Genomic DNA, 51718 nt, shown 5'->3' on the forward strand with positions numbered 1-51718 from the left:
CTCGCTGTCGGGGTGTTCCACGTACAGGTTTCCTGGGGTCGCGCCGTCGCCGGCTGGGTGGTCAGGTCGTGGCCGGTAGGGGCGGTCCGCAGACGCTGGCGAACAGTCGCTTCCAGGCCTGCTGCCAGGGCCAGTTCGTGGGCAGGTGCAGGCGGAGTCGGCGGGCTGAGGACGCTGCCCGGGCGGGCACGGTGACCAGGGTCCGGCGGATGGTGGCGGTGGTCGCTCGGGCCAGCTGGGGGCCGGTCAGCGTGGCGGCGGCACGGGTGAGGTTGAACGCGATAACCGCGAGCACGAGCCAGGCGGCGTTCGCGGCGAACCTGCCGGAAGGCAGGTGCGCCAGGGCAGAGTTCTTCAGGTCTGCGTTGACGTTCTCGATGACCGCGTGAGCGCGGTGGGTCTTGTCCGCCGCGACGGTGTCCAGCACGGCGGGGTCGGTGGTGGTGAAGAACGCGTGGAAGCGCCAGGTGTCGAACAACTGGTCCTGACCATCACCGTTCTTGGGGTTCAGGTCGGGGATGCGGCGCACGACCAGTCGGCCGGGCACGTGACGGGAGCGGGCCTGGGCGGTGAACGCGGTGAAGGGGACCTCGGCGACCTCGGCCCGGGAGATCCACGCCCCGGTGACCTCGTCCTTGATCGCGTCGGTGTACTCGATCGGGGTCCACGCCTGCTCGTCGATGGTGGCGATCGCGGCCCGGATGTTGCTGGTCAGTCGCACGGTGACCGAGACCTGCGCGCCGGCCCGGACGGCGGCGCCGATGGTGGGGTGCCCGAAGAACGCCGAGTCCGCGCGCACCAGCACCGGCCGGTTCGCCTGCGTGCTGCGCATCCTGGCCACGGTCGCCAGGGCCTCGGCGACCAGCCGGTCCGCGCCCCGCGGGGAGCCGACCGAGCCCTTGCGCAGCCGCTGGGCCACGACCACCGGCGCGGCCTGCTCGGTGCTCACGGTCGCCAGCAGCGCGTTCAACCCGCGCACCCGGGTGTAGCCGAACCCGGCGCCCTGCTTGGCGTACCCGTGGACCTCGATGATCGTGTCGTCCACGTCCACCACCGCGTACTCGTCCAGGCCCTTGACCACCGGGGTGGCGTGGGCCAGGTTGGTCAGCACCCGGGAGGCGACGGCATCCAGCTGGCGGACGTGGCCGAAGGTGAACGCCCGCAGGAACGAGCCCAGCGTCGAGGGTGCGTAACAGGCGGAGAAGACCTTCTTCATCGCGCCGTGGCGCAGCAGCGCCATGTCGTCGATGCTGTCCGCCCCGGCGACCATGCCGCCCACCAGCGCACACACCTTCGCTCCCGCGTTGGCGCCCTTGTCGGTGGGCACGCTGAGCCGCTGCTGCGCGAGCTCACCGAGCCCGGCCCGCTCGGCCAGTGCGATCATCGGCACCAAGCCCGCGGCCGACACCAGGTTCGGGTCGTCGAAGAGCGCGGAGTCGGCCGTGAACCTGTGAGAGAGTTTCATCCCAGAGATGCCCTTCCGGGGTGGCAGTTTGGAACCGTCGCAAGTCCCAATCTCCCAGCACGGCAGGGCATCTCCTCGTTACGGCACGCTCACAACCCCCAGGTCATCGGTGGATCGAGGCTTAGAGCATCTGGAGCGGTTCGGCCGCGGTGGGTGCTGGGAAGGCCGCGTCGATGACCGCGAGGTCATCCTCCGAGAGCTGCACCTGCGCCGCCGCGGCGTTCTCCAGCACGTGTTCGCGACGGGAAGCCTTGGGGATGGCGATCACACCCCCGTCGCGGATGGCCCAGGCCAGCAGCACCTGCGCCACCGACACCTCGTACCGGCGAGCGACCTGCTCCAGGTCGGCCTCGCCCAGCAGGCGGCCCTGCTCGATCGGCGAGTAGGCCATCGTCACGATCCCTCGCCGGCGGTGCTCAGGGAGCAGATCGAACTCGGGGCCGCGACGCGACGGGTTGTAGAGGATCTGGTTCACGGCGGGTGTCGCGCCCAGGTCGCCCAGGTCGGCGGGGTCGAAGTTGCTCACGCCCCATCGCCGGATCAGTCCCTCCGACTGCAGGTCGTCGAAGGCCGCGAGCGTGTCCTCCAGCGGATAGCCACCGCGCCAGTGCAGCAGGTAGAGGTCGATCCGGTCGGTGCCCAGGTCCTCCAGGCTCTGGCGGCAGGCCTGGATCGTGCCCCGGCGCGAGGCATTCATCGGCATGACCTTGTCCACCAGGAAGACCTCGTCGCGGCAGTCCTGGATCGCGGCACCGACGAGGCGCTCGGAACGCCCGGAGCCATACATCTGCGCGGTGTCGATCAACGTCATCCCGTGCTCGATCCCGAGCCTGAGCACGTCGATCTCCTCGGTGCGCCGCCCCTGGTCATCACCGATGAACCAGGTGCCCTGGCCCAGGGCCGGCACCTGCGTCCCGTCGCTGAGGGTGACCTGCGGGATCGTGGAGGCAGCCATGCCCTCCAGGCTATGTCCACAACCCCCGGCCCGGGTGATCCGTCCTCCACAGCCACTCCCCTACCGCTGGTGCCGCGCAAGCCCGTCGTCCCAGGCTGGCAGGCATGACGCAGAAGCAAGCGGCACCGGCCAACGAGGTGCACCTGGTGGGTCGGGTCAGCGGGGAGCCGGTCGTCCGTGAACTGCCCAGCGGTGATGAGCTGGTCTCGCTTCGGGTCGTGATCCCCCGGGAGCCGCGGCGCGGGACGAGCCGCGCCCAGGTCGACACCATCGATGTGGCCTGCTGGACGGGCGCGCTTCGGGCGGTGGCGCGACGCCTGCCGGACGGGCAGGGCGTCCAGGTCGACGGCGCGCTGCGGCGTCGGTTCTTCGCCACCGGCGCGGGCCGGGCCTCGCGCTACGAGATCGAGGCGACGGCGCTGCGCAGGGTCAGGCTCCCGTGATCTGGCCTACTGTCGGAGGATGTTCACCCTCAACGACGGTTCGCAGGTGCCAGCCATCGGGTTCGGCACCTATCAGCTGCGCGGCGAGGAGGGCACGGCCGCGATCGCCTCCGCGCTGGGTGTCGGCTATCGCCTCCTCGACACGGCGGCGAGCTACGGCAACGAGCGCGAGGTCGGAGAAGCCCTGCGGCACAGCGGGATCCGCCGCGACGAGGTGTGGATCACCACCAAGATCAAGGGTCGCGACCACGAGCGGGCCCTCGCGCTGGCCTCGATCGAGCGCTCCCTCGAGACGCTCGGCGTCGACCAGGTCGACCTCGTTCTCGTCCACTGGCCCAACCCGTCGCGCGGTCGCTACGTCGAGGCCTTCGAGGCGCTCGTCGAGGCCAAGGACCGCGGGCTGACCCGAGCCGTCGGGGTCAGCAACTTCACCGAGCAGCACCTCGACGAGGTCATCACGGCCACCGGCATCACCCCCGTCGTCAACCAGATCGAGGTGCACCCGCTCTTCCCCCAGGAGCAGATGGCTGCCGCCAACGCTGCCCGGCAGGTGCTCACGCAGTCCTGGAGCCCGCTGGGCAAGAGACAGGCGCAGTACGACTCCCCCGCCGTCACCGGCCCGGCCCGCAGGCTGGGGCTACCCCGGCGCAGGTCATCCTCGCCTGGCACCTGGCCCGCGGACTCATGCCGATCCCCAAGTCCGCCACCCCCGCCCGCCAGATCGAAAACCTCGCCGCCGACCGCCTCACCCTCGACCCGGCCGAGATCGACGCGATCAGCGCGCTCGGTCGTCCCGACGGGCGCCTCTTCGGCGGCGACCCCCAGACCCACGAGGAGCTCTGACCCATGGCACCACGCACCCCGCGCACCCTGACTCCGCGCAGCGTCACTGGCGACGGTTCGACCCTCGTGGCCTACGACTTCGGCGCCCACCTGGCCAGCTGGACCGTGGGCGGCCGGCCGGTCGTCTGGTGCAGCCCGACCGCCGTGCTCGACGGCACCAGGGCGATCCGGGGCGGCATCCCGATCTGCTTCCCCTGGTTCGCCGCCGGCCCCGAGGGCGACCACTCCCCCAGCCACGGCCCCGTCCGCACCGCGGTCTGGGACGTCGACCAGACCCGGGACGACGAGGTCGTCGCCTGGCGGCTGAGCTCGGCGGATCTCGCGGGGGCAGCCGGTGCCGAGCTGATGCCCGGACCTTTCACGCTGCGGTATGCCGTTTCCCTCACCTCCGCGGACTCCTCGGCCGCATCCTCCTCCCCAGCTCCCCGCTCCCCCGGGCTGCACGTCTCGCTCGAGGTGACCAGCGCCGCCGGTGAGGAGATCACCGTGGAGGTGGCACTGCATACCTATCTCGCCGTGTCCGACGTGCGCGACATCGAGCTGCGCGGCCTGGAGGACTGCGACCACCTGGACAAGGTGAGCGGCACCCGGGCACGGCAGGACGGGCCGGTGGGGTTCAGCGGGGAGGTCGACCGGGTCTACGACCGCAGCGGGACCACCGTGGTGCAGGACGTGGACGGACGCGCCATCGTGGTCGAGCCCTTCGGGGCCACGCAGACGGTGGTGTGGAACCCCGGGCCCGAGAAGGGCAGCACCATGGCCGACCTCGGACCGGACGCCTGGTGGCGGTTCGTGTGCGTCGAGACCGCCGCCACCGCGGACCGGGCCATCACCCTCGCTCCTGGTCAGAGCCACCAGATCGGCTGTGTCATCCGTCCGAGCGGTCCCCGGTCCGATGTGACAGTCTGAGCGGCGATGAACACAGCGCACAGGGGCGGACCGGCCCCGGACGAAGAAGCACGACCGCCACTCCCCGAGGCCGACTCGGAGGAGGAGCGGCCGGAGATGGGCGCGTCGCCCTCCGACCGGACGAGGCCCGACGTCGACCGCGGCATGCTCATCCTGCACGGGATGCGGGGAGCTGCGGCCTGGGCCTGGCGCTTCCTGCTGGTCGTGGCCGCGCTGGCGGTCCTGCTGTTCCTGCTCGGCAAGCTCTGGGTGGGCGTCCTGCCCCTGCTGCTGGCGCTGCTGGTGACCACCGTGCTGTGGCCGGCGGTGCGGTGGCTGGTCCGGCACGGCGTCAACTCCGCGGTCGCGGCCCTGCTCGTGCTCCTGGTGACCGTGCTGACCGTCGTGGGGACGCTGACCGCCATCGCCCCCTCCGTCGTCGAGCAGGGCGGGATCATCACCCGCCAGGCCGGTGAGGGGCTGCAGGTCGTCCTGGACTGGGTGTCCGGTCCCCCGCTGAACCTGCAGAACGAGCAGGTCACCGAGTACGTCGACACCGCGACCGCCTGGCTCCAGGAGCGGTCCTCCCAGATCGCCGCAGGCGTCCTCACCGGTGTCTCCACCGTCGGATCGGTCCTGGTCACCACAGCGCTGACGCTCGTGCTGACCTTCTTCTTCCTCAAGGACGGGCACCGCTTCAGCCCGTGGGTGCGCACCATCGTCGGTCCCTCGGCCGGGATGCACCTGGTGGAGGCGATGGCCCGCGTGTGGCGAACCCTCGGCGGGTTCATCAAGGCCCAGGCTCTCGTCTCGGCGGTGGACGCGGTCTTCATCGGCCTGGGCCTGCTCCTGCTCGGCGTGCCGATGGCCTTCGTGCTGGCGATCATCACGTTCTTCGCCGGCTTCATCCCGATCGTCGGAGCGGTCACGGCGGGGCTGCTCGCCACCCTGGTGGCACTGGTGTCGCAGGGCTGGGTCACCGCCCTGTGGGTGCTGGCGCTGATCCTGGTGGTCCAGCAGGTGGAGGGCAACGTGCTCCAGCCCTTCATCCAGGGCCGCACCATGGAGCTGCACCCCGGCATCATCATCCTGGTCGTGACCGCCGGCGGCACGCAGTGGGGCATCGTCGGGGCGTTCCTGGCCGTGCCGCTCACCGCCGCGCTGGTGACGCTACTGCGCTACGGCAACGAGCACCTCGATCTGCGCACCGGTGCCTTGCGCGCGGAGGACGTGAAGAACCTCACCCCGGACGGTGAACGCGCCGCTGCGCTGGCCGAGGGCCGTGCCCCGGTGTTCAAGATGAGGGCGCAGCAGGCCTACGAGCAGGCCGAGGGCGAGCGGGGCATCGCCCAGACCTTGATCTCAGGACCGACCTCCGACCTCGCCCAGGCTCTCAAGGAACGCATCCTGCACCCCCTCATGCGCAAGGGCGACCGGCACGAGCTCCAGGAGCCCGACGACGACCCCCTCGGCCCGCACGACGGCCGCTCCAGCGACCACGACCCGCTCGGCGACGTCCGCTCGGCACCCCAGCGGCCGGCCGACCCTTCGGACCCCCCTCGCACCTAGCCCGCCACGCATCTGGCGGTGTGCATGGGAAAGGGCGGCCACCCAGCGGGTGACCGCCCTTCCGTCGTTCTCGTGGGACGGGGCCAAGGGCCCGTCCCACGGGAGGGAGCGCGGGGCTCAGCGGCCGTCGGTGGCGTCCTTCCAGGTGTCCTTGGCCTTCTCACCAGCCTGCTTGACGTCGGCCTCGACCTGCTCGGCCCTGCCCTCGGCCTCCATGCGCTCGTTGTCCATCGCGTCGCCCAGGTGCTCCTTGGCGTTGCCCTTGGCCTCCTGCGCGGCGTTGGAGATCTTGTCGCCGATACCCATATGTCTGCTCCTCTTCGTCGGGGATGCTGAACCTCCACCATCTGCCGCCCATGGCCGGGTCGCAACTCGAACGGTCACCTCGGTGTGGGACAGTCCTCCCATGAGTTCCGACACGGGCGTGCTCCGCGCCGATCCCACCGTCGAGCGCACGCGGGCCCACCAGCGTGCCTTCGGGTGGTACGACTGGGCCAACTCGGCCTACGTGACCACGACCGGCACGGTGCTGATCTCCCCCTACCTGACCGCGCTGGCCAGGGCCGACGCCTGCCCGGACCTGCCGTCCGGAGCGGTCTGCGACGAGCGCCTCTCCGTCCTCGGGGTCCCGATCGCGGTCGGCTCGCTGGCGCCCTACACGATCACCGCGGCCACCATCATCTCTGCGCTGGTCCTGCTCTTCGTGGGCGCCATCGCCGACCGGCACCCCCGCCCGACCTGGCTGCTGGGCGGGCTGGCCTGGGCCGGCGCGATCGCGGCCAGCCTGATGTTCTTCCTCCAGGGGGACAACTGGGAGCTCGGCGTCGCGCTGGTCATCATCGCCAACCTGTGCCTGGGCGCGTCCCAGGTGGTCTACGACGCGCTGCTGATCCGCGTCGCCGAGCCGGACGACCGCGACAAGGTCTCCTCGCGCGCGTGGGCGCTGGGCTACCTGGGCGGCGGCATCCTGCTGGCCGTCAACCTGGGCGCGATGCAGTTCTACGACCAGATCGGGCTCAGCTACGAGATGGCCATCCGCCTCAGCCTGCTCTCCGCCGGCCTGTGGTGGGGCATCTTCACCTTCATCCCGGTCTTCGGGCTGCGCAAGATCCGCGGCACCACAGCCGCCCCCGTCGACCGGTCCGCAGGAGTCGTCGGCGGCACCTTCGCCCAGCTCGGCTCGACCTTCCGGGAGCTGCGCCGCTATCCCCAGACCCTGCTCTTCCTGCTGGCCTATCTCTTCTTCAACGACGGCATCCAGACGGTGATCTCCTCGGCCAGCCTCTACGGCACCGAGGCGCTCGGCTTCGCCACCAGCCAGATGATCATCACGATCCTGCTCGTGCAGTTCATCGCCTTCGGCGGGGCGCTCCTGTTCGGCTTCGTCGCCAAGTTCCTGGGCGCCAAGAAGACCGTCCTGGTCGGCATCGTGCTGTGGACCGCGGTCGTCACCTTCGCCTACTTCGTCCCCCGCGGCGCCTTCGGCATCTGGCTGGCCTGCGCCGTCGGCATCGGCCTGGTCATGGGCGGCACCCAGGCGCTGTCCCGCTCGCTCTACTCCCAGCTGGTCCCGCCGGGCAAGGAGTCGGAGTTCTTCAGCTTCTACCAGGTGATGGAGCGCGGCACGAGCTGGTTCGGGACGCTGGCCTTCGGTCTGGTCTACCAGCTCACCGGCGACTACCGCCCGGCCATCCTGGTCACCATCGCCTTCTTCGTCGTCGGCGGCATCCTGCTGACCAGGGTGCGTGTGCGCGAGGGCATCGCCCAGGCGGGCAACGCCCAGCCCACGATCGTCTGAGCCGCCGGCGACTCCCCCACCGGACGACGACGGCGGGCCCCGGATCTCTCCGGGGCCCGCCATCGTTCTGCTCAGGTATGCGGCAGCTCGCCTCAGGCGCTGCGCTTGCGGCTCGGCTTCTCGCCGCGCGACTCGCGCAGCAGGGCCAGGCGCTCCTCGAGCAGCTCCTCCAGCTCGGGGATGGAGCGACGCTCGAGCAGCATGTCCCAGTGGGTGCGCTGGGGCTTGGTCGCCTTGGCCTCCGGCTCCGGGCCGTCGACCAGCTTGGCGTCCAGCCCGCAACGGCACTCCCACAGCGAGGGCACGTCCGCCTCGACCGAGAACGGCAGCTCGCTGATGTGCCCGTCGGGGCAGATGTACTTGGTGATGGTGCGCTCGCTGAAGGTGACGCCCTCGTCGCTCTCGAAGGACAGCCAGCTCAGGTTGGTGCCGCGGAGGGACCGCTCAGCCATGGGTACTCCCCTCGTGTCAGGGACACGGTAAGTTCGTTGATCGGTGTCTGAAGTGACTCATGGGTTCAACGTGCGCCATGGTCACGGTGTTCCCGCCCGTGGGCACGACCTGGACGCACGCCGGTGCGACGGGTCCGTGAACGGGGGGTGACAAATCATGGTAGCGAGGACTGCCGTTTTGGGCCAGTCGAGACGCAGTCGGTCTCAGTCCAGGGACCGGGGCCCGTCCTGCCGGCCCCACGAGCTGGGCGGACCGTCCTCGGACACGATCTCGCCCTCGATGACCTGTCCGTGGCCCGGCGGACGCTGCGGCCCCGGACGAGGGCCGGACCCACGGGTCGCTCCCCCACGGGTGACGCCGAGCGCCTTGGCCGCGACGACGGTCTGGAGCAGGCGACGGGCCGCCGGCCGGGTGAACGGCAGGATCAGGACGAGGGCCAGGATGTCGGTGAGGAAGCCGGGCAGGATCAGCAGGAAGCCACCGACCATGACGAGGATGGCGTCGGTCATCTCGTCGGTGGGCATCTTGCCCGATCCGAGAGCCGTCTGCAGCGCCCGGTAGGTCCGTCCGGTCTCCCGCTTGGCCAGCCAGGTGCCGAGCACGGCCATGGCGATCAGCAGCGCGATCGTCCACAGGACGCCGATCGCCTTGCCCACCATGATCAGGGCGACGATCTCCAGGAGGGGAAGCAGCAGCACGACGGCCAGCAGGACCTTCATGGTCGTGCTGCGGCGGCGCGTCGTCCCTGCGTGCGCTCGTGCTCGCGGGGTGGGCTCAGGTGTCACGGTTCTCCTCCAGGTGGTGCCACCTGGAGGAACGCTGCCCGGACCCCAGACGTTCCCGCAGCGCGCGGGACCGCCGCCGGAAACCCCATACCCCGACCTTGAGCGCGGCCTCGCGCACGATGCTGTCGTCCATCTTGGACGTGCCCACCTCGCGCTCCACGAAGCCGATCGGGATCTCGACCACGGTGAGCCCGCGGTCGAGGGCCCGCAGGGTCAGGTCCACCTGGAAGCAGTAGCCCTGCGAGGCGACCTCGCTGAGGTCCATCTGCTCCAGCGCGCTCATCCGGTAGACACGGAAGCCGGCCGTCGCGTCCCGCACCCCGATGCCCAGGGCGAGCCGGGCGTAGGTGTTGGCCCCCACGGACAGGGCACGGCGGTGCGCGGGCCAGTTGTGGACCGACCCGCCCGGCACCCACCGGGAGCCGATGACCACGTCGGCATGGTCGGCCGCCGCCAGCAGCGCCGGCAGCTGCTCGGGCTGGTGGGATCCGTCCGCGTCGATCTCCACGACGGCGTCGTAGCCCCGCTCCCTGGCCCACGCGAACCCGGCCAGATAGGCCGGGCCCAACCCTTCCTTGCCGCGGCGGTGCAGGACGTGCACGTGAGGGTCGGCGGCGGCGAGCCGGTCGGCGATGGCACCCGTCCCGTCGGGGCTGTTGTCGTCCAGGACGAGCAGGTGGGCCCCGGGCACCGCAGCGCGGATCCGCACGACGATGGGCTCGAGGTTGTCGGCCTCGTTGTAGGTGGGCACGCAGATGCAGACCCGCTGGAGCGCGGGACGGTCGGGCAGGGTCACCGTTCGAGCCTATCCGCCCGACGTCGCCCCGTCGGCACCAGCAGCCCCAGCAGCACGACGACGGCCGCGGCAAGCGGCACCCAGCGCGAGAGGTGCACGGCCGGCGTCACCTCGGTGCGCAGCGGCAGCTCGTCCAGCAGGAGTGCGGAGGTGAACAGCCCGGTGCCCTCGTGGACGGTCCCGTCCGGGGTGATCAGCCCCGAGACCCCGACGTTGCTGATGTGCACCACGGACCGGCCCAGCTCGACGGCGCGCACCCGCGAGGCGGCGAGGTGCTGGGCGGCCTGGTCGCCGTCTCCGAACCACGCGTTGCTCGTGGGGACCGCCACCAGGTCGGCTCCCCCGCGCACGAGGTCGTGCATCGCCGGGTCGACCACCACCTCGAAGCAGATCCCCAGCCCCAGCAGCACCTCGCGCCCGTCGCGCAGCGGGACCGGCATGACCCCCACCTCGCTGCCGGCGACGAAGTCGGTGATCCGGTCCACCCAGGGGCTCAGCTGCCGCATGAGCGGGCGCAGCGGCATCTTCTCCCCGAAGGGTGCCAGGTAGATCTTGGTGTAGGTCTCGTCCAGCCCCTCCCCGGGCAGATAGCTCAGCGCCATGTTGTGGGGGGCGTCGGTGCCGCGGCGCGAGGTCGCACCCAGGACGACGGGGGCATCGATCGCGTCGACCGCGCCCATGATGCGACGCGTCGCCTCCGGGCTCCCGTCAGGGCGCAGCGGATCCATGTCGCTGGCCCCTTCGGGCCACAGGACGAGGTCGGGGTATGCGGCAGCTCCCGTCTCCACGTCCCTCGCCAGGGCGGTGGTCATCTCGGTGTAGCGGGCCAGCATCGTGCCCGGCTCCGCGGTCAGGGTGCGGGTGAAGCCCTCGGGGACGTCGCCCTGGACGGCGGCCACGCGCACGCTCTCACCGTCGGTGGGTCGCGGGATCGCCAGCGGGGCGAGGACCAGGGCGAGCGCGACCACGGCCGCTCCCGCTGCCCGACGCAGGTCGACCCTCCCGGGCTCGAGCACGCGCTGGGCGGCCAGCGCCAGCAGCCCGCCCGCCAGGGCGACGGCGAAGCCGAGGCCCGGCACCCCGACCCAGCGCACCAGGGCGAGCATCGGCGAGTCCGCCTGCCCGAAGCCGAGGCGGGCCCAGGGGAAGCCGCCGAAGGGGGTGACCGAGCGGGCGTACTCCATGAGCACCCAGGCCCCGGCGACCACGAACGGCCGCACCGCTCCCCCGCGCTGGAGCCAGGCCGCGACCAGGCCGAGCGCTGCCGGGTAGCAGGCCGAGGCCAGGCTCATCGCGATCCAGGGCATGGCGCCCGCGTAGGTGCTGGCCCAGGTGAACATCGGGGTGAACCAGCACAGCCCCAGGAGCAGACCGGCGAGCAGTCCGACGCGCAGGGACGCTCCCGCCGTCGCGAGGGCGAGGGCGGCGGTGCCGACGAGGGCGAGCGGCCACGCGTCCGTTCCGGGGAAGGACAGGAAGAGGGCCAGCCCGCCGAGGGTGGCGAGGAGCAGGCGGACCGGGAGCACGGGACCACCCTATGCGGCCACGGACGGTCCCCCGGACGCAGCCGGACCCCGGCGCCTTTGGGGCCGAACCTGGGGCGGCTGGTTGCCGTCGCAGGCCCGTTGTCTACTCGGCGCACGGGGTCCTGGCTTCCCCCACGACACATGGGGTCGTACTCGGGGACCATTCGAACTTAAGACGGGGGACGATCCACTGTCAACCGGCCCTGACCTGCGGCGATGCACAACACTGCAGGTCACCGGCGGTGTCTCCCGGATGTTGTCTTGGTCATGCTCCGGCGTGTCGCACGGGGACACGCCGGGGACCCCTGCTGGCCGTCCCGGCGGTCAGCCGCGGGGCGGGACGACGACCGTGCCGCGCGCCCGCGTGGCCACGATCGCCGGGTCGAGCACCGACGCGGCCGAGGCCGCCGAGGCCCCGGCCTCCCCGCGGGCCACGACCTTCACCTCGAAGTCGATCTCGCGGCTGCGGGAGCCGACGCGCACGATCGTGGCCGTCGTCTCCAGGCAGTCGCCGGCCCGGACCGGCGCGAGGAACTGGACGTCGCTGTAGGAGGCGAAGAGCCCCTCGTCGCCGTCGGTGCGGATGCACAGCTCGGTGGCGATGTCGCCGAACAGGGCCAGGCTGTAGGCCCCGTCGACGAGGTTGCCGGCGTAGTGGGCGTGGGAGTAGGGGACGTAGCGGGCGTGGGTGACCCGCATCCCCACCTCGGCGGGGTGGGCGGCCGGACGCACCTCGGGCTGCTCGCTGGGGTTCTCGCTCATGCGCTCTTCCTCTCGGGCGGGGTGGGCGTGCACAGGGCGTGCACGAGATAGGAGGCGACCTCGCCGGGGGTGGTCCCCTTGCCGAAGATGCGGTCGACGCCGAGCTTGGCGGCCGAGCCCTCCTCGAAGCGGGGGCCGCCCACGATGAGCAGCGGCACCTCGCCCGCGGGGTAGGCCTCGCGGAAGGCGGCCGACATCTGGGTGGTGTTGTGGATGTGCGCGTCGCGCTGGGTGACGACCTGGGAGACGAGCACCGCGTCCGCGCCGTGCTCACGGGCGGCCTCGACCAGGTCGGGCACGAGGACCTGGGCGCCGAGGTTGACCACGGTGATCTCGGAGTAGTACTCCAGCCCCTTCTCCCCCGCGAAGCCCTTGATGTTGAGGATCGCGTCGATGCCCACGGTGTGGGCGTCGGTGCCGATGCAGGCGCCGACGACCACCAGCGGCCGGCGCAGCGTCTTCTTGATCGAGGCGTTGACGTCCTTGGCCGGCAGCAGCGGGAAGTCCCGCTCCACGACCTCGACCGCGGCCAGGTCCACGAGGTGGTTGACGCTGCCGTAGACGATGAAGAAGGTGTGGGAGGGTCCCATCGCCTTGGCGTGCACGAGCAGCGCCGGGGACAGCCCCATCTTGCCCGCCAGCTGCAGGGCCGCGCCTTCCGCGCGCTTGTCGTGCTTGACGGGCAGGGTGAAGGAGAGCTGCACCATGCCGTCGCCGGTCATGTCCCCGTAGGGGCGGACCACGGTGGGCTGGGGCGTGGTCGAGGCCTCGCGCGAGGCGTGCGTGGCGGTCACTTGGAACCCTCCTCGAGGAGCGTGGTGGCGGGGTTGTCGTAGTCGTCGGCCTTGGCGGCGACGCCGTCCAGCCCCTTGCCGCGGTCGGCGGGGCGCTTCATGTGGCCGAAGGTGCCGTCCTCGATGGCCTGCAGGAGCGGGACGCCGCGGGAGACCGAGTCCTTGGCCGGCCGGTCGTCGACGATCTTCTCGAGCAGGTCGACCGCCTCGCCCAGGACCTGCCGGGCGCGGGTCTGGATGAGCCCGTCGCGAGGCGGGTGGAAGTCCTCGGTCAGGCCGCCGGCGGCCCGCTGGACGTAACGCACGTTCTGCAGCGCCAGGTCGCGGTCCGAGAGCCACGGGGTGACCACGGCCTCGGTCATCATCCCGACGAGCAGGATCGACTGGCCGGTCATCGCCCCGACCAGGTTGAAGAAGCCGTCCAGGAGGTAGCCCATGAAGATGTCACCGGTCATGTGCTTGGTCGGCGGCATCCACTTCAGCGGGGCCTCCGGGAAGAGCTGGCGGGCGAGCATCGCGTGGGCCAGCTCCAGCCGGAAGGAGTCCTCGACCGCGGGGTTGATCTCGAAGGCGTGGCCCAGCCCCAGCTGCCAGTCCTCCAGACCGGCCTCCTTGCCGAAGTACTCGTTCATCAGCTGGCTGACGGTGACCGTGTGGGCGGCCTCGACCGCGTCGGCGGTCGTCAGGTAGTTGTCCTCGCCGGTGTTGATGATGATGCCGGCCCGGGCATGGATCTGCCGGGAGAAGCGCTGGTCGACGAAGGTCCGGATGGGGTTGATGTCACGGAAGAGGATGCCGTACATCGAGTCGTTGAGCATCATGTCCAGACGCTCCATGCCCGCCAGGGTCGCGATCTCGGGCATGCACAGGCCGGAGGCGTAGTTGGTCAGCCGCACGTAGCGGCCCAGCTCCTTGCTCGCGTCGTCGAGCGCCGAGCGCATGAGGCGGAAGTTCTCCTGCGTGGCGTAGGTGCCGGCGAAGCCCTCCCGGGTGGCCCCCTCGGGCACGTAGTCCAGCAGGGACTGCCCGGTGGAGCGGATCACGGCGATCACGTCGGCACCCTCGCGGGCCGCGGCCTGGGCCTGCGGGATGTCCTCGTAGATGTCACCGGTGGCCACGATGAGGTAGATCCACGGCGTGCGCTCGGGGTTGCCGAGGCGGTCGATCAGCTTGTCGCGCGCGGCGCGCTGGCGGTCGATGCGCTGGATCCCGGGGCGGACCGCGGCCCGGGCGGCACGGCGGGCGGCGGTCAGCTCGCCCTTCTTCTCCGGCATCCGGAAGGTCACCGCGCCGGAGGCGGCCTTCTGGGCCAGGGTCAGCAGGTCCGGGGCCTCGTCGCGGCGCAGCGCGTCCCACACCGGCGTGGTGACGCCGTGCTCGAGACCCACCTGGTCACGGACGGCGTCGACGAGATGGTTGACCCACGGCACCCGCTCGTGGTCGGCACCGGCCAGCCCGGCGAGGCGGAGCGTGGCGCGCTCCACGGAGACGGTGGTGTGGCTGGTCGCGAGGTCAACGACGGGCTTGCCCAGCCGTCGGGCCAGCGAGCGCGCCTTGCGCACGGTCGCCCGGTCGAGCTCGAGCTTGGGGGTGGGTGCAGGGCTCACGTGGGTTCCTTCTCGTGGGCGGTGGATCCGGCGACGACGGTCAGTCTCGCCACGGGCAGGGGGTGGTCGGGGGCGTCCAGGACCGGCAGGCCGGTCGCGGGGTCCGTCTCCACGGGGCCACCCCGGCCGTCGTCCCAGACCACGAGGGTGGCCGGGGCGCCCACGCGGAGCAGTCCCCCGTCGAGCCCGGCCAGCTCGTAGCCGCCCCGGGTGTGGGCGGTGAAGGCCTCGGCGACGGTGATCCGCTGGGCCTCGTTGTGGTGCCAGGCCGCCGCGCGCACCGCGGCCCACGGCCCCAGCGGGGTCACCGGGCTGTCGGAGCCGAGGGCGATCCGCACGCCCGCGTCGAGCATCGACCGGAGCGGCACCGCGGCCAGCGCGCGCTCCGGACCCAGCCGTGCGGCATACAGGCTCTCGGTCCCGCCCCAGGTGGAGTCGAAGGCGGGCTGGACGCTCGCCCAGATCCCCAGGTCGGCCATCGTCGCCAGGACCTCGGCGTCGGGCAACTCCACGTGCTCCCAGCGGTGGCGGCGGGCGCGGACCGCGTCGGCGCCGACGACCTCGGCGGCGGCCCGGAAGCCGGCCGCCATCGTGCGCAGCGCCTCGTCACCGATGACGTGACCGCCGGCCTGGAGCCCGGCACGGGTGCAGGCGACGACATGGTCACGGACCTCGTCGACGGTCAGGTAGCCGTAGCCGCAGCCCTCTCCATCCAGGTAGGGCGTGCCCAGGTGCGCTGTGAACGAGCCGAAGGAGCCGTCGGCGCACAGGTCGCCGGCCAGCCCCAGCACCCCGAGATAGGCGGCGAGCTCGGCGGCGGACTCCTCGTCACCGACGAGGTGGCCCCAGTAGGAGACGACGTCGGGGACGCCCTCGGCCTGGCCCGCGGCGAGGACCTCCTTGATGTCCTCGTGGCTGGTCAGGTGGGTCGCGCCGGTCTCGTGCAGCAGGGTGAGCCCGTGCGCGGCGGCCGCGCCGAGCGCGAGCTCGAGGTGGCGGGCCCGGTCGTCCGGGGCGATCGAGGAGGTGAAGGCGTTGGTGACCGCGGCGAAGGCGTCCCGACTGACCACGCCGGTCGGGTCCCACCCGTCCAGGTCGCGGGCGCGGGCGATCGTCGACATGGCCGTCGACACGCTGGCCGAGTGGGCGTCGATGCGCGGCATGTAGACCACCCCGCCGTAGGAGGCGCGGTCCAGCTCGGCGGCCGTGACCGGCCGCTGCTCGGCCCAGCGGGTCTCGTCCCAGGAGTGGGCGTAGACCGGGCGCCCCCTCCCCCGCCGGGCCGCGTCCTCGACGAGGCGCAGGACCTCGGGGATGGACGTCGTGCCGGACAGGTCGACCCCGTCCAGGCCCTGGCCCGTCATCGTCAGGTGGACGTGGGCGTCGCTGAAGCCGGGCGTGACCAGGGCGCCGTCAAGATCGAGGATCTCATCGGCCGCGCCCGCGTGCTCGGGGAGCTGGTCGGTCGCGCCGACCCAGGCGACGACGCCGTCCCGGACGAGCAGGGCGCTCGCCGGCGGGCCGGGCTCTCCGGTGACGACGACGCCACCGCGCAGGAGAAGAGTGCTCACGCGTGCACAGTGTGCTCTGCCGCGAGCCGGGACTCAAAGAGGGCGCGTGCGTCGGCGTCCGTGCGCAGCAGGGACAGGGCGTAGTCGGCGTGCCCGGGCGTGTAGCCGTTGCCCACGAGCATCGTCACGTCCGCGGCGAGGCCCTCGGCGCCGAGCGCTGCCGCGGCGAAGTTGGTGGCCATCGAGAAGTAGATGATGGTCCCGCCCTGCTCGGTGATCATGATGGCCGGCTGCTCGCAGCCGGGGACGTCCACGCACACCACGGTCACGTCGGCCGGTCCCCCGGCGCCCCGGACCGCCTCCTCCAGGGCGAGCGGCGCCCGGGCGTCGGCGATGACGACCTCCTCGGCCAGGCCGGTGCCGCGCAGCATCGCGGCCTCACGCTCGAAGGGCACGACGGCGATCCGACGGCCCGCCCCGGCCTCCTTGGCCGCGGCGAGGGACAACGAGCCGGACTTGCCCGCCCCGCCCAGCACGGCCACGGTCGGGGTGACGCCCCGTTCGACGTAGCCGCGCACGACGCGGGCGACCATCGCAGGGGCGCCGCAGACGTCCATCACCATCAGGGCGAGCTCGGGGTCGAGATCCTCGGGCAGGACGGCGGCGATCGAGCGGCCGAAGAGGATGGCGTGCCCGGCGGTGGGGATCCTCTCGGAGAGGCCGTCCCAGGACTCCAGGTGGTCGGAGACGGCCAGCGGCGTCAGCGACAGGGAGACGAGGGTGGCGATGCGGTCCCCCACGGTGAGCCCGAGGGTGCTGTCGGGGCCGACCTCGGCCACGGTGCCGATGAGCATGCCGCCGGACCCGGTGACGGGGTTCTGCATCTTGCCGCGGTCCTCGATGATCTCCAGGACCTCCGAGCGCACCGAGTGGCCGTGCACGTGCCCGGTGGGCCCGGTGTGCTTCTCCCGGAGCTGGCGGTAGGACGCCGCGTCCAGGTTGAGCACCTCCACGTCGACGCGCACCTCGTCCGGCCCGATCTGCGGGGACGCGTCCAGGCGCTGCGCGGCCTGGGGCAGGGTCACGGCGGCGCCCGAGGGCTCCAGGACACGGTGGACTCCGAAGGGCGAGTGAGGCCTCATACCCGTCATCTTTCCTTTCAGAACACGCTTGGACGGGACATCATCCCGTGATGCTTCCATTTTGCCGGAAGATATCCGTATCATGGCACGCATGACTGACCAGATCGAGCAGCCCTACGCCTACCTGCGCCGCGAGCTCGTCGAGCCGGACTGGACCCGCTTCCCCGGCTGGCGCGAGATCACCGAGGAGCAGTGGAACGACGTGCAGTGGCAGCGCGTCAGCTGCGTGAAGAACATCCGCCAGCTGCGCAACGTCATGGGCGACCTGCTCACCGACGAGTTCTACGCCGACCTCGAGCGCGACCAGGAGCAGCGCGCCACGATGTCGATGCTCGTGCCGCCGCAGATGCTCAACACCATGGTCAGCGAGATCACCTGGGCCGACGGGCGCATGCCGGCCGCCGGCGAGGAGTTCACCAAGGCCTTCTACGCCGACCCGGTGCGCCGCTACATGCTGCCGGTCTTCTCCGACCGCCGCACCGACTGGGCCAACCACCCCTACGCCTCCCGCGACTCCCTGCACGAGCACGACATGTGGGTCGCCGAGGGCCTGACCCACCGCTATCCCACCAAGGTGCTGGCCGAGATGCTGCCGACCTGCCCGCAGTACTGCGGCCACTGCACCCGGATGGACCTCGTCGGCAACTCGACGCCGACGGTGACCAAGCTCAAGCTCGCCGGCAAGCCGGTCGACCGCCACACCGCGATCCTGGACTACCTGCGCGCCACCCCGTCGGTGCGCGACGTGGTCGTCTCCGGCGGCGACGTGGCCAACATGCCGTGGAAGAACCTCGAGGCGTGGCTCGACCAGCTCCTGGAGATCGAGAACATCCGCGACGTGCGCCTCGCCACCAAGGCGCTCATGGGCATGCCGCAGCACTGGCTGGCCGACGACACCGTCGAGGGCGTCGCCCGGGTCGCGAAGAAGGCCCGCGAGCGCGGCGTCGGCCTGGCCATCCACACCCACGTCAACGCCGCCCAGTCGGTGACGCCGCTGGTGGCCAAGGCCTCCCGCACCATGCTGGACGCCGGCATCCGCGACGTCCGCAACCAGGGCGTGCTCATGCGGGGCGTCAACGACACCTCCGTGCAGCTGCTCGACCTGTGCTTCGCGCTGGCCGACGACGCCATGATCACGCCCTACTACTTCTACATGTGCGACATGATCCCGTTCAGCGAGCACTGGCGGGTCTCCCTCGCGCACGCCCAGCACCTGCAGCACTCGATCCTGGGCTACCTGCCCGGCTTCGCCACGCCGCGCATCGTCTGCGACGTGCCCTTCGTCGGCAAGCGCTGGGTCCACCAGGCCGACACCTACGACACCGAGCGCGGCATCTCCTACTGGCGCAAGAACTACCGCACCTCGATCGAGGGCGAGGACGTCGACGTGACCAGCGCCGAGTACGTCTACTACGACCCGATCGACACCCTGCCCCCCTCGGGCCAGGACTGGTGGCGCCAGCACGCCGCCGAGATCAACGACGGGGCCGACGCGGCCGCCCAGGAGGAGAAGGCCGTCGCCGCGGCCGCAGCCTCCCGCCAGGCCTCGGTGGATCAGCTCGCCAGCAGCTGACCCACGCCCTCACCGACGCCCGCACCGGCCATCCCCCACCCGGTCGGGCGCTCCCCCGCCGGGACCACTCGCACGTGCCCGGGACATTCGGGTCCAGACACCGATCCGGCAGAATTTCCCGGGCACGTGCGTCATACCCTGGCCCCGTGGCGAAGAAGAAGCAGACCGGCGGCGGCACGCCGGCGACCGTGACGCTCGACCGGGCCGGGGTCCCCTACGAGATCCGGGCCTACGAGCACGACCCGCGCGCGACCTCCTACGGGTTGGAGGCGGCCGAGGCGCTCGGGGTCGAGCCGGCCCGGGTCTTCAAGACCCTGCTGGTCGACACCGACAAGGGACTGGGCGTGACGATCGTGCCGGTCGACACCACCGTCGACCTCAAGGCCGCGGCGGCCGCTCTCGGCGCCAAGAAGGCGGCCATGGCCGACCCGGCGGCGGCAGAGCGCACGACCGGCTATGTCGTCGGTGGGATCAGTCCCCTGGGCCAGAAGAAGGCCCTGCCCACCGTGCTGGACGACTCCGCCCGTGAGCACGCCACGATCCTGGTCAGCGGCGGCAAGCGCGGGCTCGACATCGAGCTCTCACCCGAGGCGCTGCTCACCCTGGTCCGCGGAGGGTATGCGGCGATCGCCCGCCGCTCCTAGCTCCCAGGGGCACCTTCCGCAACGTCGGCCCGTTTCCCGCCCCCGATCTTGATTCAGATCCCGCCACCCACGTCGGAGACGGGGAGGAGCCCCAGCCGGTCCTCCCAGGGGGTGGACAGCACGATCGTGGTGTTGGTCGAGACGGAGGCCTGCTGGCGGATCCGGGCGAAGAGCTCCTCGAGGTCCTGCGGCCGGCTCACGCGGAGCAGGAGCACGTAGTTCTCGTCCCCCGCCACGGACCAGCAGGCCACGATCTCCTCGATGTCCTGCAGCCGCTCGGGCACGTCGTCGTCGGCGGCCGGGTCGAAGGGCTTGACCGACATCAGCGCGGTGAGGGGCAGGCCGACCTTGGGGTAGTCGACCACAGCCCGGTAGCCCTTGATGATGCCGCGCTCCTCCAGCCGCTTGACCCGCTGGTGGACGGCCGAGGTGGACAGCCCCACCTGGCGGCCCAGGTCGGCGAAGGAGATCCGTCCGTCCTGGGCGAGGACCGAGACGATATGCCTGTCGAGAGGCTCCATACCGACAGCCTAATGGGGGTACGGCTGACGAGTTCTCGGCACGGCCATGTCGGTCCAGGGCGTTACGCTTCGCCCCATGCCCAGCACCCACCCGGCCGACAGCCACGACCTCATCCGCGTGGTCGGAGCCCGCGAGAACAACCTCCAGGACGTCAGCGTCGAGCTGCCCAAGCGTCGCCTGACGGTCTTCACCGGTGTCTCCGGATCGGGCAAGAGCTCGCTGGTCTTCGAGACGATCGCCGCGGAGTCGCAGCGGATGATCAACGAGACCTACAGCACCTTCGTGCAGGGCTTCATGCCGACGATGGCCCGCCCCGACGTGGACGTGCTGGAGGGCCTGACCACGGCGATCATCGTGGACCAGGAGCGGATGGGGGCCAACATCCGCTCCACGGTCGGCACCGCCACCGACGTCAACGCCATGTTGCGCATCCTCTTCAGCCGCCTGGGGCAGCCCCACATCGGCACGTCCAAGGCCTTCTCCTTCAACGTCGCCTCCATCAGCGGGGCGGGTGCGGTCACGATGACCAAGGGCGGAGAGACGATCAAGGAGCGTCGCGAGTTCAGCATCCAGGGCGGCATGTGCAGCCGCTGCGAGGGCGTGGGCAAGGTCAGCGACTTCGACTACTCGGCGATCTATGACGAGGAGAAGTCGCTGCGCGAGGGGGCCATCACGATCCCCGGCTACAGCATGGAGGGGTGGTACGGCCGGGTCTACATGGGCAGCGGCTTCTTCGACCCCGACAAGCCGCTGAAGAAATACACCAAGAAGGAGCGCGCCGACCTGCTCTTCAAGGAGCCGACCAAGATCAAGGTCGACGGCATCAACATCACCTACGAGGGGCTGATCCCCCGCATCACCAAGTCGATGCTGTCCAAGGACCGGGAGGCGATGCAGCCCCACATCCGGGCCTTCGTCGACCGCGCGGTGACCTTCGACACCTGTCCGGACTGCGAGGGCACCCGTCTCAACGAGACGGCCCGGTCCTCGAAGATCAAGGGTGTCTCGATCGCCGACGTCTGCCAGTGGCAGATCAGCGACCTCGCCGAGTGGGTCCGCGAGCTGGACGACCCCGGCGTGGCTCCCCTGCTCAAGGGGCTGCAGGAGACGCTGGACTCGTTCGTCCAGATCGGCCTGGGCTACCTGTCCCTGGACCGCCCGGCCGGCACGCTCTCCGGCGGAGAGGCGCAGCGGACCAAGCTGATCCGGCACCTCGGCTCCTCCCTGACCGATGTCACCTATGTCTTCGACGAGCCGACCATCGGGCTGCACCCCCACGACATCCAGCGGATGAACACCCTCCTGCTCCAGCTCCGGGACAAGGGCAACACCGTCCTGGTCGTCGAGCACAAGCCGGAGACGATCGCCATCGCCGACCATGTGGTCGACCTCGGCCCCGGCGCGGGCACCGCGGGCGGGACGATCTGCTTCGAGGGCGACGTGGCGGGCCTGCGCGCCAGCGACACCGTCACGGGTCGGCATCTGGACGACCGCGCCCACGTCAAGGGGTCGACCCGGGAGCGCACCGGGGTCATGGAGGTACGCGGCGCGGGCACGCACAACCTCAAGGACGTCGACGTCGACATCCCGCTGGGCGTCCTCACCGTCCTGACGGGTGTCGCCGGCTCGGGCAAGAGCTCGTTGATCAACGGCTCCGTCGCCGGCCAGGACGGGGTCGTGGTGATCGACCAGACCGCCATCAAGGGCTCTCGCCGGAGCAACCCCGCCACCTACACCGGCCTGCTGGAGCCGATCCGCAAGGCCTTCGCCAAGGCCAACGGCGTCAAGCCGGCGCTGTTCAGCGCCAACTCCGAGGGCGCCTGCCCGGCCTGCAACGGCGCCGGCGTCATCTACACCGACCTGGCGATGATGGCCGGGGTCGCCACCCCCTGCGACGAGTGCGAGGGCCGCCGCTTCCAGGCCTCGGTCCTGGAATACGCGCTCGGCGGCAAGGACATCAGCCAGGTCCTGGCCATGCCAGCGGCGGAGGCGGAGACCTTCTTCGCCGAGGGAGAGGCCAGGATCCCGGCCGCCCACAAGATCCTGCAGCGGCTGGTGGACGTGGGCCTGGGCTACCTGACGCTCGGGCAGCCGTTGACCACGCTGTCCGGCGGAGAGCGGCAGCGCCTCAAGCTGGCCAGCCAGATGGGCGACAAGGGTGAGATCTACGTCCTGGACGAGCCGACCACCGGTCTGCACCTGGCCGACGTCGAGCAGCTCCTGGGCCTGCTGGACCGGTTGGTGGACGCTGGTCGCTCGGTCATCGTGATCGAGCACCACCAGGCGGTCATGGCGCACGCCGACTGGATCATCGACCTGGGCCCGGGCGCCGGCCACGACGGTGGCCGCGTCGTCTTCGAGGGCACCCCGGCCGAGCTGATCGCCGACCGCTCCACCCTCACCGGCCAGCACCTGGCCGACTACGTCAGCTGAGCGACCGCCCCCGCAGCGTCAGCACGTAGGCCAGCCCCGTCAGCACCAGTGAGGGGACGAACCAGACCGGCAACGGGGCCGGGGCGACGAGCACCGCATACCCGAAGACCAGCAGTCCCAGTGCACCCAACCACCACCTGCGCCGGTCCCCCAGCGCCACCGCGACCGAGGCCAGGACCATCACGGTCGGCAGCGCGAGCCGCAGCACGCGGGTGAGCGCCTCGGGGTCGTTGGCGAAGGACGGGCGCTCCAGCGGGTTCTCCCCCGCGGCGGTGCTCCACAGCGGCCCGAGCAGGACCACGACCGCGGTGGCGAGCGTGACCAGGACCGCGATCCACGGCAGCCGCTCGCGCCAGGTGAGCGCGGGAACGGGGTGATCGGCGGGCAGGCGGTCAGGCACGCGGTCACGCTAGCAGGGCCTAGCCTGGTGCCTCATGAGCACCGCGTCGAGCACCCAGCGCCTTCTCCTGCTGGACACCGCATCGCTGTACTTCCGCGCGTTCTTCGGGGTCAAGGACCTGCGGGAGGCACCGGACGGGACGCCGACCAATGCCGTGCGCGGGCTGCTCGACATGATCGCGACCCTGGTGCGGCGCTTCGAGCCCACCCACCTGGTGGCCTGCTGGGACAACGACTGGCGGCCGGACTTCCGGGTGGCGGCCATCCCCTCCTACAAGGCCCACCGCCTGGTGCCCGGCACCGAGGACAAGGAGGAGGCTCCACCTGAGCTTGAGGTCCAGGTGCCGATCATCCGACGGGCGCTGGACGCCTTCGGCATCCCGATCCTGGGCTCGGACGGCTACGAGGCCGACGACGTCATCGGCACCCTGACCGCCCGGCACAAGGGGCGGATGCCGGTCTCGGTGGTCACCGGCGACCGCGACCTGTTCCAGCTCGTGGATGACGAGGCCGACGTGACCGTGGTCTACACGGCCCGCGGCGGCGTGCGGGACGCCGACGTGATGCGCGAGGCCGAGCTGCTCGACCGCTACGGCATCCCCTCCGGCCCGGCCTATGCCGACATGTCCATGCTGCGCGGGGACACCAGCGACGGGCTGCCGGGGGTCAAGGGCATCGGCGACAAGACCGCCGCTCAGCTCATCACGACCTACGGCTCGCTCACGGGGCTGCGGCAGGCCCTGGCCGACGGCGACCCTGCGATCAAGGGCGCCCGGCGGACCAACCTGGAGGCCGCCTCGGACTATCTCGACGTCGCGCCCAAGGTGGTCCTGGTCGCCGACGACGCACCGCTGCCGGACGTGCCGCTGACCCTCCCCCGCGAGCTGGCCGACCCCGAGACCGTCCAGCAGATGGTGGAGGCCTACGACCTCGGCAGTCCCGTGGGCAGGTTGATGCAGGCGCTGGGCATCCGGCCCTGAGCCGCGGTCCCCGCCAGCGGCACCGGGCACTGAGCCCGTCACCGACCATCAGCCGGATGGTGATCCGCCGACCGGTTCTTTCCGGCCGACGGATCACTTGCCGGCCGACGGATCACTCACGGGGACCAAGTGCGGTCGCTGGGGTCGGTCCCAGGGGCGGGGTGCGGGCTCAGTGGGCGTGGCGGAAGCCGGCGCGCTCGGCCGTCTCGGCGTCCACGAAGCACTCGTGCGGGGCGGCCTCGTAGCCAGGCTCGTCCGGCAGGACGTAGGTCATCGTGTCGTGCCAGGCCTTGACCGGGTGGCCCTCGGCCACCGAGCCGTCATCCATGGGGGCTGCCGAGCCCCAGCCGTGTCCGCCGTCGCGCACCTCTCCGCTCTGCGACGCCGTGTCCTGGGAGCCGCTCTGGTGCGCGGGCACGACCGTCTCCAGCTGCTGGGGCCCGTCGCCGTCCTCGGCCGTCCAGTCCCCCGGCTGACGGAAGTCCGCCCCGGCGGCGATGTCGTGGTTGGCGGGGTCGTGCTCGCGGGCGAACTCCTCGGCGCGCTGCCGGGCCTCCTCCTCGGCCTCCGCCTGCTCGTCCGCATCCCGCTGCGCGTCTCCCTCATCCGGGTCCGCGGGCGAGTCCGCCGACGGTGCCGACCCGGCCGAGGGCGCCGAGCGTGCGGGCTCGGGCGAGTCTGCGGGTGCCGCGGGACCGGAGCCGTGGTTGGGGCCGTGGTCGAGGCCGTCCGTGCGCTGGTCCAGGGCGTCGTCGCCGGTGGGGTTCTCGTGCTGCTGCTTGGACATGGGTCTCTCCGCTCTGAGGGGACCTGCTTGGGTATGCGGCACGCTAGCGGGGTGCGCGCGTCACCGCAGGCTCAAGCGGCCGGTCGAGCATCGAGCGGCTGGTCCGACTCAGCGGCGGCGCCGACCCCGGTCCGGCTCGTTGGGCGGCCACTCCCCGTCGTCGGACCCGTCGTCGTAGGAGTAGAGCAGCTCCTGGAGCCGGACCTGCACGCGCTCGACGTCCGGGACGTCGTGCAGCACCATGCCCGACTGCTGCGTCGCGTCGGAGACGACCAGGGTGCCGCAGCCCAGCACCCGGTCCAGCAGCCCCTTCTCGAGCGCGATGTCGTTGATCCGGTGCAGCGGGATGTCCCGACCACGCCGCGAGAAGACTCCGGACCGGTGGCTGATGCGCCGGTTGGTCACGGTGTAGCTCTCCGAGCGCCAGCGCACGAAGGGCACCCCGACCAGCCACGCGGCCAGGGCGAGTGCGACCGCCCCGGCGATCCACATGGTCATCACGTAGTGGTCCTCGCCCCGGGTGAACCACCACAGCGCCACGAGCGCGGCGAGCAGCAGCAGCGCCCACAGGGCCGCGACCAGCAGGGCCTTGACGTGCGTCCGCAGGCGCAGGACCACCTCCTCGCCCTCGGTCAGCTGGTTGTCGCGCAGACCCATCTCAGACCACCCTCTCGAAGACCGCGGCCAGACCCTGACCGCCACCGATGCACATCGTCTCCAGCGCGTAGCGGCCCTCGCGGCGCCGCAGCTCGTGCGCGAGCGTGGCCAGGATCCGCGCACCCGTGGCGCCGACCGGGTGGCCCAGGGAGATGCCGGAGCCGTTGACGTTCAGGCGGTCCCAGGACGACGGGTCGGCCATCCCCCACTCGGTCAGCACGGCCAGGGCCTGCGCGGCGAAGGCCTCGTTGAGCTCGATCAGGTCGAGGTCGTCCATCGTGATCCCCGCACGCTCCAGCGCCAGCGCCGACGCAGGGACCGGACCGATGCCCATCGTCTCCGGCGGCACGGCCGCGACCGCCCAGGAGCGCAGCGCCAGCAGCGGCTCCAGCCCCTTGGCCTCGGCGACCTCCCGGGTGGTGACCACGCACAGCGCCGCGGCGTCGTTCTGGCCGCTGGCGTTGCCGGCGGTCACGGTGGCCTCCGGGTCCTGGCGGCCCATGATCGGGCGCAGCCCGGCCAGCACCTCCATGGACGTGTCGGGACGGATGTGCTCGTCGGTGTCCACGACGGTGGTCCCCTTGCGCCCCTTCACCTCGACGGGCGCCAGCTCCTCGGCGTAGCGGCCCTCCGCCCGGGCGGCCGCCGCGGCCTGGTGCGAGCGCACGGCCAGGGCGTCCTGGGCCTCGCGGGTGATGGCGTACTCCCGCCGCAGGTTCTCCGCCGTCTCGATCATGCCCCCGGGTATGGGGTGCCCCTCACCTCCCGCGGTCGAGCGGGCCCGGGCGAGGCGGTCGGCCAGCTCCACGCCGGTGCCCTTGACCCCTTGGCGCAGGAGCGCGTAGTGCTCCACCTGGCTCATCGACTCCGATCCGCCGGCGACGACGAGGCCGGAGCCGCCCGAGGCGATCTGGGAGGCCGCGGTGAGCACCGCCTGCAGGCCGGAGCCGCAGCGGCGGTCCAGCTGCATGCCGGGTGCCTTGTCGAGGCCGGTGTTCAGCGCCAGGATCCGGCCCAGGGCCGGGATCTCCCCGCTGGGGTTGGTGTTGCCGACGATCACGTCGTCGACGTCTCCGTCCTGCAGCCCGGTGCGCTCCAGCAGCGCGGTCAGCAGCTGCGTGCCCAGGTCGGCGGCGGACAGGCTGGCCAGGCTGCCGAGGAAGCCCCCGACGGGAGTGCGCAGCGGCGAGCAGATCACGATCTCGGTCATGACTGCAGCCTAGTGCGGCCCCGTGCCGAGGGACGCCCTGATCAGTCCAGCCGGTCGGCGGCCACCACGCCGCGCAGCATGGCGTCGCTGGCGCGGCGAGCGGTCCTGGCCACCTCGGGGTCGGCCGCCTGGGCGATCTGGCCGAGCAGGTCGATGATCTGCTTGCAGCGGCGCACGAAGTCTCCCGCGGCCATCCCGCCGTCGCGCAGCACCTCCTCCAGCTGCCGGCCGGAGGTCCAGCGGTGCACCATCCAGGCGATGCCGCCGTCGAGCTCACGGTCGCCGTCGAGGTGGTGCCGGCTCTTGAGGGTCTGCACCTCGCGCCAGATGGCCTCCATCTCCCCCAGCGCCTCGGCGACCTCCACCGACGGCATCCGCATCTCGGAGATGTCGTCGCCGCGGGCCTCGTGGATGAGGGCGGACACAACGGCCGCCAGGTCGGGCCCGGTGAGCCGCTTCCAGGTGCCGCGACGCAGCGCCTCGGCCACCACCAGGTCCAGCTCGGTGTAGACCCGCCGCAGCCGCTGCCCCTCGGTGGTGACCTCCTGCCCGTCCGGGCTCAGGTAGCCCAGCTCGGAGAGCAGGTCGCAGATGCGCTCGAAGGTCTTGGCGACGGTGTTGGTGCGCTCGGCCACCCGCCGCTGCAGGTCGTCGGTCTCCTTGCGCAGCTGCCACCAGCGCGCGGCCCAGCGCGCGTGCTCCTCCCGGTCCGGGCACGAGTGCGAGGGGTGGGCCTTCATCCGGGCGCGCAGCTCGTCGATGCGGTCCTCGCGGGCGTCGGCGACGCGGTCGCCACCGCCGGCGCCGTCCCCGCCCCTGCCCCGCCCGGGCATCGGCTCACGGACGGTGTCGCGCAGGGTCGAGGCCAGGTCCTTGCGGGCCTTGGGGCTGCGGGCGTTGAAGTGGCGCGGCACGTGCAGCTCCCCGATGACCTCCGGGACGTCGCGGAAGCCGGCGATCGTGAGCTTCTGCAGGCTGCCGTTGGAGGTGAGCACGGTGGGCTCCGGCGAGGCGGCGCTGCCCTTCTGACCGCGCAGGACCACGGCCATCGTGCCCTTGCGGCCGCCGTCGAGCTGGATCACCTGCCCCGGCTCGAGCTGCTCGAGGGAGGTGGCGATGTCCACGCGACGCTGCGACTGGCGGACCCGGGCCTGCTTCTTCTCCAGCTCGGAGAGCTGGTGGCGCAGCCGGCCGTACTCGCTGAAGTCGCCCCGGTCGCAGGCCATCGCCTCGGCGTAGCCGTCCAGGGCGGTGAGGTTGTCGCGCACCCGCGTGGTCAGCCCGACCACGGACCGGTCGGCCTGGAACTGGGCGAACGAGCTCTGCAGCAGCTCGTGGGCCCGGTCGCGGCCGTACTGCGCGACCAGGTTGACGGCCATGTTGGAGCTGGGCCGGAACGAGCTGCGCAGCGGGTAGGTCCGGGTGGAGGCCAGTCCGGCGACGTCCATCGGGTCCAGGCCCCGGCGCCAGAGCACCACGCCGTGGCCCTCGATGTCGATCCCGCGCCGGCCGGCACGCCCGGTGAGCTGGGTGTACTCCGCCGGGGTGACCATGACGTGGGCCTCGCCGTTGTACTTCACCAGCTTCTCCAGGACCACCGTCCGGGCGGGCATGTTGATGCCCAGCGCGAGGGTCTCGGTGGCGAAGACGGCCTTGACCCGGCCGGCGGTGAAGAGCTCCTCGACGATCTCGCGGAAGAGCGGCAGCATGCCCGCGTGGTGGGCGGCATAGCCGCGGGACAGACCCTCGACCAGATCGTGGTAGCCGAGCACGGCCAGGTCGGTCGGGTCGACCTCGGCGACCCGCTCCTGCACGAGGTCGCGGACGGCCTGGCCCTCGGACTCGGGGATGAGCCGGGTGCCCTTGCCGAGCAGCTGGGTCACGGCCGCGTCGCAGCCGGCCCGGCTGAAGATGAAGGTGATGGCCGGGAGCAGCCCCTCGCTGTCCAGCCGGTCGATGACCTGCGCCCGGCTGGCGACACCGCCGGGCAGGGCGCCGCGCTCGAGGACCGGGACGGCATCCGCATACCCCCGGCCGTGGTCGGCGCGCCCGCCCCGGCCGCCGCGCCGTCCTCGGTCGTCCCCACGACCACCGCGCCCACGTCCCTGCCCCTGGCGCCCTCGCGAGTCGTCCCGGCCACGGCCACGGGGCTCACCCCTTCGGCCCCGCGGCGCCCCGGCGTCCTCGCGGGACCAGCCGCGGTCGGAGCGCTCGGCCTGGCCGATCTGCTGGAGCAGCTCGGGGTTGACCTCGGTGCGACCGTCCCGGCCGGTCACGAAGAGGTCGTACATCCGGGTGCCGACCATCATGTGCTGCCACAGCGGCACGGGACGGTGCTCGGAGACGATGACCTCGGTGTCGCCGCGGACGGTGCCGAGCCAGTCGCCGAACTCCTCGGCGTTGCTGACCGTCGCGGACAGGGAGATGACCTGCACCGACGGGGGCAGGTGGATGATGACCTCCTCCCAGACGGCGCCGCGCCACCGGTCGGCCAGGTAGTGCACCTCGTCCATGACCACGAAGCCCAGGCCGGTGAGGGTCGGCGAGGACGAATACATCATGTTGCGCAGCACCTCGGTGGTCATCACCACCACGGGCGCCTCGCCGTTGATGGAGGCGTCACCGGTGAGCAGGCCGACGTTGCCGACGCCGTGCCGCTCGACGAGGTCGTGGTACTTCTGGTTGGACAGCGCCTTGATCGGCGTGGTGTAGAAGGTCTTGCGCCCGGTCTCCAGGCCAAGGGCGACGGCGAACTCCCCCACCACCGTCTTGCCGGCACCGGTCGGGGCGGCCACCAGCACCCCGGAGCCGTCCTGGACGGCCTGGATCGCGTCGAGCTGGAAGGCGTCCAGCTCGAAGCCCAGGCTCTGGGTGAAGCGTCCTGCGGGGGTGGCGGCGAAGGCGGCGCGCTCACGCGCCCGGGCATACTGCTCGGCGGGGGACGACGCTGACATGCCCCTCAGGCTATGTCAGCGGAGGCGCGATCACCTGCAGATTCGACCCGGCCACCCGCACGGTGAGCGGCAGCGGCCCCAGCTCGTCGCCGTCGGCCTGCGCCACGATGTCCTCCGGCCCCTCGATCCGGACCTCGCGGGCGCGGGTGATCCGGACGGCCGGGTGGTCGGTGTGGGCGGCCTTGCGCACCGCACGCAGCACGTCCAGCGCCTCGCGAGGCCGGACCGGGCGGATGACGACCAGGTCCAGCAGCCCGTCGGCGGGATCCGCCTCGGGCACCAGGTGCAGCCCGCCACCGAGATAGGGCAGGTTGCAGGGCACGACGACCAGTGCCCCGAGCTCCTCGGTCACGCCGTCGACGGTCAACCGGTAGTGCAGCGGCGGCTGGCGACGCAGCAGCGCGATCTCCACCAGCGCGGAGGCGGTGTAGGAGAAGGAGCCCAGCTGACGCGTCGAGCCGTTGACGCGTGCCGAGATGCGGGCGTCCAGGGCCGAGGGCGTCGAGCCGATGACGTGCCGGTCCAGCTCGGGCACGTGCAGGGTGTCGATGGTGCGACGGTGCCCGGCCAGCAGCACCTGGAGCGCGGCCGGCGGCGCGAACGGGATGCCCAGGGAGCGGGCGCTGTCGTTGCCGGTCCCCGCCGGCAGGATGCCCACGGCCGTGCCGGTGCCGGCACACAGGTCGGTCGCCAGGCTCACGGCACCGTCGCCGCCCACCACGACCAGCACGTCCAGTCCCTCACCCACCAGCGTGGCGCAGCTGGCCCGAGCCTCCTCGACGGTGTCCGCCGAGACCTCGAGGATCTCGTGCCCGGCCGACCGCAGCGCACGAACCGCCGCCGCGCCGACGTCCGCCGACCCGCGCCGCAGGCGACCCGGACGCCGCCCGTGCGCGACCGCATATCTCATGACAGCGGGGTGGCCTCGTCCGGCGAGAGACCGGCATAGCGGTCCTTGGGGTCGCCCCCGCGCCTGCGCTTGCGCCGCTCCAGGAAGTAGGCGACACCCACGGCGCACCAGAAGAGCAGGAACACCGGCGCGGCCATCGCCAGCATCGTCCACGCGCTGGGGTCGGGGGTCATGAAGGCGGAGAAGATGAGGATCCCGAAGAGCGTGATCCGCCAGCTGTCGCGCATCATCTTCGCCGGCAGGATGCCGATCTGGTTGAGCGCCACCAGCACGACCGGCAGCAGGAAGGCCAGCCCGAAGGCGAGCATGAAGTAGAGCCACAGCGACAGGAAGTCGGTCGCCGCGGGCAGGTTGGCCGCGCCCACCGGCGTGAAGGCCAGCAGGATCCCCACGAGCCGGGGGAAGGTGTAGGCGGCCAGGCCGGCGCCGGCGAAGAAGAGCGGGATGGAGACGAAGAAGTAGGACAGCGCCAGCTTCTTCTCCTTGGGCAGCAGCCCCGGCAGCAGGAAGGCCCAGGCCTGCCACAGCCACAGCGGGCTGGAGAGCAGGATCCCGCTGAAGAGCGCCACCCTGAGCTTCATCGCGAACGGCTCGGTGATGTTCTGGAAGCGCAGCATCACCTCGTCATCACCGCGCTCGCGCGCGACCTCGACGATCGGGGCGTTGACGAAGGCGAAGATCTGCGGGTAGAGATACCAGCCGACGACCGCCAGGGCGGCGATCGCCAGGCAGGAGATCATCAGCCTGTTGCGGAGCTCACGAAAGTGGGCCCCGAGGGACATCCTTCCCTCGGGGTCCTTCACCTTCTGCGTGCGGGCCAACGTGCTTCGTCCTCGGTATGCGGTCTCGCCGGGGCGGCGGACGCCTCGCCGGCGTCAGGCGCGCGGGTCGGTGTCGCGGCGCTCGTCCTCGATGCGGCGGTACTCCTCGCGGGCGGTGTCGCGGTAGCCGTCGGCGTCGGTGTCGGTGCCCCGGTCGGCCACGTGGTCACCCTCCCGCAGCGGGGGCGGGCCGGCGGCGTCCTTGTCCTTGCGCGCGGCGTTCTCGTCCTTCATCTGGTCGACCTCGGTCTTGAAGACCCGCATCGACTCCCCCAGGCTCCGCGCCGCGTTGGGCAGGTTCTTCCACCCGAACAGGACGACGAAGGCGATGATCAGGACGACGATGTGCCAGATCTTGATACCTCCCACGGAGGTCACCTCTTTCTCTGCGGATGCGCACGCGTCCCGTACGCGGACGCGGTCAGTCTAACCAGGAGTCCTGGGTGTGTCCGTCCACGGCGGCGGCCGCACCCGACGCCACCGCGGCGACCACCTCGGCCGGGCCGAGGACGCGGGCCCGTCCGGCCTGGCGCCAGACGAGGCGCTGCAGCCACCCGGGATCGGCCACCCGCAGCAGCACCTCCAGCGACCCGTCCTCGCGGCGCTCGACCTGCTCCACCGGCACCGTCTCGGCGATCCAGGCCGCGGCCGGCTCGAGGTGCAGGGTGACGGCGAGGTCCTCGGGAGCGGCCCGGTAGACCCCCGACCCGAGGTCGCGCGGGGGCAGGTCCTCGGGCGGTGTGCCGTCCACGTCGAGGACCTGCACGTCCTCGATCCGGTCGAAGCGGAAGAGCCGCACGCCCTCGGCCCGGTGGCACCAGGCCTCGAGATACCACCGGCCGTCGACCCCGACCACGCGGATCGGGTCGACATCGCGCTCGGTGGTCTCGTCCCGGCTGGCGACGGTGTAGGTCAGGTGGAGCCGCCGGTGCTCGGCCAGCCCCTCGCGGATCCGGGCGGCCCGCACGGGGTCGATCGGCTGCTCCAGGTCGACGCGCACGGCGTCCGCGGTGGCCGCCGCGTCGCCGGCCGCGCCCTCGAGCTTGGCCAGGGCCCGGTCGATCGCGTCGTGCTCGGCCAGGCCAGGGGTGTCGGCCAGGGCGCGCAGCGCGACGATCAGGGCCAGCGCCTCGTCCCGGCCGAGCCGCAACGGGCGGGCGATCGTGTCGGCATTGCCCACGTAGACCTTCCCGTCCTCCCAGGAGGCCTCGATCAAGTCGTCGGGGAAGCCGCCGGGCAGCCCGCAGACGAAGAGCAGCTGGAGGTCGTCGACGACCTGGGCCTCGCTCACGCCCAGCTCCTGGGCGGCGCTGGCCAGGTCGATCCCCTGCCGGTTGAGCAGCCAGGGCACCATCGTCAGCAGCCGGCCCAGGCGCGAGGTCGCGCTCTCGTAGGTCACCATCAGGCCACGCCTCCCTGGTGCGCGTCACGGACGGCGGTCAGCGCGGCCACCACGGCGTCGCGCACCTCGGGCGGGTCGACGACCCGCACGTCCGGGCCGGCCGCACAGATCTCCTCGACCAGCCCCGGGACGCCGCGGACCTGCAGGTCCACCACGTCCCAGCCGTCCCGGCCCTCTCCGCCGGGCGTCACGGCGCTCGCCCGCCGTCGCAGCGTGGAGGCCGCACCCTCGCGCACCAGCAGCCGCACCTGCGTCGCGGCTCCCCCGTCATCGCCGTAGGTCGTGCGGATCATCCGGGTCGCGTCGTGGTCGGCCGGCACCTCGAAGGCCCCGGGCCGGCCCGTCGTCCGGGGACGGCCCACGACCCGGTCCAGGCGGAAGACGCGCGGCGCCTCCCGGTCCAGGTCGTGGCCGGTGAGATACCACCGCCCGTGCCAACTGGTCAGCCCCCACGGCTGGACCCGGCGGGTGGTCAGGTCCGCTCCCCCGCGCCGGTAGTCGAAGGTCAGCGCGGTGCGCGACAGGACGGCGTCACGGACCGGCTCGAAGGCCGGCTCGGAGGTGAGGAGCAAGGGCTCGATGCCCGAGACCGAGGCCTCGTCGCGCACCAGGCCCGCCGCGTCGAGCTTGCGCAGCGCCTGCGCCGCCGGCCCGGCCAGGCTGGCCCGCGACCAGGCCCGGCTGGCCAGGCCGATGACCGCGACCTCGTCCGGCTCCAGGTCGATCTGGGGCAGGGCATACTCCCGCTGGTCGATCCGGTAGCCCAGCTCGTCGTCGAAGAAGGGGTCGATCGGCTCGGTCCGCAGCGGGATCCCGAGCTCGCGCAGCTCGTCCTTGTCACGCTCGAACATCCGCTCGAAGGCCTCGTCGTTGCCGGCCTGGTAGTCCGGCACGGCCTGACGGATCCGGGCCTTGGACAGGGGCTGGCGGGTCGAGAGGAGGGCGATGACGAGGTTGAGCAGCCGCTCGGTCTTGGCGGCCGCCGGGGAGGGACCCTTGGGCTCGCTGCTGTTCTTCCGCGCCATGGGCCTCACGCTACTAGACACCTGTGCGACTCGCGGTGGGGACTAGGCTGCGAGCCGTGATCACCTGGCGCCAGGGAGCCGTGCGCTCCGTCGACCCCGGCTGGGAGGGCGTCCTCGTCCTCCAGGTCGAGACCGACGCCGGCACGGTCCCCGCGCTGGCCTATGTCGACGTGGTCGGGAGCCCGCAGGTCGGTGACCGCGTCCTGCTCAACGTCACCGCGCTGGAGCGCGGTCTGGGCACCGGGGGGTATGCGGTGCTCGTCGCCATCCCCGACCGCCCCCAGGCCTGGCCGCAGCCGGACCCCGACTCACCCGGCCACCTGGTCAAGGCGCGCTACACGCCTCTGCAGACCATGGTCCTGGGCGTGGACGACCCCGAGGGCGAGCACCACGCCACCCTCGCGGACGCCGACGACATCGCCGGCCTGCCGGTCGTGGCCGCCGACCTGCACTCGGCCCTCCCCGCCATCCTGGCCGGGGCCCGCAGCGTCGCTCCGCAGGCACGGGTCGCCTACGTGATGACCGACGGCGGTGCCCTGCCGGCCCAGTTCTCCCGCACCTGCGCGCACCTGCGGGCCGCCGGCTGGCTCGAGGCGGTGATCACCACGGGCCAGGCCTACGGCGGTGATCTGGAGGCGGTCGGCGTGCACAGCGCCCTGCTGGCCGCCCACCACGTGGTCGGCGCCGATCTCGTCGTGGTCAGCCAGGGCCCGGGCAACCTCGGCACCGGCACCCGGTGGGGCTTCTCCGGCGTGTCGGCCGGCGAGGCGCTCAACGCCGCTGCGGTGCTGGGTGGACGGCCGGTGGCCTCGCTGCGCGTCTCCGAGGCGGACCCGCGCCCCCGCCACCGCGGCCTGTCCCACCACAGCGCCACCGCCTACGGTCGCGTGCTGGCCCATCCTGCCCAGGTGCCGGTCCCGACGGGCACCACCGGGCGCGCATCCACCGATGCCTGCCTGGCCCAGGTCTCGAGCGCCGTCGACCGGCTGGTCTCCACGGCGGGCCATCTGCACCGGGCCGACGTCCCCGTCGACGGCCTGCTGGACGCCCTGGCCGCGTCACCCGTGCGCCTGTCGACCATGGGCCGCGGGCTGGAGGAGGACGCCGCGGCCTTCCTGGCCGCCGCCGTCGCGGGGGTGCACGCCGCCCGACCCGAGCTCTCCTAGGCTGCGGGCATGACGCAGCGCGAGCTCACCGCATACCTGGAAGGCCTTCTCGAGAAGGTGCGCGGGCAGGACGACGGCGAGCCGCACGAGCTGCCGGTCCACGCCGGGGCCGACCTCGAGCGGCTCGCGGTGGCGCTGGTGGACCTGGACGGCACCGCCTGGACCGCGGGCGAGGTCGACCACCGCTATCCCATCCAGTCCATGAGCAAGGCGGTCGTCTACGGGCTGGCCATCGACTCGGTGGGGATGGACGAGGTCCTCCGGCACATCGACGTGGAGCCCAGCGGGGACGCGTTCAACCGCATCAGCCTCGACGACGGGTCCAACCGGCCAGCCAACCCGATGATCAACGCCGGCGCGCTCACCGCGCACGGCCTGGTGGCGGGCGAGGACGCGGCGGCGCGCTTCGAGCGGATCCGCGACCTGCTTTCCGCGATGGCCGGGAGGCGGCTGGAGGTCGACGAGGAGTGCTACGAGCAGGAGATGGCCGCGGCCCACCGCAACCTGGGCATCGCCCACCTGGTCAAGGCGCTGTCCGAGCTCCCGGACGAGCCGCACGACGTCGTCGACGGCTACACGCGTCAGTGCGCGCTCGCGGTGAGCACGACCGAGCTGGCCCGGATCGCCGCCACGCTGGCCAACGACGGGATCGTGCCCGGCACCGACCAGCGGGTGCTGTCCTCACTGGCCACGCGCCACGTGCTCTCGGTGATGCTGACCTGCGGCATGTACGACTCCGCCGGCGACTGGGTCTCCAGCGTCGGCATCCCGGCCAAGAGCGGCATCGGCGGCGGGATCCTCGGAGCGGTGCCGGGGCGGGGCGGGATCGCGACCTACTCCCCCAGGCTGGACGACCACGGCAACTCCACGCGCGGGATCCTGGCCTTCGAGCACCTCTCGGCAGACCTCCACCTGCACGTGCTCCGTCCTCCTCGCCGTCCGCTCGTCCAGGACGGGCTCGTCGACGGGGAGTGACGGGACTCACCTCCCGTCCGTGCGTCCGCACGGCCCCGACGACGGAGACTGGTCCCATGCCTGTCCGGTTGCTGATCGCGCTGACCCTCGCCTGGGTCGCGCTCCTCATGGGTGCACCCGCGCCCGCGGCGGCCACCTCGCAGTCCACCTCCCAGACCGCCCCCGACGAGACCATCGTCATCGAGTACTACTACGGCGAGGAGTGTCCGGTCTGCGCCATCACCGGACCGGTGCTGGACCAGCTCGCCGAGGAGATCCCCGGGGTCCAGGTCGTCGAGCGCGAGGTCTGGCACGACGAGGCGGCCAGGGCCGTCCTGGAGCAGCGCGCCGAGGCCTACAACGTCGACGTGACGGGCGTGCCGGTCATCTTCGTCGGGGAGCGCGCCTGGGTGGGCTTCCGGGAGGGCGTGACCGAGGCCGCTCCGGCCTGACCGAGGTCGGCGAGACCTGCGGCGACGACGGCAGCCTGGAGTGCGCCCCCGCCGCGGAGGAGACGATCGACATCCCCCTGGTCGGCACGGTGTCGCTGGGCGAGCGCTCGCTGTTCGTGTCCACGGCGCTCATCGCCCTCGTCGACGGGGTCAACCCCTGCTCGCTGTGGGTGCTCACGGTCCTGATCGCCCTCACCCTCAACACCGGCTCCCGGCGCCGCACGCTCATCGTCGGCCTCACCTTCATCACGGTGACGGCAGCGATCTACGCGCTCTTCATCGCGGGTCTGTTCACCGTCTTGACCGTCGTGTCCTTCGGTCCGTGGATCCGCATCGCCGTCGCACTGGTGGCGCTGTTCTTCGCGGTCGTCAACATCAAGGACTACTTCTGGTTCAAGAAGGGCCTGTCCTTCACGATCGCCGACAAGGACAAGCCGGGCATCTACCGCGGCATGCGCAAGGTCCTGGCCCAGGGTGACAACCTGCCCGCCCTCATCGGGGCCACCGCCGTCCTGGCCGCCGGCGTCTCGCTCGTCGAGTTCGGCTGCACGGCCGGTTTCCCGGTCCTGTGGACCAACATCCTGACCACCCACGACGTGGGCGCGGGCCTCTTCGTCGCGCTCCTGCTCGTCTACATGCTCATCTACCAGATCGACGAGCTGCTCATCTTCGGCACCGCCGTCGTCACCCTCCGCGCCAGCCGTCTCCAGGAGACCCAGGGCCGCGTGCTCAAGCTCGTCGGCGGCATGCTCATGGTCTCCCTCGCGCTGGTGATGATCTTCCGCCCCGAGCTGATGTCGGGCATCACGTCGTCGCTGCTGGTCTTCGGCGTGGCGATCCTCGCCTCGGCGCTGGTCCTCCTCGTCCACCGCGTCCTGCTCCCCCGCCTCGGCCACCCCGCCACCTGACCCCGTCCTCCCCCCGAGATGCAGAACGCCCGCCGGTGCGCGAAGCACCGGCGGGCGTCCAGGACGCGTCAGATCAGCGCACGTCGACCAGGTCGACGACGAAGATGAGGGTCTCGCCGCCCTTGATGGCGCCACCGGCGCCACGGTCGCCGTAGCCCAGGTGCGGCGGGATGGTGATCTTGCGACGACCACCGACCTTCATGCCCAGCAGGCCCTGGTCCCAGCCCTGGATGACCTGGCCGACGCCGACGGTGAAGGTCAGCGGCTGGCCGCGGTTCCACGAGGCGTCGAACTCCTCGCCCGTGGACCAGGCCACGCCCACGTAGTGGGTCGAGACGGTCGCTCCAGCGGTCGCCTCGGCGCCCTTGCCGACCTCGATGTCCTCGATGACCAGCTCGGTGGGCGGGGTGTCGCCCGGGAAGTCGATCTCGGGCTTGGCCTTCTTGACCTCGCCGAAGGGGGACTCGCTCATCTGCTTCTCCTCGGTATGGGGTGTGGCTGGGTGGTCTGCGGTCGGCGGCTCAGGAGGCGCCGAGGATGTCGACGACGAAGATCAGGTCCTCGCCCGCCAGCTCGTGCTCGGGCGGCTGCCCGGGGGCGGTGGTGGCGGACGCGTCGTCGGACTGCTTCTCGCCGTAGGCCTCGGCGGCAGGGACGACGACGAGCACGCGCGAGCCCACGGTCTGGCCCACGAGCGCGTCGTCCCAGCCCTTGATGACGCGCCCGACACCGATCGGGAACGGGGTGGGCTCGCCACGGTCGTAGGAGTTGTCGAAGGGCTCGCCCTCCCAGGTGACGCCGGTGTAGTGCGCCTTGAGGGTCTGACCGGCCTTGACCTCCGGGCCCTCACCCTTGATGAGGACCTGGGCGACGGTCTTGTCGGGGACCTCGGCGTCGTCGGGCACGGTGATCTTTGCCGGGCTCTTGCCGTCGGCCTCGACCTCGGGCAGGCCCTTCTTGGGCTTGACGGCCTCGCCGGTCGCCTCGGTCAGCGGCTCGGCGCTGGAGACCACGTCGATGTAGAAGATGAGGGTGTCGTCCGGGCCCACGCCGATCTGGGAGTTGCCGCTGGTGCCGAAGGCGTCGGCAGGCGGCAGCGCCATGATCAGGGAGTCGCCGGCCTTCAGACCGGGCAGCTCCTGCAGGAAACCGGGGAAGAGGTTCTCGTTGTTCAGGTCCAGGGACACCGTCTCGTCGGCGTCGAAGGTCGACAGGATCGGCTCACCGGTGGTGCCGTTGACGGCCAGGTAGCGGGCCTGCACCTCGTGGGTGGGCTCGACCTCCTTACCGTCGCCCTCGTTGACCTTCTTCACCGCGGTCTGCGCCACGCTGAAGGGCAGGTCGCCGTCGGCGACGGGCTTGCCGTCCCAGGTGATGCTGGGCTTGCCGTCGGGGTCCTCGACGGCCAGGTCCTCGACGTCGCCGGTCGGGGCGGCCGAGGTCGCGGCGGCGTCGTCGCTGGAGGCGGCCGAGTCGTCGGCACCGCCCTCGGTCGAGCAGCCGGCCAGGAACATCAGGGGTGCCACCGCGAGGGCGACGAGACGGAGTCGGGGTGAGCGCACGCGCGCATCCTTAATCGTGGAGGGAACGAACAAACCGTCACAGCCTAACCAACAGAACCTGGATGTTCGGTGGGAGCGCCCCACCGGACCGCGGGGCGTTCAGACGCCCCGCACCGTGGTGCCGGGAATCCCGGTCTCCAGGATGTGCTCGATCAGCGCGTCCACCCTGGCGTCCTCGCTGGCGAAGGGGTCCTTGCACACGACGGTGCGCTGGGCGGCGTCGTTGAGCTTGAGGTGCACCCAGTCGCAGGTGAAGTCGCGCCGGTGCTCCTGGGCGGCCTTGACGAAGCGGCCCCGCAGGGCCGCGCGGGTGGCCGGCGGCTCCTCCATGGCGCGCTGGATCCGCGCCTCGTCCACCACCGTCCGCGCCGCGCCGGAGCGCTGCAGGATCGGCACCAGCCCGCGCGTGGGATGCACGTCGTGCCAGGCCAGGTCGAGCTGCTGCAGCCGCTCGTCGTGCGGCTCCAGGCCGTGCCGGGCGGCGTAGGAGTCGAGCAGCTTCTTCTTCATCACCCACTCGATCTCGGTGTCGACCAGCCCCAGGTCGTCGGTCTCGATCGCGGTCAGCGCGCGGTCCCAGAGCTCGAGGACCTCCGCATAGGGCGAGAGGGTGCTCAGACCGGCGCCGGCCGCATACCGGGCCGCGAGGTCGTGCAGGGCGCGCTGCATCGCCAGGGGCGTGATGGTGCCGCCCGACCTCAGCGGGACGGCGGTGCGGCCGGTCGGGTCCCGGCTGATGTCGCGGATCGCCTGGATGGGGTTGGCCAGGGCGAAGTCGGGCACGATCGTGCCGGCCTCGAGCATCCGCAGGACCAGGTCGGTCGTGCCCACCCGCATCAGCGTGGTGGTCTGGCTCATCGTGGAGTCGCCCACGATGACGTGGAGGCGGCGGTAGCGCTCGGGGTCGGCGTGCGGCTCGTCGCGGGTGTTGATGATCGGCCGCGACCGGGTCGTGGCCGAGGACAGGTCCTCCCACATGTGGTCGGCCCGCTGGGAGACCAGATAGGTCGCCCGCTCCCCCACCACGTGCAGCCTGCCGGCACCGGTGACCAGCTGGCGTGTCACCAGGAAGGGGATGAGGGTGTCGGTGGTCCGCTCCAGGCGCCCGTCCCGGCGGATCAGGTAGTTCTCGTGCGAGCCGTAGGAGTTGCCGCGCGAGTCCACGTTGTTCTTGAGGATGTAGACCGTGGCCTCCATCCCCTCCTCGGCCAGCCGCCGCTCGGCGTCGTCGGCCAGGTCCTGGACGATCAGCTCACCGGCCTTGTCGTGGGCGATGAGGTCGAGCAGGTCGGTGCACTCCCCCGTGGCGTACTCCGGGTGCGACCCCACGTCGAGGTAGAGCCGCGACCCGTTGGCCAGGAAGACGTTGCTCGAGCGCCCCCACGCCACCACCTTGCGGAAGAGATAGCGGGCGACCTCCTCCGGCGACAGCCGGCTGCTGCCCCGGAAGGTGGCGTTGACGCCGAACTCGGTCTCGATGCCGACGATCCGGCGGTCGAAGCCGGTCACTGCCCGCCCTTCTGCACGAAGCCGTGCACGAAGTCGGTGGCGTTGCGCTCCAGGACGCCGTCGATCTCGTCCAGGAGGGAGTCCAGGGCGGCGTCGCGCTCGGTGTTCTGCACCGTGGGGGCGGCCGGCGCGGGGTCGGGGGCCTCCGGCTCGGGGATGTCATCGCGGCGACGCTGGTGGAAGTGCTGCTCGGACATGGCTCGATCCTCTCAGAAGGCGATGTCGTGGTCGTCGATCTCGGTCATGAGCTCTTCGCTGGCCAGCTCGGTCAGCAGCGAGGCGGTGCGGGTATGCCGTTCCAGGAGGGCGGCGGTCTGCTCCCGGCCGCCGTCGGTCGGCTCGGGCAGCTGGACGCGCCGCAGGCGGCGCCGCTCGTCCAGGAGAACGACCGAGTCCCAGGAGGCGGCCTTGACGTCCTGGCCGTAGCGCCGCACGACCTCGCCGCGGAACCAGGCGCGGGTGTCGACGGGCGGCTCGGTCACGGCCGACTCCACGGCTTCGTCGGTGAGGAGTCGCTCGAGGTGCCCGGCGCCCCGCAGCTTCTGGGCCAGGCCGCGGGCCGGGTCCAGGTCGTGCCACTGGATGTCCATGGCGACGATGCGGGGGTCGTCCCAGGCGGCGCCGGAGCGGGAGCGGAAGCGCTCCAGCAGGGAGAGCTTGGCGACCCACTCGACCTGCGCGGCGCAGGAGAAGGGGTCGCGGCGCAGACCGTCGAGGACCTCGCGCCATCGCCGCAGCACGTCCTCGGTCTCGGGGTCGACGGCCCAGGCGTCGTGCCCCGAGCTCGCGGCCTGCTCCGCCGCCTGCAGGTGGGCCTCGACGAGGTCGAGCCCGGTCACCTGGCGGCCGTCCTCGAGCGGCACGGTGCCCTGCAGGGACGGGTCGTGCGAGATCGCCCGGGCCGCCTCGACCGGCGCGGCGAGCCGCAGGCCCTCCAGCAGGTGCGGGTGCGTCTCGATGACGCGCAGCACCGCCGAGAGCGACCCGACGGCGAGGTAGGTGGTGACGTCGGCCATCGTCGCGTCGCCCACGATGACGTGCAGCCGACGGTGGACGTGCGGGGTGGCGTGCGGCTCGTCACGGGTGTTGACGATGGGGCGGCGCAGGGTGGTCTCCAGCCCCACCTCGGCCTCGAGGTAGTCGGCCCGCTGGCTGAGCTGGAAGCCGGGGCGCTCGCTGGCCAGGCCCAGGCCGACGCGGCCGGCGCCGGCGAAGACCGGCCGCGCGACCAGGAAGGGGATCAGGTGGGTCGCCAGCCGCTCGAAGGGGATCGAGCGCGGCACGAGATAGTTCTCGTGCGTCCCGTAGGACGCACCCTTGCCGTCGACGTTGTTCTTGTAGAGACGCACCTCGATGCCCTGGGCGGCCAGCGCCTCGGTGGCGCGGCGCCCGACCAGCTCGCCGGCCCGGTCGTAGCGCACCGCCTCCAGCGGGGTGGTCACCTCGGGGGCGGAGTACTCCGGATGGGCGTGGTCGACGTAGAACCGGGCCCCGTTGGAGAGCACCGAGTTGGCGATGAGGGGGTCCTCGACGTCGGTCAGCTGCGAGACGTGGGCCAGGGCACGGGCGATCTCGTAGCCGCGGGCGTCCCTCAGCGGGGTCTCGTCGGCGTAGTCCCAGCCCGCGCCGCGCTGGAGGGCGGCAGCGGGACCGGCCGCTGCCGCATACGCCCGCACGACCTGGCCCGAGAGCACCATCGGGGTCACGAGCTCGCCGTGGGCGTCCCGCTGCGTGCTGGTGATGCCCAGCTCGGTCTCGATGCCCATGATCCGCCGCACGCTCATGGGGGCGATCCTGTCACGCGCCCGCCTCGCCGGGACCGATGCGGTCGATCACGCCCTGGACGATGGCGCCGTACTCCACCGCCACGGCCTCCAGGTCGGTGGTGGCCGGGTCGAGGAGCCGGAAGGAGCGCAGCCCGGCGGCCAGACCCAGCAGCAGGCAGACGAACTGGTCGGCGTGGCGTCGACGCTCGGGCTGGTCGGCGAAGCGCCCCAGGAAGCGGGCCCGGAACTCCTCCCGGGCCGCAGCGGGATCGGGGGCGTCGTGGATCAGGTAGATGGCCCGCAGCCAGGGCTCGGCGGCGTCCTCCTCGCGACGCTGGAGCATCCGGCGCACCAGGCGCTCCCCCAGTCCGTCCAGCGGCGCGTCCGCCTCGATCGGCGAGGGCTCGGCAGGGGTGGCCAGGGAGTGGAGCTGCTCCTTGGACCCCCCGACCTTCATCACCATCGCCGGGGAGACCCCCGCGTCCGCCGCGATGGAGCGGATCGTCACCGCGGCGTAGCCCCGCTCCCCGAAGAGCAGCCGCGCCGAGCGCAGCACCCGCTCCCGGGCGCAGCTCTCGGCCTCGTCCTCGCTCACGCGTCGGCCCCCTGCCGGCCCAGCGTCGGGGGCGCGACGCCCGAGGGGGTGCGCACCATGTCGATGTCGACCTCGCTGGAGGTCGGTCCGACGGTGACGGCCCGGGACCGGGTCCGCCCGGTCAGCAGGTCGACCACCGTGAGGACGTAGCGGCCCGGCGGGGGCAGCTCCAGCTCGTAGTGGCCGACCAGGTCGGCGTGCGAGGTGGCGACGTACTCCCCCGAGTGGCGGATCAGGGAGAGCATCACGTCGCCGAGCGGGGTGCCGTCGTCGGTGACCTGTCCGGAGAGGGTGAGCCGGCGGGTCATGCGGACCACCTCGGTGTCCGCGCTGGGGAACTCCACGATGCCCGACTGCGGGGCCCAGCCGTCGGCCGAGGCGATGGCCAGGTAGGTGCCGGGCTCGGGCAGCGCCAGCGCGTAGCGGCCCTCGTTGTCGGTGCGCGACCAGTCGATGTGGCTGCCATCGACGTGCAGCACGCTGATGACGCCCTGCCGGATCGGGCGTCCCCGGGAGTCGGTGACCTGGCCCCGGACGATGAACTCGGTGGCGTCGCTGGGCTTGACCTCGTGACGCTCTGCGGCCGTGCCCGCCCGCGCCGGTGCCGGGCGGATGAAGGCCGCGATCAGGGCCCCGCCCAGCGCCGTGGCCGCACCGGCCCAGAAGACCAGCTGGTAGGCGCCGAAGCTGGGGGCCAGCTCCCCCGAGGCCGTCGGCCGCATCGACGCGGCGAAGACCGCCGCCACCATCGCCGAGGCCGACGAGGTGCCGATCGAGCGCAGGAGCGTGTTGAGCCCGTTGGCCGAGGCCGTCTCGGTGATGGGCACCGCCCTCATGATCAGCGTCGGCATCGCCGCGAAGGCCAGCGCGGTGCCGAGGGAGGCGATGCCCGAGGTGATCATGACCTCGGTGACCGAGCCGTGCAGGAGCGAGCGCCCGACGAAGCCGACGGCCATCACGACCGCGCCCGCCACCAGGATCATCCGGGGACCGAAACGGCGGATGAGGCTGGCCGAGGCCGGTGACATCAGCACCATGAGGATGCCGGAAGTCAGCATGACCAGGCCGGTCATCACCACGGACAGACCGAAGCCGTAGCCCGTGTCGGCCGGCATCTGCACCTGCTGGGTGGAGGTGAGGAAGTTGGCGAACATCGCGAAGCCGACCAGGATCGAGGCGGCGTTGGTCAGCAGCACCGTCCGCCGCATCGAGGTCCGGATGTCCACCAGGGGCTGGCCGGTGCGCAGCTCCCACGGCACCCACACGGCCAGCACCAGGGCGGCCACCACCAGCAGGCTCAGCGTCAGCGGCGAGCCCCAGCCCCACGACCCGGCCTTGCTCACCGCGAGCAGGAAACAGGTCAGCGCCACCGACAGCAGCAGGGCACCCAGGTAGTCGAAACGCCCGCGCGTCTTGACCGTGGACTCCGGGACGACCAGGTGGACGGCGATCAGCATGAGCACGGCGAAGCCGCCGGAGACGTAGAAGAGCGAGTGCCAGTCGAGGCTCTCGTAGATGACGCCCGCCAGCGGCATGCCCACCGCTCCCCCGATGCCCAGGGTGGCTGACATCAGGGCCACCCCGGAGCCGACCCGGTCGGCCGGGAGGTGGTCGCGCATGATGCTGATGCCGACCGGCACCAGACAGGCCCCGAAGCCAGTCAGGCCCCGACCCAGGATCACCGTGAACAGGCTCGTGGACAGCGCGGCGATGATCGATCCGGCGATCACCGCCCACATGCAGACGATGAGCATGAGCCGCTTGCCGAACATGTCCGCGAGCCGGGACACGATGGGCGTTCCGACCGCGGCGGTCAGCAACGTCACGGTGACCAGCCAGGAGGCGTTGTCGCTGGTCGTGCCCAGGATCTCCGGGAAGTCCGGAAGCAGCGGCAGGACCAGCGTCTGCTGGAGCGAGACGAGGGTGCCGCAGAGGGCCAGGACGGTGATGATCAGGCCCGTGGAGTGCTGCGCCGCCGGCTGCCCAGTCCCCTCCGACCCACCTGGTGAACGCATGTTCACCACCGTAGGTCCTCTCAGCCGGTCCGCTGCGCCACCTGACGGTTGAGCCGCTCGGACATCAGCAGACCGAGCACGGCCAGGACGCCGACGAAGAGGGGGAAGAGCCACATACCCGCCCAGCTCCCCAGCACCCCGAACAGGGGCGGCGCGAAGGTGGAGCCGGTGTAGGCGGCCGCCATCTGGATCCCGATGATGGCCTGGGAGTTGTCGCGGCCGAAGTTGGTGGGCGTGGAGTGGATGATCGCCGGGTAGACCGGCGCGCAGCCCAGACCCGCGACGACCAGCCCGGCCAGCGCCAGCAGGTCGTTGCCGGCGCCGACCGGCAGGAGCATCATCGCCACGCCCAGGCCGACCACCGTGAAGCCGCCACGGATCAGCGGCCGGTCGCCGATGCGGTCGGCGAAGAAGCCGGCCAGGAAGCGGCCACCGGTCATGCCGAGGAGGAAGAGGGCCCCGAAGGTGGCCGCGGTCTCCGGCGCCACTCCGCGGTGCTGGACCAGATAGGTCGAGGCCCACAGGAAGGAGGTGCTCTCCAGCGCGCAGTAGGCGAAGAAGGCGACGAGCATGAGCGGGACCCCCGGGATCCGCAGGGCGTGTGCCAGCGGGACGTGCCCATCGTCCAGCGCCTCCTCGCCGTTCTCCTCCGTGTCCTGCCGGCGGCGCAGTGCGGCCCGGCCCCACAGCGGCAGGCTCAGCAGGAGCACGGCCGTCAGAGCCACCTGGATCAGGCCGACGACCTGGTAGCCGGTCGACCATCCGGCTCCCGAGCTCAGCGCCCAGCCCATGATGAACGGGCTGATCGAGGCGCCCACGCCCCAGAAGCTGTGCAGCCAGTTCATGTGCCGGGCGGCGTAGTGGAGCGCGACGTAGTTGTTCAGCGCCGCGTCCACGGCGCCGGCGCCCAGCCCGAAGGGGACCGCCCACAGGCAGAGCATCCAGAAGGCGTCGGACACGGAGAAGCCGAGCAGCGCCCCCGCCGTGAGGCCCACGCTCACGGCGGTCACCAGGCCCGCGCCGAAGCGACGGGTGAGCCGCTCGGACAGCAGGCTGGAGACGATCGTCCCGCCGGCGATGATCATCGTGATGATGCCCGCGAAGGAGACCGGGACGCCCAGGTCCTCGTGCATCACCGGCCAGCCGGAGCCGACGAGAGAGTCGGGCAGGCCGAGGCTCACGAAGGCCAGGTAGATGATCGTCAGGAGGAGGGAGTACACGGGGAGCAGGGTACGTGGCGTGGGACGATGGAGCGGTGAAGAAGCACGCCTGGTTCATCGACCTGCTCGTCGTCCTGCTGTTCGCCGCGGCCGGTCGGGCCAGCCACGAGCTGTCCAGCGGCGTGCTCGGCGTGCTGGAGACGGCCTGGCCGTTCCTGGTGGGTCTGGTGGTGGGCTGGGTCGCCGTCGTGCGTCAGCCCGCCGACCGCCACGTGTGGTGGCTGGACGGCTCCGTCATCGCCCTGTCGACGCTCATCGTCGGCATGCTGCTCCGCCTGGCCACCGGCCAGGGCACGGCGCTGCCCTTCGTGGCCGTGGCCACCGGCGTGCTCGTCCTCGGGCTGGTCGGCTGGCGCGCCGTCGAGGCGCTGCTGGGCCGCGGACGCCGCATACCCGCCTGAGCAGCCGCGCCTGGAGGACGCCTAGAGGAACTGACCCGGCTGCCCCGGCTCCACGGTCCGCCCGGGACGTGTCCCGCTGGCCCCGCCGACGAGGGTGCGGATGTAGGTGATCCGCTCGCCCTTCTTCCCCGAGACCCGGGCCCAGTCGTCGGGGTTGGTGGTGTTGGGCAGGTCCTCGTTCTCGCGGAACTCGTCGAGATAGGCCTTCTCCAGGTGCGCGTCGCGCAGGCCCTCCTCGCCGTGCAGCAGGTAGTCCTTGATCGCCAGCTTCTTGGCCCGGTCCACGATGTTGTGGATCATCGCCCCGGAGGCGAAGTCCTTGAAGTAGAGCACCTCACGATCACCACCGGCGTAGGTCACCTCCAGGAAGGCGTTCTCGGGGGACACGGCATACATGCGCTCCACCGTGGCGTCGATCAGCGCGGGGACGGTCGCCTCCCGGTCCCCGCCGTGCGCGGCCACCTCCTCGGCGTGCAGCGGCACGTCGGCGGTGAGGTACTTGGTGAAGATGTCGCGGGCACCGGCCGCGTCGGGTCGCTCGATCTTGATCTTCACGTCGAGGCGACCGGGGCGCAGGATCGCCGGGTCGATCATGTCCTCGCGGTTGGACGCGCCGATCACGATGACGTTGTCCAGCCGCTCCACGCCGTCGATCTCGGCGAGCAGCTGCGGGACGATGGTGTTCTCCACGTCCGAGGACACGCCGGAGCCGCGGGTGCGGAAGAGCGACTCCATCTCGTCGAAGAAGACGACCACGGGGCTGCCGTCGGCCGACTTCTCGCGGGCCCGGGTGAAGATGAGCCGGATCTGGCGCTCGGTCTCCCCGACGTACTTGTTGAGCAGCTCGGGGCCCTTGATGTTGAGGAAGTAGCTCGTGGCCGACTCGTCCTGGCGCACGTGCGCGGTCTGCCGGGCGAGGGAGGCGGCGACGGCCTTGGCGATGAGCGTCTTGCCGCAGCCGGGAGGTCCGTAGAGCAGCACACCCTTGGGCGGGCGCAGCTGGTGGCTGGCGAAGAGGTCCTTGTGCAGGAAGGGCATCTCCACCGCGTCCCGGATGAGCTCGATCTGCCCGGACAGACCGCCGATGTCGTCGTAGGAGATGTCAGGGACCTCCTCGAGCACCAGCTCGGTCACCTCGGGGCGCGGGACGCGCTCGGTGACGAAGCCGCTCCGACCGTCCATGAGGAGGGCGTCGCCCACGCGGACCGGCTCGTCCCGCAGCGACCCGGCGCGGCGGCAGACCCGCTCGTCCTCGCCGCGGACGATGACCACGACGCGGTCCTGCCCGAGCAGCTCCTTGCAGGTGACGATCTCGCCGCTGCGCTCGTAGCCGCCGAGGGCCACGACCGCCTGCGTCTCGCTGAGCAGCACCTCCCGGCCGGGCCGCAGCTCGTCGGTCGTCAGGTCCGAGGAGATCACGGTGCGGATCCGCCGCCCCGCGACCGTCACGTCGACGGTGCCGTCTCCGGTGAGCCCGACGACCTGGCCGTGGGTCAGCGGCGGCGAGGAGAGCGCGTCGAGGTCCTCGCGCAGCATCTCGATGCGCTTGCGGGCGTCCTTGAGCAGCTCGGCGAGCTGGTCGTTGTGCGCCTTGAGCTCGGTGCCACGCGCGGTCAGGGTGCGGACCTGCTCCTCGAGATGGCGCTCCCGGAAGGGTCGTGCCTGGGGCTCGTTCACTGCTCCTCCTCCGCGGGTATGCGGTCTCTCGCCTCCGAGGTCCCGCGCGCCTCCGAGGTCGCGCGGGCGTCGCGCACGGTGCGGCGCAGGCGCTTGTCGCTGACCGGACGCTGGCCGAGCTCCTCCTCGGTCCACTCCTCGTCGGTCGCGGGCGTGTAGTCGGCGCCGTAGGCGCCCGGGGCGGGCCGGCGCTTGACCAGCGGCGGCTCGACCCCGTCGGCCAGGCGGCGCAGGGTGAGGAGGAAGCCGGTGTGGCCGTGCATGCGGTGCTCGGGGCGGACCGACAGGCCCTCCAGGTGCCAGTCGCGGTTGAGCGACTCCCAGGCCTTGGGCTCGGTCCAGCGGCCCTGCGTGCGGGCCGTCTCGGCGACGCGGGAGAGCTGGGTGGCGGTGGCGACGTAGCAGATCAGCACGCCGCCGGGCGCCAGCGCCTCGTGGACGGCGTCGAGGCACTCCCACGGGGCGAGCATGTCGAGGACGACCCGGTCGACCGAGCCCGGCTCCACCGTCCGGGGCAGCGCCTCGACGAGGTCGCCGACGGTCACGGTCCAGGCGGGGTGGTCCTGGCCGAAGAAGGCGCGGGCGTTGGCCCGGGCGATCTCGGCGAAGTCCTCACGGCGCTCGAAGCTGTAGAGCCGTCCGGTGTCGCCGACGGCCCGCAGCAGGGAGAGGGAGAGCGCGCCGGAGCCGACGCCGGCCTCGACCACGGTCGCACCGGGGAAGATGTCGGCGTAGGTGACGATCTGCCCGGCGTCCTTGGGGTAGACGACCTGGGCGCCGCGCGGCATGGACAGCACGTAGTCGGACAGCAAGGGGCGCAGCGCGAGGTAGTCCACGCCGGAGGTGTGCCGCACCACGGACCCGTCGGGAGCGCCGATGAGGTCGTCGTGGGCGATGTGGCCCCGGTGGGTGTGGAAGGTCTTGCCCGGCTCGAGGGTGACGGTGTGCAGGCGGCCCTTGGGATCGGTCAGCTGCACGCGGTCGCCGGCCCGGAAGGGACCACGACGCAGGTCCGCCCCGGTCGTGGTCGTCTGGTCGGCAGGGATGGGGTCGGTCACCGCGTCAGTCTACGAGCGGCGTCGGGTGAGGTCGTCCACCAGCACCGCGCCCCAGGGCCGACCGTCCTGCGCCAGCAGGCCGACGATCCCGGTGCCGGTGCGCCGCATGACCTCCAGGGCCTCGTCGACGGAGGACTCGGGCGACAGGGTCGCGGCCCAGCCCTGCGGGAGCCGCACCGCGACCGCGGAGGCCTGGGTCTGCCCCCAGGCAGCGGCCGGGACGCTCCTGAGGCTGCCCGGGTCGACCACGCCCTCGAGCAAGCCTCCACCATCGACGACGAACCACAGCGACCGCGAGCCCCAGGCGACGGTCGACAGCGGCGTGGCCGCCTCCACCACGCCGACCTCCCGGGCGACCTCGCCGAGGCGACGCCGGGAGGCGTCGAGGCGGAGCCGCCCGGCACGCACGGCCTGGCTGGCGCCCTGCCACAGGAAGGCGCCGATGAGCAGCGCCCACAGGACCGAGGAGATCTGGAGGCGTCGACCCTCGAGAAAGGTCGGCGCCAGCACCCACAGCACGATGAGGATCACGAGGAGGCGGCCCATCCAGCCGGCGACGAGGGTCCCCAGGTGGCGGTTGCCGCTGGCCTTCCAGACCAGCGCCTCCAGCAGGAAGCCACCGTCGAGCGGCAGGCCGGGCACGAGGTTGAAGACGGCCACGAAGGCGTTCGCGGCCGTGAAGGCCAGCATGAGCAGCCCGGCGACACCGGTGTCCACCCACTGCATCAGCCCCCAGCCGATGAGGGCCAGGACCCCGTTGGCCAGCGGCCCCACGACCGAGACCGCGGCGCTGCGCCCGGGGGTGCCACCCGCCCCGTCGTGGGCTGTGTGCCCGCCCCAGAAGTCGGCCACGATCCGGGACACGCCGAAGCCGACCCGTTGAGCGACCAGCCCGTGCGCCGCCTCGTGCACCAGCACCGAGATCAGCAGGAGCAGGGCGAAGGCGAGGGCGACCGCATACCCCCCGGCCCCCAGGTGGGGCAGGGAGCGCTGCACGGTCGGGCCGAAGAGCAGCACGATCAGCCCGGCGACCAGCACCCAGCTGCGGCCGAGGTAGACGGGGATCCCGGCCAGGGACCCCATGCGCCACCCGTGCGACGGCTCCGAAGACATGCGGACAACCTAGCTGTCGGTGGTGCTGCATAAGGTTGCGGGCATGCACCTGAGGTCAGCCCTGTCCCCCTCACGGGCCGCCGACTTCATGCAGTGCCCGCTCCTCTACCGCTTCCGGGTGGTGGACCAGCTGCCCGAGGAGCCGAGCGCCGCGGCGGCCCGGGGCACCCTCGTCCACGCCGTCCTGGAGCGGGTCTTCGACCTGCCCGCGGACCAACGCACCATCGAGGCGGCCACCTCCCTGGTGCCCCAGGAGTGGGCCCGGATGCTTTCCGCGGAGCCCGACCTCGCCGGGCTCGTCTCGGCCGAGGCGGTCGAGCCCAGGACCCACGAGGAGTGGTATGCCGAGGCCGGCCAGCTGATCTCGCGCTGGTTCGGGCTGGAGGACCCCACCGCCCTGGAGCCGGCCGAGCGGGAGCTCTACGTCGAGGCGACAGTGGGCGACCAGGTGATCGGCGACCTGACGATCCGGGGCATCGTCGACCGGCTGGACCGCGCGCCCGACGGACGTCTGCGGATCGTCGACTACAAGACCGGCCGCGCCCCGTCGGAGACCTTCGAGGGGCGGGCGCTGTTCCAGCTGAAGTTCTACGCGCTGGCGCTGTGGCGCACCCTGGGGCAGCGGCCCGACCGGCTCCAGCTGGTCTATCTGCGTGACGGCCAGGTGCTGTGGATCGACCCCACCGAGCGCGAGCTGCTCGCGACCGAGCGCAAGATCATGGCGCTGTGGCGGGCGATCCGGCAGGCGGCGCAGACCGGTGACTGGCGGCCCAACCGGGGCCGGGCCTGCTCGTGGTGCTCCTACCAGGAGATCTGCCCGGCCTGGGGCGGCACTCCCCCGCCGTTGCCCGCGGACGCCGAGCAACGCGCGCTGGACCCGCGTGCCGCGAGCCGCACCGACCCCGTCACGGACGCGGACTAGGTGTTCTGCGCAGGGAGGTTGGTGACACCGGGCGTGGCTGGTAGGTAGGTGAGGGTCCTTCTTGGTTCGGTGTGTAGCGACCAAGCAAACACTCCGAGAAGAAGGACCCTCGATGACCCACCGTAATGCTCCGTTGACTCCTGAGGGACGCCGTCGTCTGTGCGAGCGTGTCGATGCTGGTCGGCCGATCTGTCACGTCGCGGCCGAGGCCGGGATCGCACGCCAGACCTTGGGCAAGTGGTACTCGCGATGGCTCGCGGAGGGCGAGGCCGGGCTGGAGGACCGCTCCAGCCGGCCGGGGTCCAGCCCGAACCAGACCGACCCGGCGATCGAGGCCCGGGTGGTGGCGCTGCGCCGCGAGCACAAGGTCGGACCGGTCCAGCTGGTCGGGCTGGCCGCCGAGGAGGGCATCGTGCTGCCGGCCTCCACGATCTACCGGATCCTGGTTCGTCACGGCGTCTCCCGGCTGCGGGACCTGGACGTGGACGGGCAGGACCTGCGTGAGCCGGTGCGCCGGTACGAGTGGGACCGGCCCGGGGACATGATCCACGTGGACGTGAAGAAGATCGGCCGGATCCCCGACGGCGGCGGGTGGGCGGTGCACGGGCGCGGCTCGGCCCAGGACCGGGCCGCCGGCCGGGCCAAGGCCGCGAGCTTGTCAAGATGTTTGTGTAAGTGATGTGGGTCACATTGGGTTAGAGGTAGGCGTTTACGCGGTCGGGGTAGACGAGGGCGAGCTCGCCGAG

General features: G+C 71.8%; 50 protein-coding genes. 16 read left to right on the plus strand and 34 right to left on the minus strand.

The annotated features are described in order from the left end of the window. Positions 1-61: 61 nt before the first annotated feature. Both ACTMMA_RS15670 and ACTMMA_RS15675 read right to left on the minus strand, forming a co-directional pair. Positions 62-1465, minus strand: a complete 1404-nt coding sequence (locus ACTMMA_RS15670) for an IS1380 family transposase (RefSeq protein ID WP_441191052.1) — start codon at positions 1463-1465, stop codon at positions 62-64. A gap of 121 nt (positions 1466-1586) precedes the next feature. Then, positions 1587-2420 (minus strand): aldo/keto reductase, encoded by an 834-nt coding sequence (locus tag ACTMMA_RS15675; RefSeq protein WP_441191053.1) that lies wholly within the window; start codon positions 2418-2420, stop codon positions 1587-1589. Positions 2421-2524: 104 nt separating this feature from the next. Between ACTMMA_RS15675 and ACTMMA_RS15680 the strand changes: the two genes are divergently transcribed. Genes ACTMMA_RS15680 through ACTMMA_RS15695 form a run of 4 tightly spaced genes read left to right on the plus strand, consistent with a single transcriptional unit; the run spans position 2525 to position 6163 of the window. Then, complete coding sequence (locus ACTMMA_RS15680) at positions 2525-2863, plus strand: single-stranded DNA-binding protein (protein ID WP_441191054.1); 339 nt, start codon at positions 2525-2527, stop codon at positions 2861-2863. Positions 2864-2882: 19 nt separating this feature from the next. Then, complete coding sequence (locus tag ACTMMA_RS15685) at positions 2883-3737, plus strand: aldo/keto reductase (protein WP_441191055.1); 855 nt, start codon at positions 2883-2885, stop codon at positions 3735-3737. After that, positions 3710-4615, plus strand: a complete 906-nt coding sequence (locus ACTMMA_RS15690) for a D-hexose-6-phosphate mutarotase (protein WP_441191056.1) — start codon at positions 3710-3712, stop codon at positions 4613-4615. Before ACTMMA_RS15685 ends, ACTMMA_RS15690 begins: the two co-directional genes overlap by 28 nt. 6 nt (positions 4616-4621) lie before the next feature. Beyond that, positions 4622-6163 carry an AI-2E family transporter gene (locus tag ACTMMA_RS15695; RefSeq protein ID WP_441191057.1) on the plus strand — a complete coding sequence of 514 codons (1542 nt, stop codon included), beginning with the start codon at positions 4622-4624 and terminating at the stop codon, positions 6161-6163. A 117-nt stretch (positions 6164-6280) separates the two neighbouring features. Here the strand turns inward: ACTMMA_RS15695 and ACTMMA_RS15700 are convergent, their stop codons facing one another. Continuing rightward, entirely contained in the window at positions 6281-6469 is a 189-nt protein-coding gene (locus tag ACTMMA_RS15700; RefSeq protein ID WP_441191058.1) for a CsbD family protein, read from the minus strand. A 100-nt stretch (positions 6470-6569) separates the two neighbouring features. Here ACTMMA_RS15700 and ACTMMA_RS15705 point away from each other — a divergent pair, with 100 nt between their 5' ends. Next, complete coding sequence (locus ACTMMA_RS15705) at positions 6570-7961, plus strand: MFS transporter (RefSeq protein WP_441191059.1); 1392 nt, start codon at positions 6570-6572, stop codon at positions 7959-7961. Between the two features lie 92 nt (positions 7962-8053). Here ACTMMA_RS15705 and ACTMMA_RS15710 read toward each other — a convergent pair whose 3' ends face one another. The 9 genes from ACTMMA_RS15710 to kdd all read right to left on the minus strand — a co-directional run bounded on the left by ACTMMA_RS15710 (position 8054) and on the right by kdd (position 17337). Further along, the gene (locus ACTMMA_RS15710; RefSeq protein ID WP_441191060.1) at positions 8054-8413 is read right to left on the minus strand and encodes an RNA polymerase-binding protein RbpA; all 360 of its coding nucleotides are present in this window, start codon (positions 8411-8413) and stop codon (positions 8054-8056) included. Positions 8414-8617: 204 nt separating this feature from the next. Further along, positions 8618-9199, minus strand: coding sequence for an FxsA family protein (locus ACTMMA_RS15715; RefSeq protein ID WP_441191061.1), 582 nt, complete (start codon positions 9197-9199; stop codon positions 8618-8620). Further along, positions 9189-9995, minus strand: coding sequence for a polyprenol monophosphomannose synthase (locus ACTMMA_RS15720; protein ID WP_441191062.1), 807 nt, complete (start codon positions 9993-9995; stop codon positions 9189-9191). The genes ACTMMA_RS15715 and ACTMMA_RS15720 overlap by 11 nt, the downstream gene beginning before the upstream one ends. Next, the gene (gene lnt, locus ACTMMA_RS15725) at positions 9992-11521 is read right to left on the minus strand and encodes an apolipoprotein N-acyltransferase (RefSeq protein ID WP_441191063.1); all 1530 of its coding nucleotides are present in this window, start codon (positions 11519-11521) and stop codon (positions 9992-9994) included. The genes ACTMMA_RS15720 and lnt overlap by 4 nt, the downstream gene beginning before the upstream one ends. Positions 11522-11845: 324 nt before the next feature. Beyond that, positions 11846-12283, minus strand: a complete 438-nt coding sequence (gene kal, locus ACTMMA_RS15730) for a 3-aminobutyryl-CoA ammonia lyase (protein ID WP_441191064.1) — start codon at positions 12281-12283, stop codon at positions 11846-11848. Next, positions 12280-13077, minus strand: a complete 798-nt coding sequence (gene kamE, locus ACTMMA_RS15735; RefSeq protein WP_441191065.1) for a lysine 5,6-aminomutase subunit beta — start codon at positions 13075-13077, stop codon at positions 12280-12282. The genes kal and kamE overlap by 4 nt, the downstream gene beginning before the upstream one ends. Further along, a complete protein-coding gene (gene kamD, locus ACTMMA_RS15740; RefSeq protein ID WP_441191066.1) occupies positions 13074-14684 on the minus strand; it encodes a lysine 5,6-aminomutase subunit alpha in 1611 nt (536 codons plus the stop codon). Before kamD ends, kamE begins: the two co-directional genes overlap by 4 nt. After that, positions 14681-16255: an amidohydrolase gene (locus ACTMMA_RS15745; RefSeq protein WP_441191067.1), complete on the minus strand. Its 1575-nt coding sequence runs from the start codon at positions 16253-16255 to the stop codon at positions 14681-14683. Before ACTMMA_RS15745 ends, kamD begins: the two co-directional genes overlap by 4 nt. Then, entirely contained in the window at positions 16252-17337 is a 1086-nt protein-coding gene (kdd, locus tag ACTMMA_RS15750) for an L-erythro-3,5-diaminohexanoate dehydrogenase (protein ID WP_441191068.1), read from the minus strand. The genes ACTMMA_RS15745 and kdd overlap by 4 nt, the downstream gene beginning before the upstream one ends. Before the next feature lie 91 nt (positions 17338-17428). Between kdd and ACTMMA_RS15755 the strand changes: the two genes are divergently transcribed. After that, a complete protein-coding gene (locus tag ACTMMA_RS15755; protein ID WP_441191069.1) occupies positions 17429-18910 on the plus strand; it encodes a KamA family radical SAM protein in 1482 nt (493 codons plus the stop codon). A gap of 146 nt (positions 18911-19056) precedes the next feature. Then, on the plus strand, positions 19057-19554 hold the full coding sequence (gene ybaK / locus ACTMMA_RS15760; RefSeq protein ID WP_441191070.1) for a Cys-tRNA(Pro) deacylase: 498 nt from the start codon (positions 19057-19059) through the stop codon (positions 19552-19554). 53 nt (positions 19555-19607) lie between these two features. On the opposite strand, the gene ACTMMA_RS15765 is transcribed toward ybaK, so the two are convergent. Next, positions 19608-20075: an Lrp/AsnC family transcriptional regulator gene (locus ACTMMA_RS15765; RefSeq protein WP_441191071.1), complete on the minus strand. Its 468-nt coding sequence runs from the start codon at positions 20073-20075 to the stop codon at positions 19608-19610. A gap of 76 nt (positions 20076-20151) precedes the next feature. Between ACTMMA_RS15765 and ACTMMA_RS15770 the strand changes: the two genes are divergently transcribed. After that, the gene (locus tag ACTMMA_RS15770; protein ID WP_441191072.1) at positions 20152-22509 is read left to right on the plus strand and encodes an ATP-binding cassette domain-containing protein; all 2358 of its coding nucleotides are present in this window, start codon (positions 20152-20154) and stop codon (positions 22507-22509) included. On the opposite strand, the gene ACTMMA_RS15775 is transcribed toward ACTMMA_RS15770, so the two are convergent. Next, entirely contained in the window at positions 22502-22909 is a 408-nt protein-coding gene (locus tag ACTMMA_RS15775) for a hypothetical protein (RefSeq protein ID WP_441191073.1), read from the minus strand. The genes ACTMMA_RS15770 and ACTMMA_RS15775 overlap by 8 nt on opposite strands. Before the next feature lie 34 nt (positions 22910-22943). Here ACTMMA_RS15775 and ACTMMA_RS15780 point away from each other — a divergent pair, with 34 nt between their 5' ends. Continuing rightward, positions 22944-23888 carry a 5'-3' exonuclease gene (locus ACTMMA_RS15780; protein ID WP_441191074.1) on the plus strand — a complete coding sequence of 315 codons (945 nt, stop codon included), beginning with the start codon at positions 22944-22946 and terminating at the stop codon, positions 23886-23888. A 169-nt stretch (positions 23889-24057) separates the two neighbouring features. On the opposite strand, the gene ACTMMA_RS15785 is transcribed toward ACTMMA_RS15780, so the two are convergent. The 9 genes from ACTMMA_RS15785 to ACTMMA_RS15825 form a co-directional block, all read right to left on the minus strand. After that, complete coding sequence (locus tag ACTMMA_RS15785; RefSeq protein WP_441191075.1) at positions 24058-24675, minus strand: sunset domain-containing protein; 618 nt, start codon at positions 24673-24675, stop codon at positions 24058-24060. Positions 24676-24783: 108 nt separating this feature from the next. Beyond that, a complete protein-coding gene (locus ACTMMA_RS15790; protein ID WP_441191076.1) occupies positions 24784-25332 on the minus strand; it encodes a PH domain-containing protein in 549 nt (182 codons plus the stop codon). 1 nt (position 25333) lies between these two features. Further along, entirely contained in the window at positions 25334-26542 is a 1209-nt protein-coding gene (locus ACTMMA_RS15795; protein ID WP_441191077.1) for an acetyl-CoA C-acetyltransferase, read from the minus strand. 41 nt (positions 26543-26583) lie between these two features. Beyond that, the gene (locus ACTMMA_RS15800; RefSeq protein WP_441191078.1) at positions 26584-29496 is read right to left on the minus strand and encodes a DEAD/DEAH box helicase; all 2913 of its coding nucleotides are present in this window, start codon (positions 29494-29496) and stop codon (positions 26584-26586) included. Positions 29497-29506: 10 nt separating this feature from the next. After that, on the minus strand, positions 29507-30406 hold the full coding sequence (locus tag ACTMMA_RS15805; protein ID WP_441191079.1) for a diacylglycerol/lipid kinase family protein: 900 nt from the start codon (positions 30404-30406) through the stop codon (positions 29507-29509). Continuing rightward, entirely contained in the window at positions 30403-31227 is an 825-nt protein-coding gene (tatC, locus tag ACTMMA_RS15810; protein ID WP_441191080.1) for a twin-arginine translocase subunit TatC, read from the minus strand. The genes ACTMMA_RS15805 and tatC overlap by 4 nt, the downstream gene beginning before the upstream one ends. A 54-nt stretch (positions 31228-31281) precedes the next feature. Further along, positions 31282-31596: a Sec-independent protein translocase subunit TatA gene (tatA, locus tag ACTMMA_RS15815; RefSeq protein ID WP_441191081.1), complete on the minus strand. Its 315-nt coding sequence runs from the start codon at positions 31594-31596 to the stop codon at positions 31282-31284. Between the two features lie 52 nt (positions 31597-31648). After that, the gene (locus tag ACTMMA_RS15820) at positions 31649-32629 is read right to left on the minus strand and encodes a helix-turn-helix transcriptional regulator (protein WP_441191082.1); all 981 of its coding nucleotides are present in this window, start codon (positions 32627-32629) and stop codon (positions 31649-31651) included. Further along, on the minus strand, positions 32629-33654 hold the full coding sequence (locus ACTMMA_RS15825) for a helix-turn-helix transcriptional regulator (RefSeq protein WP_441191083.1): 1026 nt from the start codon (positions 33652-33654) through the stop codon (positions 32629-32631). Before ACTMMA_RS15825 ends, ACTMMA_RS15820 begins: the two co-directional genes overlap by 1 nt. 56 nt (positions 33655-33710) lie before the next feature. Between ACTMMA_RS15825 and ACTMMA_RS15830 the strand changes: the two genes are divergently transcribed. The 4 genes from ACTMMA_RS15830 (at position 33711) to ACTMMA_RS15845 (ending at position 37134) form a co-directional block, all read left to right on the plus strand. Then, positions 33711-34820: a DUF3866 family protein gene (locus tag ACTMMA_RS15830; protein ID WP_441191084.1), complete on the plus strand. Its 1110-nt coding sequence runs from the start codon at positions 33711-33713 to the stop codon at positions 34818-34820. 9 nt (positions 34821-34829) lie between these two features. Beyond that, on the plus strand, positions 34830-35795 hold the full coding sequence (gene glsA / locus ACTMMA_RS15835; RefSeq protein ID WP_441191085.1) for a glutaminase A: 966 nt from the start codon (positions 34830-34832) through the stop codon (positions 35793-35795). A 56-nt stretch (positions 35796-35851) separates the two neighbouring features. Further along, entirely contained in the window at positions 35852-36226 is a 375-nt protein-coding gene (locus ACTMMA_RS15840) for a glutaredoxin family protein (RefSeq protein ID WP_441191086.1), read from the plus strand. Positions 36227-36315: 89 nt separating this feature from the next. Continuing rightward, positions 36316-37134, plus strand: a complete 819-nt coding sequence (locus ACTMMA_RS15845; protein WP_441191087.1) for a hypothetical protein — start codon at positions 36316-36318, stop codon at positions 37132-37134. A 73-nt stretch (positions 37135-37207) separates the two neighbouring features. On the opposite strand, the gene ACTMMA_RS15850 is transcribed toward ACTMMA_RS15845, so the two are convergent. The 8 genes from ACTMMA_RS15850 to ACTMMA_RS15885 form a co-directional block, all read right to left on the minus strand. Next, the gene (locus tag ACTMMA_RS15850) at positions 37208-37606 is read right to left on the minus strand and encodes an FKBP-type peptidyl-prolyl cis-trans isomerase (protein WP_441191088.1); all 399 of its coding nucleotides are present in this window, start codon (positions 37604-37606) and stop codon (positions 37208-37210) included. 49 nt (positions 37607-37655) lie between these two features. After that, on the minus strand, positions 37656-38696 hold the full coding sequence (locus tag ACTMMA_RS15855) for an FKBP-type peptidyl-prolyl cis-trans isomerase (RefSeq protein ID WP_441191089.1): 1041 nt from the start codon (positions 38694-38696) through the stop codon (positions 37656-37658). Between the two features lie 99 nt (positions 38697-38795). Next, positions 38796-40205, minus strand: coding sequence for a Pup--protein ligase (pafA, locus tag ACTMMA_RS15860; RefSeq protein ID WP_441191090.1), 1410 nt, complete (start codon positions 40203-40205; stop codon positions 38796-38798). Next, positions 40202-40402, minus strand: a complete 201-nt coding sequence (locus ACTMMA_RS15865; RefSeq protein ID WP_441191091.1) for a ubiquitin-like protein Pup — start codon at positions 40400-40402, stop codon at positions 40202-40204. The genes pafA and ACTMMA_RS15865 overlap by 4 nt, the downstream gene beginning before the upstream one ends. Positions 40403-40414: 12 nt before the next feature. After that, the gene (dop, locus tag ACTMMA_RS15870) at positions 40415-41989 is read right to left on the minus strand and encodes a depupylase/deamidase Dop (protein WP_441191092.1); all 1575 of its coding nucleotides are present in this window, start codon (positions 41987-41989) and stop codon (positions 40415-40417) included. Between the two features lie 13 nt (positions 41990-42002). Further along, on the minus strand, positions 42003-42566 hold the full coding sequence (locus ACTMMA_RS15875) for a TetR/AcrR family transcriptional regulator (protein WP_441191093.1): 564 nt from the start codon (positions 42564-42566) through the stop codon (positions 42003-42005). Beyond that, complete coding sequence (locus ACTMMA_RS15880; protein ID WP_441191094.1) at positions 42563-44581, minus strand: MFS transporter; 2019 nt, start codon at positions 44579-44581, stop codon at positions 42563-42565. Before ACTMMA_RS15880 ends, ACTMMA_RS15875 begins: the two co-directional genes overlap by 4 nt. A 20-nt stretch (positions 44582-44601) precedes the next feature. After that, entirely contained in the window at positions 44602-45801 is a 1200-nt protein-coding gene (locus ACTMMA_RS15885; protein ID WP_441191095.1) for an MFS transporter, read from the minus strand. A 35-nt stretch (positions 45802-45836) separates the two neighbouring features. On the opposite strand from ACTMMA_RS15885, the gene ACTMMA_RS15890 reads away from it, so the two are divergent. Continuing rightward, positions 45837-46202 carry a DUF3054 domain-containing protein gene (locus ACTMMA_RS15890; RefSeq protein WP_441191096.1) on the plus strand — a complete coding sequence of 122 codons (366 nt, stop codon included), beginning with the start codon at positions 45837-45839 and terminating at the stop codon, positions 46200-46202. Between the two features lie 21 nt (positions 46203-46223). Here ACTMMA_RS15890 and arc read toward each other — a convergent pair whose 3' ends face one another. From arc to ACTMMA_RS15905, 3 genes are read right to left on the minus strand one after another with little or no spacing between them, the layout of a single operon-like run. Next, entirely contained in the window at positions 46224-47879 is a 1656-nt protein-coding gene (arc, locus tag ACTMMA_RS15895) for a proteasome ATPase (protein ID WP_441191097.1), read from the minus strand. Beyond that, positions 47876-48937, minus strand: coding sequence for a tRNA (adenine-N1)-methyltransferase (locus ACTMMA_RS15900; RefSeq protein WP_441191098.1), 1062 nt, complete (start codon positions 48935-48937; stop codon positions 47876-47878). Before ACTMMA_RS15900 ends, arc begins: the two co-directional genes overlap by 4 nt. A gap of 9 nt (positions 48938-48946) precedes the next feature. Then, positions 48947-50050, minus strand: a complete 1104-nt coding sequence (locus ACTMMA_RS15905) for a site-2 protease family protein (RefSeq protein ID WP_441191099.1) — start codon at positions 50048-50050, stop codon at positions 48947-48949. A gap of 43 nt (positions 50051-50093) precedes the next feature. On the opposite strand from ACTMMA_RS15905, the gene ACTMMA_RS15910 reads away from it, so the two are divergent. Beyond that, positions 50094-50972, plus strand: coding sequence for a RecB family exonuclease (locus tag ACTMMA_RS15910; protein ID WP_441191100.1), 879 nt, complete (start codon positions 50094-50096; stop codon positions 50970-50972). 112 nt (positions 50973-51084) lie between these two features. Beyond that, on the plus strand, positions 51085-51651 hold the full coding sequence (locus ACTMMA_RS15915) for a helix-turn-helix domain-containing protein (RefSeq protein WP_441191101.1): 567 nt from the start codon (positions 51085-51087) through the stop codon (positions 51649-51651). The last annotated feature ends 67 nt before the right edge of the window (positions 51652-51718 follow it).

The organism is Ornithinimicrobium panacihumi, from assembly GCF_052073805.1.
GTDB classification, from domain to species: Bacteria; Actinomycetota; Actinomycetes; order Actinomycetales; family Dermatophilaceae; genus Ornithinicoccus; species Ornithinicoccus panacihumi.

Bases quoted from the DNA above. Each gene is read 5' to 3' on its own strand.
- ACTMMA_RS15910 (WP_441191100.1), top strand. From the start codon at position 50,094: ATGCACCTGAGGTCAGCCCTGTCCCCCTCACGGGCCGCCGACTTCATG.
- ACTMMA_RS15710 (WP_441191060.1), bottom strand. From the start codon at position 8,413: ATGGCTGAGCGGTCCCTCCGCGGCACCAACCTGAGCTGGCTGTCCTTC.
- ACTMMA_RS15690 (WP_441191056.1), top strand. From the start codon at position 3,710: ATGGCACCACGCACCCCGCGCACCCTGACTCCGCGCAGCGTCACTGGC.
- ACTMMA_RS15695 (WP_441191057.1), top strand. From the start codon at position 4,622: ATGAACACAGCGCACAGGGGCGGACCGGCCCCGGACGAAGAAGCACGA.
- ACTMMA_RS15785 (WP_441191075.1), bottom strand. From the start codon at position 24,675: ATGTCCAAGCAGCAGCACGAGAACCCCACCGGCGACGACGCCCTGGAC.
- ACTMMA_RS15880 (WP_441191094.1), bottom strand. From the start codon at position 44,581: ATGCGTTCACCAGGTGGGTCGGAGGGGACTGGGCAGCCGGCGGCGCAG.
- ACTMMA_RS15670 (WP_441191052.1), bottom strand. From the start codon at position 1,465: ATGAAACTCTCTCACAGGTTCACGGCCGACTCCGCGCTCTTCGACGAC.
- ACTMMA_RS15850 (WP_441191088.1), bottom strand. From the start codon at position 37,606: ATGAGCGAGTCCCCCTTCGGCGAGGTCAAGAAGGCCAAGCCCGAGATC.
- ACTMMA_RS15700 (WP_441191058.1), bottom strand. From the start codon at position 6,469: ATGGGTATCGGCGACAAGATCTCCAACGCCGCGCAGGAGGCCAAGGGC.
- ACTMMA_RS15780 (WP_441191074.1), top strand. From the start codon at position 22,944: ATGAGCACCGCGTCGAGCACCCAGCGCCTTCTCCTGCTGGACACCGCA.
- ACTMMA_RS15685 (WP_441191055.1), top strand. From the start codon at position 2,883: ATGTTCACCCTCAACGACGGTTCGCAGGTGCCAGCCATCGGGTTCGGC.
- ACTMMA_RS15675 (WP_441191053.1), bottom strand. From the start codon at position 2,420: ATGGCTGCCTCCACGATCCCGCAGGTCACCCTCAGCGACGGGACGCAG.
- ACTMMA_RS15915 (WP_441191101.1), top strand. From the start codon at position 51,085: ATGACCCACCGTAATGCTCCGTTGACTCCTGAGGGACGCCGTCGTCTG.
- kal (WP_441191064.1), bottom strand. From the start codon at position 12,283: ATGAGCGAGAACCCCAGCGAGCAGCCCGAGGTGCGTCCGGCCGCCCAC.
- ACTMMA_RS15705 (WP_441191059.1), top strand. From the start codon at position 6,570: ATGAGTTCCGACACGGGCGTGCTCCGCGCCGATCCCACCGTCGAGCGC.
- dop (WP_441191092.1), bottom strand. From the start codon at position 41,989: ATGAGCGTGCGGCGGATCATGGGCATCGAGACCGAGCTGGGCATCACC.
- ACTMMA_RS15795 (WP_441191077.1), bottom strand. From the start codon at position 26,542: ATGACCGAGATCGTGATCTGCTCGCCGCTGCGCACTCCCGTCGGGGGC.
- ACTMMA_RS15680 (WP_441191054.1), top strand. From the start codon at position 2,525: ATGACGCAGAAGCAAGCGGCACCGGCCAACGAGGTGCACCTGGTGGGT.
- ACTMMA_RS15865 (WP_441191091.1), bottom strand. From the start codon at position 40,402: ATGTCCGAGCAGCACTTCCACCAGCGTCGCCGCGATGACATCCCCGAG.
- ACTMMA_RS15840 (WP_441191086.1), top strand. From the start codon at position 35,852: ATGCCTGTCCGGTTGCTGATCGCGCTGACCCTCGCCTGGGTCGCGCTC.
- ACTMMA_RS15825 (WP_441191083.1), bottom strand. From the start codon at position 33,654: ATGGCGCGGAAGAACAGCAGCGAGCCCAAGGGTCCCTCCCCGGCGGCC.
- ACTMMA_RS15820 (WP_441191082.1), bottom strand. From the start codon at position 32,629: ATGGTGACCTACGAGAGCGCGACCTCGCGCCTGGGCCGGCTGCTGACG.
- kdd (WP_441191068.1), bottom strand. From the start codon at position 17,337: ATGAGGCCTCACTCGCCCTTCGGAGTCCACCGTGTCCTGGAGCCCTCG.
- ACTMMA_RS15905 (WP_441191099.1), bottom strand. From the start codon at position 50,050: ATGTCTTCGGAGCCGTCGCACGGGTGGCGCATGGGGTCCCTGGCCGGG.
- ACTMMA_RS15770 (WP_441191072.1), top strand. From the start codon at position 20,152: ATGCCCAGCACCCACCCGGCCGACAGCCACGACCTCATCCGCGTGGTC.
- glsA (WP_441191085.1), top strand. From the start codon at position 34,830: ATGACGCAGCGCGAGCTCACCGCATACCTGGAAGGCCTTCTCGAGAAG.
- ACTMMA_RS15805 (WP_441191079.1), bottom strand. From the start codon at position 30,406: ATGAGATATGCGGTCGCGCACGGGCGGCGTCCGGGTCGCCTGCGGCGC.
- ACTMMA_RS15800 (WP_441191078.1), bottom strand. From the start codon at position 29,496: ATGTCAGCGTCGTCCCCCGCCGAGCAGTATGCCCGGGCGCGTGAGCGC.
- ACTMMA_RS15765 (WP_441191071.1), bottom strand. From the start codon at position 20,075: ATGGAGCCTCTCGACAGGCATATCGTCTCGGTCCTCGCCCAGGACGGA.
- ACTMMA_RS15755 (WP_441191069.1), top strand. From the start codon at position 17,429: ATGACTGACCAGATCGAGCAGCCCTACGCCTACCTGCGCCGCGAGCTC.
- ACTMMA_RS15790 (WP_441191076.1), bottom strand. From the start codon at position 25,332: ATGGGTCTGCGCGACAACCAGCTGACCGAGGGCGAGGAGGTGGTCCTG.